We start from the raw sequence: 43622 nt of genomic DNA, 5'->3' as shown, positions 1-43622 counted from the left end.
AGAATTGTGCAGATTATTGGGGTTTATTTTATTAGCAATGTTTTGATTGAAGTCGTTTACTTTATCCTGGATGAATTCTACTTAAAAACTACAGATTTAAATGATTCACAGCAACAGAAACGGCTGACGCTAATTCCCTTAATACGGAGTTTTGCCAAATATTTTGTTTACTTTACTGGCGGAGTAACTATACTCAAGCTGATTGGCATTGATCCTGCGCCTATCTTAGCAGGTGCAGGAATTGTGGGTATAGCAGTTGGTCTTGGGGCGCAAAACCTGATTAATGATGTCGTTTGTGGATTTTTGATTTTGTTTGAAAACTATTACTTGGTTGGTGATTATGTCGAAGCCGGCAAAGTTGAAGAGAGAAATATTGAGGGAATTGTAGAGGCGATTGAACTACGAACTACTCACGTTCGCCATCCCGATGGTCAATTGCAAATTGTTCGTAATGGGGATATCGGCTCAATTATTAACTTCTCTAAGCAGTATATATATGCAAGGGTAGAAGTTAGCGTTTCTTATGACTCCAATTTAGATCATGTGTATAGAGTAGTTGAGAAGGTAGGACAGCAGTTAAAAGCAGATGAACAGGATGTTCTAGAACCTACCCGCGTAGCTGGACTAGAACACTTTGGTGAGAATAATCTATTGCTGCTGACGCTGACAAAAGTCAAGCCTGGAAAACATCTTCATATTCAGCGTGTTCTCCGCAAGATATTGAAGGATACTTTTAGTCAAGAAGAAATTGAAATTTGCGGTTTTTCTAAGAATTGATACTAGCTTTTTTCTGGTATTTTCATACAACGCAGTTGTTATCCTTCTTTCAAGAAAAAAGCGGAAGTTAAGAGGATTTGACTACTTCCATAGAATAAACTGAATTATTACACAAAGCTATGCTGTAATATTTACAATATTTACTTTCAATAATTTATCAAGAAAGGCAGAGGGCAGGAGGCAGAAGGGAATTCTGATTCTTGCACTCTGCCCATGACCGTAGGGAGCAAGGGTTTAAGACCCCCACCAAATTGAAAATTTGGTGGCCCCAGTTAAGTACGGTGTTGAATCCCCTTCTAAACTGAACCTTCTGCCCTCTGCTCTGTGCCTTCTGCCTTCTTCAACTACAAATTACTAATTATTATGTTAATGTTTCTATTTGATAATCACACTTAGATATGAGATATCAAGTAGGGGGGAGTCTTCGTAGTGACGACCCCACATACGTTACCCGTCAGGCAGATGAACAACTCTATGCCAGCTTGAAAGCTGGCAATTTCTGTTATGTCTTCAACTCTCGTCAGATGGGCAAGTCATCGTTACTACAACGCACAAGTTATCGCCTTAAGGAAGAAGGGCATAGCTGTGTTTACTTAGATATGACTCGCCTGGGTATTGAAGATACTACACCAGATCAATGGTACAAGGGCATTATTATCAGCTTATTCCATAGCTTAAAATTAGGGTCAAAAATTGACTTTCAGCGCTGGTGGGAAATGCAAGTAGGTATTTCTTCGGTGCAAAAACTACAGCTATTTGTTGAAGATATCTTATTACCAAATCTCAAAAGTGATTCTTTCCAAGACGGCAAAGCCAAACGCATTTTTATATTTATTGATGAGATTGATAGCTTGCTGAGTTTAAATTTCCCAATTAACGATTTTTTTGCTTGGATTCGTCAGTGCTATAACCTACGACCACATAACCCAAGCTTTGAACGCTTGGGATTTGCATTATTTGGTGTAGCTAGTCCCTCCGACTTGATTGCTGATAAACGCCGCACGCCCTTTAACCTTGGTAAAGCAATTGAGTTACAGGGCTTTAGACTGGATGAATCCACGCCTTTGCTTTTAGGATTAGAAGAAGTAATCAGTCAACCACAAGCAATATTACAAGAGGTTATTTATTGGACAGGCGGACAACCATTTCTGACACAAAAACTCTGTGACTTAATTACTGAAGTTGCCTTTGAAACTACTAGAGGAAAGATTACCCTACCTCCAGGTACAGAAGCATTGTGGGTAGAGCAATTAGTGCTTAAGCAGATTATTCAAAATTGGCAGTCACAAGACGAACCCGAACATTTGCGTACTATTCGCGATCGCCTCTTATTCGACGAACAACAGGCAGGACGGTTGTTGGGTATTTATCAACAGGTATTGCAAGCAGAAGAGGCTTTTGCTTTTGAGCTTTTGAGCAGAGGGGTAGGGGAGCAGAGTAGAAAACTCTCCTCCTCCCCTGCGCGTCTTCATTCTGTTCCAAGTGATGATAGTCGAGAACAGACACAGCTGTTGTTGTCCGGTTTAGTAGAGAGACACAACGGCTATCTCAAAATTAAAAATCCTATCTACCGAAATGTTTTTAATGCCCAATGGGTGTTAAGACAACTAGATAATCTCCGCCCCTACTCGCAAACATTCAACGCTTGGGTGGCATCGGGTTACAAAGATGAATCGCGTCTGTTGCGAGGACAAGCTTTAAAAGATAGTCAAAATTGGTCACAAGGCAAGAGCCTGAGCGATTTAGATTATCAATTTTTAGCCGCAAGTGTTGAATGCGATTGCAAAGAAGTACAAATGGCATTAGAAGCAGCACGGCTTCAAGAAGTAGAAGCAAGACTCATACAAGAGAAGAAAACGGCTTTCGAGATAGAAGCAAGACTAGCACAAGAGAAAAAAACAGCTTTATTGCAGAGATATCTACTAATTGCAGTAACTATTGGGTTGCTCGTTTCTAGTAATTTGGGAATAGGAACTTTCGTTTTGTATCATCAGACTCGCAAAAGTGAAACTCAAGCCAAAAACAGTGAAACTCGAGCGCTTGTATCTTCTTCTGTGGGATTGTTTGCCTCAAATCGCAGATTGGATGCACTTGTAGAAGCAATCAAAGCAAAAAAAAGACTGCAAAAATTAGGTAAATCAAATACAAATCTTGCACCTCAAGTGGAAAATGCACTGCAACAAGCAATTTATGGAGCAGATGAGTACAATCGTTTTTGGGGTCATACAGCAGCTGTTATGGCAGTAGATGTCAGCCCTGACAGTTCTTTAATTGCCTCAGCCAGTATAGATAAAACAATTAAGCTTTGGCGACGTGATGGTACAGCAATTGCAACTCTCAAAGGTCATCAGGGGGCAGTTAGAGCAGTTAAATTTAGTCCTGACGGTCGGATACTTGCCTCGGCGAGTGAGGATAGTACTATTAAACTTTGGCAGCGCGATCGCAAAGACGCATCGTGGCGCATTTCAAGAACATTTAAAGGTCACACAGCGTCAGTCTGGGGAGTAGCGTTTAGTCCCGATGGTCAAACTATTGCCTCTACTAGTTGGGACACAACTATGAGAGTCTGGAAGCGAGACGGCACTTTGGTAAGAACGTTTCAAGGTTATAAAGCTGGGTTTTTGGGAGTAGCGTTTAGTCCTGACGGCCAGACCATTGCAGCTGCCAATATAGACAGGACAGTAAAACTTTGGAGACAAAACAGTTCAGGTTGGCAGAATGCCAATACCCTACAACCTCTCCAAGGTCATACAGCTTGGGTTATGGGAATAGCTTTTAGTCCTGACAGCAAGACCATTGCTTCGGTGAGCGAAGATACAACTGTCAAACTTTGGCAGCGAGACAGCACAGATGGTAGTTATCGCCTTCATAAAACTCTCAAAGGTCATAGTGCGGGAGTTTCGGGAGTCGCGTTTAGTCCCGATGGTCAGACTATTGCCTCTGCTAGTCTCGACAAAACTATAAAACTTTGGGACATTGATGGCATAGAACGCAGAACGCTCAGAGGACATAGTGCATCTGTTTGGGGAGTTACTTTCAGTCCTGACGGTAGCTTTATAGCTTCGGCAGGTGCAGAAAACTTTGTGAGACTTTGGCAGAGTGAAAATCCATTCCAAAAGAATGCCATAGCTCATAAAGGCGGGATTTGGTCAATAGCGATCGCCTCCGACAGTTCCACCATCGCCACAGCCAGCCACGAAAATACTGTGAAATTTTGGAGTCCTCAAGGCAAATTACAGAAAACTTTGACTCAAAAAGGCTCAGTCTCCCAGGTTTCTTTCAGTGAGGATAACAAGTTAATTGCTCTTCCTAGTGAAGATGATACAGTACAACTCAAGCGGCGAGATGGTACGTTAATCGCTAGTTACAAAAACCCTCATGGCAAAATCACCGGAGCGTTATTAAGCCCTGATGGTCGAGCGATCGCCATATCTAATACTGACAATAATGTTCGGATATGGCGTGTAGGTCAACCTACTAGTTCGCCAAGTGAACTTGGCGGGGTAAAGGGTAAGGGGGAAGGGGGAAAGGTTTTAAATCCCTTACCCTTTACCCTTTACCCTTTCCCCAGACCTCACCTAGCATTTTTGGGTTGGCAGACTACTACGCTACAAATTCTCAAAGGGCATCAAGCCGAAATATGGGAAGTTGCATTTAGCCCTGACGGTCAACTGATTGCTTCTGCTAGTGCGGATGGTACTGTTAAACTATGGACACTAAAAGGTAAGTTACTCAGCACATTTGTCGGACATTCGGCGGTAGTATGGACAGTCACCTTTAGTCCTGACGGTAAGATGGTTGCTTCTGGAAGTGGCGATAATACCATTAAGCTGTGGACACTTGAAGGCAAGTTGCTGCAAACATTCATTGGTCACACAGCTGCAATTTGGGGGATAGCTTTTAGTCCCGACGGTAAAATACTAGCTTCTGGCAGTGGAGATGGAACCGTCAAGCTTTGGAAACTTGACGGTACAGAACTAACTACCCTGAAAGGCCATACCGCAGCGATTAGGCAAATTGCAATCAGCCGCGATGGAAGTGTTCTAGCTTCAGGGGGTGATGACAACACGCTCATTCTTTGGAACTTGCCGCAAATTCTCAAGCTAGATGCACTGACTTATGGTTGCAAGTTGGTGCAGGATTATCTGAAAACTAACACAGCAGTTGAGAAAGGCGAAACTCCTGCGGAGTCGCTGCGCGATCGCTCACTCTGCGATCGCTCTCAGAACTATTAGAAATAGAGATCGCTTCCTCATCTCCATGAATCGAATAGTAAAACACCATCAAAGCCACCATCTGATGGATATCTTAAAAAATGCAAGTTCCTTCTCCTCTCGGAGACGCTACGCGTAGCGTCTCGTAGAGAGGTGTGGGTTTTGTTTGTGTAGACGCCGTTTCTAACCGCCGATTTCGCGTTAACTCAGCGGCCAGGGAGAAAGGTGCAGAGGAGAGGAATTTTCCCCCCGCCCCGCACTCCCTCCCGATCCGTTTTCAGTTAAAAATCAAAGGTTGTACGAAGCACACCCACATACTGCGTATCATTTCTACTATCGTTTTCCGGGTTGAGAATCACCCAAAAACCAGGAGTAACTGAGATATTATCATTCAGGCGGTAGCGATAGAATGCTTCAATATGATAGGCGGTGTCTGCTTCTCGACGAACATCACTGTTAGAAACACGCGGTGGTATACCAAAGAGAATTCCCGGCAAGTTACCCCTACCCCCCACATCAGGAAACGACATCCCAATCGCCCCAAACCAGAGATTGGCATTGTCACCATTGTTTACAAATAGAGAATCTGTTCCACCCCTGCCATTGGAAATATCACTCAAACCAGAGTTCTCGGCATTTGCCCAAATATATCCACCCCAAGCGTGGATTTGGAAATTCGGGGAGAAGCGATAAAATCCCTGTGCGCCGACAATATCGTTGGAAGTAGCAATATTGTTGCCAAAAGGAGCGTTTGACAGAACGCTACCTGTCCCAGCTGCGAGGTCAACTACTCCACCGGGGCTATAGCCATGAGAATAGGCAACACCAATAGCTCCTTGATCACCATAATAGGCTAAGTGCGCCAGGGCATTGTAGCCGCCATCAAACAAGCCATTGCTCGCCGATGGCACATTGGGACTGCTTGCTAAATAACCCAAGGTGAGAACCAAGTCTTTGCTAATATTCCAGTTAGCGGCTGCACCGCCGCCACCTCGCCGGAATAAGGGACTATATGACCCAAAAAGTGAGGGAACCCCATTGCCGTCGTCAGCGATTGTGGGGGGAGTGACGGTGGTTGAAATATCGGTGTAACCAATGCCTGTGGGCCCAACAACGAAGTTAAGAGACTCACTGACTGGGAAGTAATAACGGACGTGGGGAATTATCAGTGTATTGTTGCTGTCATAATCGAAGTTCAGGCGTGTCATGCCTGTGCCTGTGGCTGCGGCAATTTGGCTTGTACCATTAGAATTCGCAAAGTTGCCAAACTCCAGCCGGACTCGTAACAAATCTTTCCCGGTGAAGCTGCTCTCAAAGTTGAGACGACCCCGATTTGCAAAGTAGATACGGGAATCATCATCTTCACCACCCACCCTATTACCAAAAGTATCACTAATGGCGGTGATAATTTGAGCATTCAGCCTAGTAGTAGTGGAAAACTGCTGCGCCTCCAGTGTTGCTGTACGTGCCTCCAGGGTATCGACTCGCCCGCGCAGAGTTGCTAGTTCTGCCGCAAAGTCTGACTGCAACTTTTGCATTACTGCCAAGTCTTGCTTATTAACTAAATCGCTAGTAGCTGTGGCAATTAACTCATTAATCCGATCCAAACAAGCATTTAAACCTGCGGCAAACTCATAGCGGGTTAAAGCACGGTTCCCGCGAAAGGTGGAATTAGGATAACCTGCAATACAGCCGTAGCGTTCGACTAACGATTGCAATGCACCAAATGCCCAATCGGTTGGTTGTACATCAGAAAACTGGGAAACTGAGGTGACTTGTCCTTGCAAACTTACATTAGCATCTGCTGCATTAGAATCATCTTCTGGAGGTACTGCCCAGACTGCTGGAATTGCTAAAAACAGGAAAAAAAAGCTATGAAAAATAATTTTAATCATTGTCTTATTACTTCTAAATGGTTTAATTGTGACTTTGTAACTAAAGAGATTAGACTCGAACCAAAGCTTCCAGGTTATGAGTTAATCAGCATTCAAGTTACATATTTTGAGTTTAGATTTGCTCATTGCTGCTTTTAATAGCAATAGGCAAATAGGCAAATAGGCAATAGGCAACAAATATTAAGCCATATTCACTTTCCGGCTCTATATACCAATTTGCTTTTAATTTTACGCGCGGCTTGTCGTAGTATAATATCAACTCAAAACAATCATTTACCTGCGATCGCTGCCTGGGCGGATGTCTGCAAAAATAGCATCAGGCATCCCAAATAAATGTAAAGTCTGGTCTATTTAAGTGCGGGCTATAGGACTAGTATTTGATTTCTAAAAAACTCGGTACAACTAGGAAGCCTTCTTTCCCCTTGCCTATTGCCTATTGCCTATGAATTACGCACAGCAGTACTAGATAAATGCCAATTACATGTCTTCTAACTCCATTCCTTTGGTTTCTTTAATAAAGAAGAGAATGAAAAACAATGAGGTAGCTGCTGCAATTGTATAGAGACCATAGGCAGAACCTAGACCGAAATATTGCAGTATGGGAGGAAATGTTGTGGAAATCAGGAAATTCGCAATCCATTGCATTGCAGCAGCAATTGAAAGTGCAGCGGCTCGAATTTTATTGTTAAACATTTCTCCCAACAGTACCCAAACCACTGGACCCCAGGAGAAACCGAAGCAAAATACATAGAGGTTGGCTACGATGAGAGCCAGAGTCCCGGCGCTTCCGGTGAGATTGGGGTTCCCAGCCGCATCTAGGGGAGCATTGCCGAAAATAGAAGCCATCGTCCCTAAAGTTAAGGTCATGCCAATCGACCCTAGTATGAGTAAGGGCTTGCGACCAAATTTATCTACGAAGGCGATCGCAATCAGTGTTGTAATAATGTTTACGGCTCCTGTAATCACCGTGATTGTTAGGGAACCTTGCTCTGAAAACCCGACTGCACGCCATAAAACGCTGCTGTAGTAGAAGATTACATTAATACCAACAAATTGCTGGAGTACAGATAAGCCTATTCCTATCCAAACAATGGGAAGGAGTCCACCATTTCTGCTTAAGAGGTCAGAAAATCTAGGCTGGCGTTCTCGAAGCACTGTCTGGCGAATTTCTTCGATTTTTGGCAGCACGTCACCCCCTAAAATCTTGGTCAGGACGTTAGCAGCTTCTGGTTCTCGTCCTTGAGCAACCAAGTATCGGGGAGATTCGGGAATCATTAAAGCTGACATTCCATAAAGTACAGCTGGAGGAATTTCTGTCCAAAACATCCAGCGCCAAGCGGCTATGCCAAACAAAAACGGCGACTCGGCTGAACCTGCTGATACAGCAATAAAGTAGTCGCATAGCAGTGCAATGAAAATCCCAACTACGATCGCTAATTGTTGCAGAGATCCTAATCTTCCTCGCAAATGGCTGGGAGAACACTCCGCAATGTAAGCTGGCGCGATTACACTAGCAGCACCAACTGCAATCCCACCCAATAGCCGCCAAAAGATAAAATCCCAGATTCCGAAGGCAATCCCGGAGCCAATGGCACTGATGGTAAACAAAATCGAAGCTGCTATCATTGCCTTGACTCGACCATAACGATCTGCGATTTTCCCTGCATAGAAGGCTCCTATGGCAGACCCCAACAATGCCAGTGACACGGCAAGTCCAGTTAGCACACTGTTGGCGTTAAAGGCTTTGGAAAGAGCGCCAACTGCGCCGTTGATTACGGCAGTGTCAAAACCGAACAGAAAACCGCCGAGGGCAGCAGCACCAGCAATCAAAATCACATAAAATGTGTTGGATTTACGACGAGTAGTAGTAGAGGTCATAGTTTATATATTGTTTATATATTGGGCATGGGGCATTGGGCATTGGGCATTGGGCATGGGGCATGGGGCATGGGGCATTGGCCATTGGTTATAGATTCTTCTTCCTCTGCTCCCTCTGCTTCCCCTGCCTCCCCTGCTCCCCCTGCTCCCCCTGCTCCCCTGCTCCCTGCTCCCCTGCCTCTTCACCGTCTGGAACGTCTGCGGAGTCGATCAATCATTACTGCCAAAATAATTACTAGTCCTTTGACGACTAGTTGCCAGAAGTAAGATAGGTTCAACAGAGTTAAACCATTGTTGAGAATAGCAATGATTAATGCACCTAGAAGGGTGCCGCCAATGGTACCAATACCGCCTGTGAAGCTTGTTCCACCAAGAATAACAGCAGCGATCGCATCTAGTTCGTAACCCTGACCTAATAAGCCACTAGCACTATAAAGACGGCTAGAACTCATGATTCCTGCTAAACCTGCCATTAATCCACTAATACCATAGACAAATAGCAACACCCGATTAACTTTAATTCCAGTTAATCGCGCAGCCCGCTCGTTACCACCAACGGCATATATCTGCACTCCTAAAACAGTTTGTCGCAGCACAAACCAGCTTACAATTACAGTCAGTAGCGCAATGATCACTATCCAGGGCAAAGGGCCGACATAACTATTACCTACCCAAGCAAAGTTGATATCCTGGTTAATCAGGGTTGTACCTTTAGCAAGTAAATAAGCTACACCCCGCAAGGCTGTCAGTGAACCCAGCGTCACAATAAAAGGTGGCACATCCAAAAAGGTGATAAGAGCGCCGTTGAGTAAGCCCAAAAACAATCCTGCCAGCAAAGCAGCAGGTACGGCCGCCCAACTTAAAGCCGGCAGTAATGATACCAGTAGTGCAAATACGGCAGAAACAGCCAATATTGAACCAACTGAAAGGTCAATACCTCCGGTGAGAATTACAAAGGTCATTCCCGTCGCCAGCACAATATTGATGGATGCCTGACGCAAGATATTAACGATGTTACTGCCTGTAAGGAAGTTGGGAGAAAGGAAGGCAAATAAGATGCAGATAATTACTAAAATTGGCAGAATACCCGCAACTTCCAGTAGAGTGCTAATTGATCTCTGGCTGCTGGATACGGGATGGGTGGCTGATTTCTTGGCAGGCGGTCTGACTGTTTGACTCATGATGCTGATACCTCCGATGCTCCAGTTGCATAGTGCATAATTTTTTCTTGGGTAATTTCTTTACCAAGACTGCCGTCCAGTTCGCCTACCAATTGACCTTCTCGCATCACTAAGACGCGATCGCTCATGCCGACAATTTCCGGTAGTTCGCTGGAAACCATTAAAACAGCTACACCTTGTGCTGCCAATTCGCTGATAATTCGGTAAATTTCGCTTTTGGCACCGATATCTACGCCGCGTGTTGGCTCATCTAGCATTAGGACTCTCGGCTTAATTGCCAACCAACGCGCTAGCAGGAGCTTCTGTTGATTCCCACCAGAAAGATCCAGCGCTCTAATTTCCAAATTAGCCAGGCGGATATTAAAGTTTTCCACCGCGTCTGCTGACAGCCGATTAACTGAACTCCAGTTAACAATTCCAGCTTTGGCTTCCTGCTTGAGTGTGTTGATGGCAATATTCTTACGGGAACTCATTTCCAGAAATAGGCCTTGATCTTTGCGGTCTTCCGGGACGTAGCCAATGCCCGCAGCAATAGCATCACTGGGGCTATTAATATGAAGTTTCATCCCATTCAGGAATACTTCACCACTTGCCTTCCGGTCAGCACCAAAAATCAATCGGGATACCTCTGTGCGTCCTGCACCAACCAGCCCTGCTAGACCAAGAATCTCTCCAGCGCGAATTTGAAAACTAGCTGGTGTAATTTTGCGCCCATCACTGATATTTTTGACTTCCAGCACCACCGCGCCATGATTGGTTTGCCGTTGATGTTCGTAGAAGTCTTGCATCGAACGGCCAACCATCATCTGCACCAATCGCTGTGCAGAAATTTCATCCCGTGTGAGACTGCCAATGTATTGACCATCCCGTAGTACGCTAATCCGGTCAGCTAAGGCATATATTTCTTCCATGCGGTGGCTGATGTAGATAATACCAATACCGTCGTTTCGTAGTCTGCGAATTACCTCAAATAAATGCTGAGTCTCGCGGTCAGACAGTGCTGCTGTTGGCTCATCCATCACCAAAACGCGGCTTTTATCTTTCAGCGCACGGGCAATTTCTACTTGCTGCTGTTCTGCGATCGATAAGGTACCAACTATAGTCTGCGCTGTAAAATTGGCTCCAAGACTTTCCAGCACTTGCTCTGCTTCAATTTGCATAGCTTTGCGGTCTAAAAACTGACCTCGCCGCAACTCGCTACCCATAAACATATTTTCGGTAACGGTTAAATTAGGTGCAACATTCAGTTCTTGATAAATGAGATTAATACCTGCCTTACGCGCTGTTGCCGGATCGGTAATTTTCAGGGGTTGACCATTGATGCGAATTTCTCCTTCATCAGCAATGTAAGCCCCAGCCAGGATCTTCATCAATGTGCTTTTGCCTGCTCCATTTTCACCCATGAGGGCGTGAACTTCTCCTGGATAAATCGTGAGATTAACATTTTGGAGTGCAGATACACCATGAAATCGTTTTGTAATCCCTCGCATTTCTAATACAGGGATAGTGGTTGGTGCATCAGGAAATGAAGTTTCAATACTTGCTGTCATGAACATCTCCTGTAAAAACAATTTAAAAATCACAATTGTGAGTCAGAAATCAATAAACTCACATCTGATGTTAAATTAAAATTTTCACAAAATCATCTTTTAAAAATTGACCACTATTTTGGAAAGTCCTGAACGTCCTTTTCTGACATTTAGAACTTTCCGCAGATGCATATATATACATCATGAGTATGTGCAAAAAGTCTGTCAATGTATCGGAAGACTCAACTCCGATTAGACATAATTTTTAATCGGAAATTCACAATTTTTATTATTTACCAGCCTTTTTCTGTGCTGACATTCTCTTTTGTGATCAACTTAACTGGAATCAAAATGGTAGATGATTTAAGTTTTTTACCATTTAAGATGTCGTTCCCAACCTGAACTGCTTTTTGAGCCATCCCTCGTGGATTTTGAGTAGCAGTCGCAGCATATAAACTATCTTTAGCTGCGATCGCAGTGATTGCATCTGGCGCACCATCAACCCCAACAATAAAGAAATCTTTACGTTGTGCTTGCTTTGCTGCTAGTTCTGCGCCAAGTCCACTCGGATCGTTGATGGCAAAAACAGCATCAATCTTCGGAAAGGTTGTGAGCAAATCACTCATCACTCTGAGTCCTCCATCCCTACTACCCTCTGCATTCTGATTTTTAGAGAGGATTTTGATATCGGGATATTTGGATAATACATTTTCGCAGCCACTAACTCGCTGAATCACCGAGTCCACTGGCGGCCCGTTAACTATTACTACATTGCCTTTACCTTTAAGGCGGTCAGCAATGTATTGACAACTAACTTCTCCAGCTTGGACATTATTGGTAGTGATGGTGGCATCCACGCCTCCCTCAGCACCTGTGTCTACGGCAACAATAATTGTACCTGCTTGTTTCGCTTTTTGAACTATTGGTCTAATTCCCGTTTTATCAGCAGCATTCAAAATAATAACGTCAGTATTCGCAGCAGTGAAATTTTCAATTTGATTGGCTTGTTGGTTCAGATCATAAGCACTAGAAGCTATAGTAACCTTGGTATCTTTTCCGCCAATTCTCTTCGCTTCTGCCTCAACTGCTTTTCCCATAACCACGAAGAAGGGGTTACTTAAATCGCCAACGGTGAAGGCAACCGATCGCAATTTTGCATCCCCAGTGGCAGTTTTACTCTCTGCACTAGTATTAGTAACAGGTTTTGTATCTATGTTAGCAGTGTTGTCATTTGGAGACCCATTTGTACAACCAACAATAGCTAATCCTAATATGCCAACTATGAGCGTAATTCTCTTCATATTCGTCTATTTTTAACAACGGATTTAACTTGAAAAAGACCAGTAGAGTATAAATTTACCAATGCATCACAATATTAGCTAGGTCTGTAAACTTCAGATAGACGCCTAGAAATACTGCTAGTTTTGGCAATTTAAACTCCTATCAAAGGTTTTATAATGTTGCCTGATTTGAGTTAGCGCTATTAATTGCCCTAAATTATATGGTTTGTTTTATAAAGCAAAACTATGAACGCTACACCCTTTCCAAAAATCACGTTTTTTTGTGAAATTACATTTGGAAGTTTATAAAATGAAAACAGCTTTTAACTAAAATTAGTAAAGCCTGATGTTACGTGATTTGGAAATTTGTATTTCCTTTTATTATTATTTTAGTTTAACCTGAATGTCTGCAAATATGATCCCCGTTTATCGAACTTTACAAAATCAAGAGAACTATTCTACCTCTATGTAATTTAAACTTTTCCACTAAAGCATTTGCGAAAATTAAGTCATTTTCAGCTTAGGTATAGTTTAAAAAACTTAATAAATTGAACTTAATTTTAATTGAGAAAAGTTAATCCCTTTGGAAAAAACATTTGTTTTTATATCTATCTCTTAGGGGTAGAAAGATATAGTCCATCACCATATATGAAAATCCTTTTGTTTTCTTTTCAGAGTTTACTCAAATATGCGTGTCAAGTATGCTTATTTGCTATATTAAGTTGCCAGAGATGTTTTTGTTATATCTCGATCAGAATAATTCTGTAGATATAGAGAGAAGAAACACCAAAAAAGTCATTCTCACTCCATTACCGCCGTTGTCAAGATGTGAAAGCAATACTTTTCGGTTAAGGGGGAAAGGGGAAAGGGAAAAGGTTTGAATTTACCTTTACCCCTTACCCTTTAACCTTTCCCCCAGACCAAAAAAGAGATTGTTGGGTTTATCCGAAAAGTATTGGGTGTCGCCTGTCCTACATCACTCTTTTGAATGCAAATTGGGATAATTTAAGTCTTGTCTGCAATGGACGAACTAATACAACCGCGCATTTGCTCGGCTAATTCTGGCTACTGCATTGCTGAATTATGCAAATAACTAACTAATTTTTTAGTTAGTATTAATTTAATAAATTTCATCTTCTATGTCAACTACTAACCAATTTTTTAGTTAATATATTTTCGTTATGATCATGGAGCAATGTGGGTCGTTCAACGCAGTCAAAATTCTCATCTAAAAAGCCGCGTCAGGTGCGCGATGCAGAAGCGACGAAAAAGCAGATTCTCGATGCAGCAGAAGCAGAGTTTGCCAGAAATGGACTTCAAGGGGCGCGAACAGAAGCGATCGCTAGAGGTGCAGGTGTTACCACAGCGATGATTTACTACTATTTCCAGAGCAAGGAAGGACTATATGAAGCTGTTCTGCAACGTCCGGCGGTGGAGATGCACGAAGGGTTTGAGCAGCTAAATTTGGATCAGTTCCCACCAGAGGAGGCGTTGAAGGTGCTTGTCAAAGGAGCGATCGCTTATGAAGCTGCTCACCCGCACAGAGGGATGCTTTGGTTTCAAGAAGCCAACCAAAATCAGGGAAAGTATTTCAAACAGGCAAATTGGCAAGAAAATTTTAGCTATCTCATCAAGATTTTAGAACGAGGGATGGCTGAGGGTTGTTTCCGTCAGATCGATCCATTTCTCACCACTCTGCATATTATTGGGGTTTGTAATTTATACTTCAACGCTTACGAAAATATCAAGCATACTAGACCCGATTTGCAATTACTGAGTCCAGAAATGATTGAGCAGCATACTCAAGCAGCAGTTAATTTTATTTTGGCTGGTGTGCGACGGACTGGGGATTAGAGATTGAATATCGGGAAACTGCGTAGGCGTAGCCCAACCTAGGCATCGCCTGCCAAAGCGTCATAATAAAAAACTAGAGGAAGTAACTGACTTTCTCTTTCTCTCCATTAAAAATAGGAGTAACAAGATGAACGCTCATAAAGTAGAAGCTGTTTTAAGTGAAGATGGAACTTTAATACTGCGGGGCTTACCTTTTCATGCAGGGGATGCTGTGGAGGTAATTATTCTCGAAGTTAAAACTCCCCAGCCTCAAGAAGCACCACCTAGCCAGTTACAAACCAATCTTTATCCAATGCGCGGGAAACTACTCCGTTATGATGATCCAACAGAACCCGTCGCTTTGTCAGATTGGGAATTTTTGCAATGATTATACTTGATACACATATCTGGGTTTGGTGGGTTGACGATAACGAGCAACTTAGGATAAGCAATCCGTTTGTGATGAAATTGCTGCCAAACATCTACAAATATCTGGGCAATTTTTGACATTTCTTCTCGTGTTAATCCTGAATCTACGAGTTGATTGTCTTGCCATTTGGAACGCAGAATATTATTCAGCATTGTTAAAGCTTGTTCAGTCGAAACATCTTTGAGCGATCGCATCGGAAACTGTAGTTTTGCCGCAAGACTTGTTATTTAGAATGGGATAGACATCATCTGATTGACCCATTCCTCAGCAGTAGAAGCTTCCCAAACGAGGATGAGTGCTTCAATTGCATCACTGACTGACAAATTCTGGGAAAGAATCAAAACTCCAGAACTAGTTTTTGACATTATGAATTCACCAAACTCAGCAGGCATAGTTCTACGATCATGGGTCACGAGGACTCTACCATCCTGTGCTGCGATCGCCAATACCTCTGAATCTTTCTTACCTTCGAGCAATGCTGTATAAGCTGATTGGAAATCAAGATTTGGTTGTCTACGTATTGTGCCAGTTACAATCGCTTGGCGTAGGTCGGCATCTGCTTGAAATCTAACTGTTATCATCCCTTGCTGTGCTTCTGCATTTGAGCAGCTTTTAACTTCTGATACAGAAGCGGATTTTTCTCTCTAAGGGACTGTTGCAATTTCTCAAACTCTTTTTCACCATCTTTTAAATACGCATCAATTAGCTCTCGGTTGGCAAGATAAAAGGTAATAGCACCATAAACCTCCTCCAGCGACAGTAATGGAAAGTTTTGGGTAATGCTTTCAGGAGACTCACCATTCAAAAAGGCATACACAACTGAATCGAGAGAGATACGAGTCCCTTCAATCCAATATCCTCCATCTCGTTGTTCGATATATGGCTTTGCTCTCTTCAGTGCTGCTGTCATAAAACCACACCTCAAAAAAACTTCTTAGGGACTTCCAAGAAATAAATTATCCAATCTTGTGGGGTGGGCATCTTGCCCGCCTTTGACTATGGGCTATCGTGTCGCCCACCCCACAATAAATAGTTGTATATTTTTTTATTTGGAAGTCCCTTAACAAGATTATCAATAAATATGCGACGCCGAATAGCTCGTCGTAGACATCGCATTACGAATTCCGCGCAGTGCTATTAGTCTTTAACTTAGGATAAGCAATCCGTTTGTGATGAAATTGCTGCCAAACATCCACAAATATCTGGGCAATTTTTGACATTTCTTCTCGTGTTAGTCCTGAATCTACGAGTTGATTGTCTTGCCATTTGGCACGCAGAATATTATTTAGCATTGCTAAAGCTTGTTCGGTGGAAACATCTTTAACCGATCGCTTTCCTTCTCCAGAGGGAGACGATCCGCGAAGGGAACGCTTACCCGAAGTTGAGGCTTCAAGCGATCGCAACGCCGCTTCGCAAGAGTCTGCTAACATGACAATTCCGGTTTCCCGTGATTGGGGAATTGGCCCATCGTAGCGAAAATCTGCATCATCTACTATTAAACTCGGATCTTCCTGAGCCATTTGCTGGGCTTGGTGATGGAAATAGGCAATCAACATCGTTCCTTGATGCTCTGGAATAAAAGCTTGAATCGCTGTCGGTAAAAGGTGTTTCCGCGCCATCACCAACCCTTCAGTTACGTGCTTTTTGATAATTGCTGCACTCTTCCAAGGGTCTTTAATTTCTGTATCATGTTTATTCGGCCCCCCCATTTGATTTTCAATAAAGCCAAGGGGGTCGTGCATTTTGCCAATATCGTGATATAATGTTCCAGCCCTGACTAGCTCAACATTGCATCCTAGTTCTTTGGCAGCAGCTTCCGCAAGGGTAGCCACAAGCAGCGTGTGCTGAAAAGTTCCAGGAGTTTCAGTAGCGAGTCGTTTTAATAAAGGGCGGTTAGGGTTCGCCAGTTCTGCTAGGCGAATTGGGGTGACTAAATCAAAAACTTTTTCTAGATAAGGACTCAAGCCCAAGGCTACAACACTCCAGGCTAAACCGGATAAAGCAAATAATCCGGCTTCTCGGAGGACGATATACCAGGTTGAACCAAATGCTTGACCAATTAAGATTTTAACAACCAGATAAATACTGCCCTGAGTTAAAGCGATCGCAACACCTAATAGTGCCAACTCTTCACGCGATCGCAATCGTTGCGCTATGTAACTACCTAATATTCCTCCCCCGGCACCAGCTAAAAGCGCAGCCTTGCTCATATCCAAGGTGATAGCTAATATCGGCAACAGCAGTCCGACAACTGTCAAGCCCAAAGTGGGGCCGTAGAAGCTTCCCAATAATAAACCAAGGGCGCTCCAGGTGGTATAAGACAATCCTAGCGTGATCACTCCTGGTACACTCAGAGTCAGCAGTAATACCAACAAGCGATCGCGTTCTCGCAATTCGCAATTGACATGTCGTTCTACCCAGACAAAAATGCCAATGGCGATCGCAATAACGCCTGCTAACTTCACTAACTCGTGCCATTTTACCTCCCGGCGAACCAGGTGATAATGCTCCAGCACCTCAAAGTTCCATGTATTAATCTGCTCTCCTTTTTTGACAATCACCTCACCACGCCGTACCTTCACCATCACGGGTGGTATCCCAGCAGCGGCCTTTTGAGCATTTTGTCTGGTTTGTTCTTCATCATTTTGCAGATTCGGCTTGAGTACAGCTAACAATAGCTTCTTCGCCAAAGGTTCAGCGGATTCTGGTACAAAGGTCTGCAATTGTAAACTCACCGCATCTTGTAAAATATTTTTTGGCAGTCCATGTGGGATGCCTTGGGTGAGAATCCTCTCTGCACTCTGATGGATTCCCATTTGTGTTGTTTCCCAGTCCGCATCTGACAAATCTAAAAGGAGAGATGTCTCATATACTGCTTCTGGGCTAACAGTCTCTAACTGTAAAAGTTTGGCAGTGGCTTGGGTGTATCTCTGACGTGTTTGGGAAATTTGGGTAATCAGTAAAGACAAGTTCTGATCAGAAGTTGTGACGCGGTAAGATTCTAGTTCTCCTAATGCTTGGGTGAAGTCAGTGTTTTGGGAAAAATCAACTGGCTCTGTCTTCTGTGGTTTTACCTGTGAACTCTGGGAATCAGATTTGGATGGTTGCCCTTCTTGATTGGGTGCAGGGATGGATGATGGACGAGATGAAGTGGCGGTTTGTCCTGTTTTTTTCTTCTGCTGATTTTTATTATTTTCTACAGTCAATAGCAGTGCTTGCCATTCCGATTCAGGGCAAGCGCGGAGGTAACGCTGGGTAGAGATGGACAAAATTACAGGATCAAAAAAAGGAAAAGCTCCAGCGACGGCACGAATTTCGTTGCCATCATCCAAAAGTTGTTGCAATTTTTGATTGATTTGTTCGTTCATTCCTGCATCAATCATCAGCACTTGTAAGGAGCCTTTACTGACGGCTTTGCGCTCGGCTTCTGTTTTTTTCTGATCTTCGATGCTATCTGTGTAAGGTGCTGTAATTGTCTGGGGCGCGGGATTTCCTACTTTAATTTGAGTCTGGTTATATAATTTATAACCAATAACGCCTGTAAGAGACACTAGAGCGATCGCTAAAATAACCAAGGAACGCTGTTCATGTAACCAATCTAAACAGACTGCATAAATACTACTCTTAGTTTTGAGCGATTTTGCCTTTGACTTGAGCGCTCTTTCTTGTTTTCGGCGATGCCTTTTATCGTTGGTTTTTAAGAAAAATAAGATTACATTATTAAAGATAGTCTTTAGAAGTTCCCTTCTATGAATTTTGCTTTTGGGACTTCTCATTACCTTTCCTTTACGGCGTAGTCCTTTGTACTGTCGCCGCCAGTGAGTCAATTGCTGGGTTAATAACTGCAAAAATTGCTCTATTTTCATTATTTCTGCCTGCAATTGCTGACTTTGATAGCTCAAAACAAGGCAATCATCAGGGAAGTTTGATCTGCGACTGCTGCAACTCAGGGTGGTGGACGCTAATTAAAGCTGATTTGCCACAATAGTTACCTACAGACTCAGGTTGAGATTTTCTGAAGAATTCTAGTATATAAGTTTTTTAGTTTTTGGCTAGATTTAGTAGTTTTGAGCGTTTAGGTGATTTCCGACAAAGAAAATACCTGTGTTGGCGAGTTTCGACTACTTCGACTTCGCTCAGTACAAGTTCGCTCAACTCTCGATCTATCAGTTGGTTGAGCGTACCCCTGCGGGGAAGCAAGCTACGCGTAGCGTCTCGAAGAGAAGTCGAAACCAACGGCATCGGTACATTTATTCTTGTAAATCACCTTAGTATCCGCACCGTTGTTCGGTGAAAATAGCATTAACGTGACCGAATAACGCGAGGAGCCGCGTAAACTGAAAGCAAAGCCACCTCATATCCCTCCTCTGTTAACTCCGTTGGATTTAAGGCAAGATTATACACTCCTGACCACACCGCCACAAATGCATCGATTAATTCTAACATTTGGGAAAAGCTAGTTAGTCCCCATGTTGGAGAATTCCTCTGCCAGAGCGAGACTTGCCAATTCACGGGAATTCCACTTATACCGTTATATGCTCCTGATAAAGCACCAGTAATTGCCCCTGTAGCCTGTGAGCTTAGAAGCGTAGCATGTTGCATTTTAAAATTGCCATTGTGAGTAGCCTGCAAAACTGCCAAGCGAAAGTCTTCTAAGGTACTTAAAAAGCAGTAAAATGCCATAGCAATAGTGTTACTGAGTTTTTCTTCCTTAGCAAACTCAGCTTGTGCCCTTGACAATCCAGCCCCTTGCTCTAATAAATTCTGAACTATTAATAATTTTTTTGGTATTGATGTCGGTGTTTGTCCGATAAAAGAAATTGTTTGCGGAATTAAGGTTAGAGGGTTGAGTTTTTCAGTTAAGGCAAGAGCGATCGCATATCCTACTGCTAGGGTTCCATCCCTTACTACTGGGTCATCCTCCCAGATTTTTAGGACATGCAGCAAGTTTTGGCGCAGCTTAATAGGATTTTCGTGAAAAAAAAGTGCTATCGGTAGTGTCGCAAGAATTATTTTTATCGGTATGTCATCAGTTGCTGCTAAATCAAGAGATTCTTTTTGCTGACGCGCTATCCAATCATCTAAATCTAATCTACCCAACGCAATCAAACTCTCAGTTCCTATAACCGCCATTCTGCCCAAATCCAGGTAATTCTGAGACTTTAGATCACCAGTGGCTAAACTCCCCCCCAGGAATGCTCCGAGCAAAGTACCTCTAAACCGACTTATAGGAGAATAACGCATACAATTTTGGATTTTGGCCGCAGCTTTGATGAGCTTCCAACGCAAATTAGATTTTGGATTAAAGAATTAATCCAAAATCCCAACTCGGAAAATCGATTTATTTTTCATCTTTTCTTAAAAAATGCACCAAAGCTTGCAAGCCCAACAAGTAACTTTGTCCGCCAAAACCACTTATTTGCCCAATCGCTACTGGGGCGATATATGAATGATGGCGAAAATCTTCCCTGCGATAGATATTGCTCAGATGTACTTCTACTGTGGGCAAATTAACAGCAGCGATCGCATCTCGCAAGGCCACACTTGTGTGGGTATATGCCCCTGCATTAATCAAAATTCCCTGATATTGTCCTAATGCGCCATGAATAGTATCTACCAAAATTCCTTCATGATTTGACTGCACAGAAAAAACTTTCGCCTGTATCTTGAATCCCTCTTCTTCTAACAGGCGGTTGATTTCAGCCAGTGTCAACGAACCATAAATTCCTGGTTCTCGCTGTCCTAGTAAATTTAAGTTTGGCCCATGCAGTGCCAGAATGTTTAAGGGTTGTAAAGTCGAGTTCAGCACTTTCGGACTAGTGGCGACGACGCGAGCGATCGTTCACAGGAATCGGAATCAGTTCCGGTTCCGGTTCAGCCTCTGGCCCTAACAGGCTCTCAATTAGCCTCCGTGCTAATTCCTTAACCTTTTCCAGCACCTTTTCTATATAGTCCATGAACTGACTGCTCCTGAGATACTACCTCAATTTTTGATTAACAGGTACGCAGAAAATGGCATATTTTCGCACCTCTGGCTTCCAACCGGGCTGATACACAATCCCGTATTTGGGACATAAGCCACTTCTAAAATTTAGCGTTGTGTTTTCCCTTACTTTTTAGAGTATCACACTTGCACCTACTGAACTGCATCCTATCAAGGATGGATATCAAGGGTCAAGAGTTAAGGATCGGACTTTGGACTCTTGACTTGCAATTAACCTTCTGTGCCCTTCTTTTTCGCAGTGGTTGTTGACTTAGCAGTTGACTTAGATTTAGAACTCGTTGATTTACTACTGCTTTTGCGAGTCGATTTCGCTGTCGATGCCTTAGCTGACAACAAGTTCAGCGCCTCAGCCAGGGTTATATTTTCTACCGTTTGACCTTCTGGGATACTCACATTAGTTTTGCCATGTTTGATGTAAGGGCCGTATGGGCCATCGTAGATATTAATTGTTTCTCCATCATCTGGGTGTGTACCCAATTCGCGTAAAGCTGCTTTAGACTTGCTGTTGGTGGAACTGCGTCCCTTTTTTGGCTCAGACAATAATTCCAATGCACGTTCTAAGCTAATTGTCAATACATTATCAGCAGCTTTTAGGGAACGGTAGTCTTTCCCCTCCTTACCCTGGTCATGAACCACATAAGGGCCAAAGCGCCCTAAACTTGCTTGGATTTTGCCGTTAGTAACTGGATGAACTCCCAATGTCCGGGGTAGTGCCAACAGACCAACAGCCATTTCCAGGGTAACGGTTTCTGGGGTAACACCTTTGAGTAGGGAGGCTTGTTTCGGTTTGGGGTTTTCGTCGGTTTTGTCACCCAATTGGACATAAGGCCCGTAAGCACCAATTTTTACATAAATCGGTTCGCCAGTTTCGGGATGCCGACCTACCTGGTCAGGACCAGTAGTTTTTTGTCGCAGCAATACTTCTACCTGTTTGGGGTCGAGGTCAGCTGGTGTCAGGTCTTTGGGAATTGAGGCGGTGATAACTCCTTCACCATTTTCGACCTCAATGTACGGGCCATATTTCCCAATGCGGACTTTGGCATCTAGATTCTCCAGTTCTACAGTCCTAGCTTTGGTGGCATCAATTTGACTTTCCTGTTCTTTTACCAGGGTTTCCAGCCCTTTATCTCCCAGATAGAATTGCTTCAAGTAGGGTAGCCATTTTGCTTCACCTGTGGCAATGTCATCTAGGGTTTGCTCCATCTTCGAGGTGAAACTGGGATCAACAATGTCTGGGAAATGTTTTTCCAGTAAATCGGTGACGGCGAAAGCGGTGAAAGTAGGAATGAGAGCGTTACTCACCAAATGGGCATAACCTTTGTCAATGATTGTGCCAATGATGCTGGCGTAGGTACTGGGACGACCGATACCTTCGCTTTCTAAGGTTTTTACCAAAGTTGCTTCGGTATATCTAGCTGGCGGTTGGGTTTCGTGCCCAACTGCTTCCAGTTCTGTACAATTTGGATGATCTCCTACTTTCAGATTCGGCAAAATCACTTCCTGGTCTTCCAGTGCTGCTTCTGGGTCGTCTGAACCTTCGACGTAGGCGCGTAAGTATCCTGGAAATTCAATCCGTTTGCCAGAAGAACGAAATCCAGCGTCCTCAACTTGCAATTGCACGGTAATTTGAGTTTGCCGGGAATCAGCCATTTGACAGGCAACAGTCCGCTTCCAAATCAAATCATAAACAGCAAGTTCTCGACCGCCCAAAGCAGTTTCTTGGGGGGTGCGGAAAGTGCTACCTGCTGGACGAATTGCTTCGTGCGCCTCTTGTGCGCCTTTGGATTTGGTGGTGTATTGCCGGGGTTGGGGACTGAGATATTGTTGACCGTAAAGCTTTTCTACAGAACTCCGAGCAGCTGCGATCGCTTGATCCGACAAATGCACCGAATCTGTCCGCATATAGGTAATATACCCTTGTTCGTACAAATTCTGAGCAACCCGCATCGTGTCACGGGCTGAGAGGCGCAGTTTCCGGTTAGATTCTTGTTGCAACGTCGAGGTAGTGAACGGTGGCGACGGTTTGCGCGTTACAGGGCGTTCTTCGATGTCGTTAACATTCCAGGTTTTCCCAGTTAGGCGTTCTTTGAGCGCTACCGCTTGCTCTTCGTTGAGCAATAAGACATTGCGTCCTGCGGTAATTTGTCCAGTCGTTGCATCAAAATCGCTGCCGTTAGCGATTTTGGTTCCTCCCAGTGTTACCAACTGGGCACCAAAGGGAGTTTTGTCCAAGGACAAACTAGCTTTCAAATCCCAGTACGTACCCTCATGGAAAGCGCGGCGTTGGCGTTCTCTAGTGACTAAAAGTCGCACAGCTACAGATTGCACTCGCCCAGCAGATAATCCCCAGGCGATTTTTTTCCATAGCAGTGGAGACAGGGTATAGCCCACGAGTCGATCTAAAATCCGCCGCGTTTCTTGGGCGCGAACCAACTGCTCATCAATTTGACGGCAGTCTTTCAGAGCTTTTTTAATCGCCTCTTGGGTAATTTCGTGAAACACCATCCGCTTAGTCGGAACTTTCGGCTTCAGCAATTGGTATAAATGCCAACTAATGCTTTCACCTTCCCGGTCTTCGTCCGTTGCCAGAATCAGTTCATCTACATCTTTAAGGGCTTCTTTAAGCTGGGTGACAATTTTCTTTTTGTCTTTCGGGACAACATATACCGGTTCAAAGTCGGCGTCCACATTTACCCCTAGCTGCGCCCATGTTTCCCCCTTGACGGCAGCAGGAATTTCACTAGCCGACTGGGGTAGGTCACGCACATGACCCATAGACGCTTCCACCCGATAGCCTGCTGGCAGGTAGTTGCGAATGGTGCGAGCTTTGGTTGGAGATTCGACGATGACGAGAGTTGACATGGAAATTTCAATAAAAAGAATAGCTACTAAGCTAAACAGTCAAATTGAGGTAATTTTTGCAAATTGTCAAGATAAAAGGTCGCGCTTAGGGCGGTGATTTAATCCTCACATAAACTGTCTGCTTGGGAGAAAATCCCCTGAACTTATGGCCCAGTCTATCCCAGAGGTTAGGGGAGGGAAACGCTGGGTGTGAATTTCCAGCTATTTCAATCTTTAACTTATCTAACGCATAATTGGCGACTACAGTTTTAAATTTGGGGAATGGGGAATGGGGAGTGGGGGATGAGGGAGCAGGGGAAGATATAACTATTGAATTGACCTATGCCCAATGCCCAATGCCCCAATCTAATAGAGCTTGTGCCAAAATTAAACCAAATTTGAGAGCAAAAGCGAAGTGGGGTTTGTACCTATGTCAGGAAAGCAAAACTATGCAACCAATTCGTCAAGGTGATGTAATTTTACTGCCTGTGCAGCAAATTGAAAGACAAAAGATACCTCACTTAACTTTGGCAGAAGGCGAAGTTACAGGGCATAAGCATCGCATTACTGAGGGAAACGCCGAATTATATGAGAAAGATAGCACACTTTATTTACGTGTGTTTTCAGAGTCGGCATTGCTTGCCCATGAGGAGCATAAAGCTATTTCTATTCCCCAAGGTGACTGGATGGTAAAAATTCAACGGGAATACGAGCCTGAAGGTTGGCGATATGTCGCTGATTGAAAATTTAACGCCTGAGCAAGAGGCTTTGATTCCAGTTTATCGGGAAAAGTGGAGAGCGATCGCGCTTTCCACAGAGCGAATTGATAGAGAGAAAGCAGGGGAAGCTGTAAAAATAGCTTACGAAGTTCTAGGCTTACCTAAGCCGAAAATTTTATTTTTTGATAGCCCTCTTGCAGCTTTTAAAAGTGTTAATACTAATTTAAAAAATAGCTACAGCAATCTTGAAAAATATTGGTATCGATGGAATTTACCAGATAATCTGCTAAAAACATACCATGACTTGTTTAATAAAATACTTAATTTTTTAGGAGAGTTATTGTCTGAAGATTTATTTTCCTCTATATCCAATGAACTCTACTTTGACTTAGATATATGTTTTTTATTCTGGCAACAGACCATACAGCATTTAATCACTCAAGAAGATATTCCTAATGAAGTCTTGAGCTTCTTAGAGAGCGATATGCGAGTGGAGCCTGAAGAATGGATACAAAGATGCTGTTTGATTGAAATTGGTTTTGTTTTATTCAATGCACCTTACAATTCCAAAGGATGGCAGTTATTGCGAGGACTGGTTGAGAATTGTGGTTGGGTTTATCCTTTTAAGGAAATTTGTATTATCTGCGATCGCCCCCTTCACCTGCGCTTCGACAATGAAAACCGCCTCCACGCTGAAGGCAAACCCGCAATTGAATTTACTGATGGATATAGCCTTTACTCATATCACGGCGTAACCTTGCCTGAAAAATACGGTAAAATCCACCCGCAGCAATGGCAATCTCAATGGCTTTTAACAGAAGAAAACGCCGAACTCCGCCGAGTGTTAATTCAGGGTATCGGTTACGCTAGAATTTGTGAGGAATTGCAAGCTATTGAATTAGATACTTGGCAAGAATACACGTTATTAAAAATTGATGCTGATGTTGATGAAGAAGCAATTTATTTATTAAAAATGACTTGCCCTAGCACAAGCTTTATTCACGCCTTGCGAGTTCCACCGAATATGAACTCAGCGCGTGAAGCAATTCGCTGGGTAAATTGGGGAATTGATCCAGAAGAATTTGGTGTGCAAACCTGAGTTTATCAAACTCAGCTTTTTTATTGGGTTTTATTTTTGAGATTATACACAAAATATAGTGCTGCTTCTCGAATGGAAGCAATACATTTTGACCTCTCTCCAAACCTCTCTCCTTTTAGGAGAGAGGCTTTGAGGCTTACTCCCCTTCCCTCGCAGGGAAGGGGCTGGGGGTTAGGTCTGTATTTCACGCAATTGAGAACCGCTATAAAAGACGCAAATTTATTTTTTGCGTCTTCTTTTCTTTGGAGTTTTGAAAATTAGAAACTGAATGTGGTTCTCAGTGCGCCAATAACAACATCATCGTTATTATCGTTATGATCTGGCGATGTTAACCAGATGACTCCTGGGGTAATGGTGATATTGTCAGTCAACTTATACTGATAGAATGCTTCAAGATGATAGGATGTATCCTGATCTCTATCCAATCCTGCAACGTTAGAGCTTGTCACTCTTGGCTCTACACCAGCGATGATACCTGCTAAGTTACCTTCTTTACCGAGGTCAGGAAAGCCGAGGGTGACAGCATAGTTCCAAATGTTAATATCTCCACGGTTTCCAGTTAAGGTGCGGCTGGTGGTGTATCCAGCCCAACCACCCAAGACGATGTTATCAGTGATGCCAATGGATGCTTGGACACCGTAAGAATTACTGGAAAAACGGGAATCTATTGTACCATCGGCATCTAAATCCAAGGGTGCGAGATTTGCTGCATTGCTACCAGTTAGTAGTGATTGGTTGTAGGAATTGATGTAAGTTAAACCAATAGAAATGCGATCGCTTGGTTTAACTGTCAACTGTGCCAGCGCACCGTAAGAACCATTAAACAAACCATTGTTGGGCGTAGGGTCATTAGCTGTACCACTCAAATACCCTAGACTTAGTGCCAATTTATCACTGAACTCATGCGTTACTCCCAACCCCGCGCCGCCTATCTGATAATAAATTGGGTTGCGTGTACCAAAGGTGGATAAAGCACCAAAAGCACCATCACCGTCAAAGATATTAACTGTACTTGTAAGGTCATCTGCTGCACCTCCATTGGCGATCGCAACAACCTCTGTTTTTTCGCCCAAGGGAAATCTGTAGAACAGTGCATCTATAAAAGCATCAGTCGTACCATCACCGGCAAAGAATAAGTTACCCTCTGGTGTACCAATGTTAGGGCTGAGAATATTATTAGCTTGGATTCTGGTAAACAGTGTATCTCGCCCTGTAAAGCTGGTTACAAGTTCTACCCGCGCCCGTACCCCTAAAGTTGTATTTTCATCTGTAATTTCTGCACCATTGACTGTATTTCCTGACAAAACATCGCTAACGACTGCGACAACTTGTCCTTGTAGTTTGGTTGTGGTTGAGAACTGATTTGCCTCCAATTCAGCAGTTTTAGCTTCTACTGCATCTACACGACCTCGGAGTGTCGCCAGTTCTGCTGAAAAATCTTCTTGCAGCTTTTGTAATGTGGCTAAATCTTGTTTGTTAACTAAATCGCCAGTAGCTGTAGCAATCAGTTCGTTAACCCGATCAAGACAAGCATTTAAACCAGCAGCGAACTCATATCGCGTTAATGCCCGATTACCGCGATAAGTGCTATTTGGGTATCCTGCAATACAGCCATAGCGTTCAACCAAGGACTGCAATGCTTGAAATGCCCAGTCGGTGGGTTGTACATCGGAAAATTGAGATACGGAGGTAACTTGCGCCATTGGCTGATCTGGCGCTATATTTTCAGCTTTTGTGTCTGGATTAGCTAAAACTTGCGGTTGATTTATTTCAGACGTGTTGGATGTTTCACCTGCAAATGTAGCAGTATTAACAAATAGCATGACACCGTAGACTGCTGGACTAACTAGCAGATATTTCCAGAATTTTTGCATTTTTCTCCTCACACTGATCTCTAATTCACACCCAAATCACGTTTTTTAAACGTGTATTTTATGAAAATATTTGTCAGTAATATTATCAGAAGTAGGCAAACTTTTTAACAAAAAAGTCAATAAATCCTAATTATTCAGGGAAAACTAAATTGCACAAGGCTGTACTAGTTGAAAAATTTGTTGTTACTCATTACACAAGAAACCCAGAATGATATTATGTATTTTTAATGAGAATGAGAATTATTATAATCTAAAATATAGAATACGTCTCATTGTCAATAGCAATTGTGATACAGACAGGACAAGCATCGGTTTTGAGGAGAAAATATTGTGATTGGGAATTGCAGAGGATTTAGAAGAGGCAGACAAATAAGTGGCATCTTGCCCATAATTGCTCTGCTAATGTTGTCAATGGTTACTGGCTGTAGCCAATCGAATCCGAATCAAGGAATAACTTCCGATCAGTCGCCGCAAGCACAGGAAGCTGGCTCTACCCCACCGGCGCAGTCAGAAAAAACTAAAGTAGTGACAACATTTTTGCCGATATATTTGTTTACTAAGGCAGTAGCTGGGAATGTGGCAGATGTAGAAATTTTGGTGCCACCGGGTACGGAGGTGCATGAATACCAAGCGACACCACAAAATGTCAAAGCGATCGCTACTGCAAATGTGTTAGTAAAAAATGGTTTAGGTTTGGAGGAGTTTCTGGAAAATACTGTTAAAAATGCCCAAAATAACAAATTAACTGAAATTGATGCTAGTCAAGGTATTAAACCTTTAAATGAAATTTCGCCTGTTGTGAAAACAGCCCAAGACGAAAAAGACCACGACCATGCCCACGCCCAAGGTAATCCTCACGTTTGGTTAGATCCAGTTTTGGCAAAACAGCAGGTAACTAATATTCGGGATGGATTAATCGCTGCTGACCCAGCGAATAAAGCTACTTATGAGGCGAATACTGCGGCTTATATTAAAGAATTAGAAAATTTAAACAGCGAATTTCAGCAGACTTTGCAGAAAACTCCTAATTGTACTTTTATTACCTTTCATGATGCGTTTCCATATTTAGCTCAACGCTATAACCTCAAGCAAGTTGCTGTGGTACAAATTCCCGAAGATCAACTTTCACCAACTGATGTGCAAAATGCAGTTAATACTGTGAAAAAGTACAACGTTAAAGCTTTATTTAGTGAACCTGGAGTAGATAACAAACTCCTAACCAGCTTATCCAAAGATTTAAAATTAAATTTGCGTACTTTAGATTCTCTGGAAACTGGCGAAATAAATCCACAGCATTATTTCAAGGCTATGAAAGCTAACTTACAAACTCTGGAAACGGCGTGTAAATAGGTTTTTCATTTGTCAGTTATCCTTTGTCCTTTGCAAATGACCAATGACCAATGACCAATGACCAATGACCAATGACTAATGACATTGCTATTTTAAAAGTAGAAGGATTAACTGTCTATCAAGGCAGCTATCTAGCTGTTAGAGATGTTTCCTTTGAATTATTGCCAGGAACAGATACAGCCATCGTCGGCCCCAATGGTGCTGGTAAAAGTACCTTGGTAAAAGCGGTTTTAGATTTGATCCCTCGAAGTGCTGGTACGATTGAAATTTTAGGTCGTCCAATTGCAAGGCTGGGGCGTTTACGTCACCTATTGGGCTATATGCCGCAAAACTTCATTTTTGACCGCAGCTTTCCTATTTCTGTTAGCGAATTGGTGGGACTGGGATGGGCAAAGGAAGCGAGAAAAGGCGATTTCTTTTTCTCCAAGCTGTGGGAACAAGACAGAGAAAAATCGGCAGCAATAGTAGAAGCTTTACGGCGAACTGATGCTTATCATTTACAGCATCAAGCTATTGGTACTCTTAGCGGTGGCCAACTCAAGCGGGTTTTATTGGCTTATTGTTTGGTAATGCCTCGAAAACTGTTGGTACTCGATGAAGCCTTTGCTGGTGTTGATGTACAAGGTGCAGCAGATTTTTACGCTTTGCTAAATGAATTAAAGCGTGAGGAGGGTTGGACGGTATTACAAGTTTCCCATGATATTGATATGGTAAATCGCCATTGCGATCGCGTGCTTTGCCTGAACCAAAGCATTGTTTGTACTGGTAAGCCAGAGATTGCCCTTTCACCGCAAAACCTGTTAGCAACCTACGGCCCAGGTTTTAGCCGTTACCAGCACCAACATTAGAATAATTCATAATTCGTAATTCGTAATTCGTAATTAAAAAATGAAAGATGCCAGTAATTATAGATTTCTGCAATGATTGTCAGATAGCAGGGCTTGCGATCGCTAGTAGTAATGACTTGGTAGAATTGTTAACATTCCCTTTTATGCAGCGTGCGATCGTAGGTGCTGTGTTAATGGGAATACTTGGCGGGATGTTGGGTAGTTTTGTCACCTTGCGCCAGTTGTCCTTTTTCAGCCACGCGGTTGGTCATGCAGCATTAGTAGGTGTGGCGTTAGGTGTGCTGCTACAAATAAACCCTACTTGGATGCTGTTACCTTTCACATTGGTTTTTGGGGTTATTGTCCTCTACTTCATCGACAAAACCGACTTAGCTAGCGATAGCGTTCTTAGCATAGTGCTATCTGGGGCATTAGCGATCGGTGTGATTCTCACGAGCCTAATTAAAGGATATCGTGGCAACTTGATGGCTGTGCTGTTCGGCGATATTCTAGCGATCGATACCACAGATTTGATTTTGACACTGCTGGTACTTGTGGGAGGTAGCATATTTTTACTATCAACCTTGCGGCAGCAAATTTTATTAACCCTCAACCCCGATGTAGCGCAAGTTCAAGGTATTCCCGTCCAGTTGTACCGCTACGTTTTTGTGGTCTTGCTTTCACTTGCCGTTGCTGTAGCGATTAAAGCTGTCGGCGTTTTACTAGTGAACGCCTTTTTGGTCATTCCCGCCTCTACCGCCAAACTGATGAGTCACCACTTTAGCCGCTTTTTAGTCATGTCGGTGATAGTTGGTTCCATCAGCAGTATTGCTGGCATCATTGTGTCAGGTATTTTCAACCTTGCTTCTGGTCCGAGTATTGTTCTTGTCCAGTTTCTGCTATTTGTAGCCGTTTTTATCTGGTTTAAGTTGAGGTTGAAAGCTGCATAAATCATAAATATTTATTTTTCTCCAACCCCTTGCTATATTCTTTTATCTTTGCTACATTGATTAATCGTGGCTCACAAAAGCAAAAGCCGGGATAGCTCAGTTGGTAGAGCAGAGGACTGAAAATCCTCGTGTCACGAGTTCAAGTCTCGTTCCTGGCATAATCTTAAAACCCCTGAAAGCTTTGGCGTTCAGGGGTTACTTTTTACGTCTTTATTAACTATAAATGTTCAAAATGTTTGTAGTGAGTTATGGGAGAAGCATTCTAAATACAAAAAGACCAGCCTCCCACAGCTGGTCTAGAAAATGTTTTTTTGCGTTGTCTTCTCAAGAGAGTTAAAACCCAATTGCGCGTTCCCAAAATGCAACGGGCAACTTTTCTTAACAATATTGTAACAGTCAGCACAGATTTTTCGTGAAATTTCATCAAAAAAGATAAGAACAAAGCTTAAAAGCTTCTATCCATCAGGATAATTCAGTAAATCGCAAGGTAGAAAAGGAGGGGGGCAGGGGAAGCAGGGGGAGCAGGGGAAGATGAGAGGGACAAGGGGACAAAGAGAATAACCAATGCCCAATGCCCAATGCCCAATGACCAATGACTAATGACTAATGACTAATGACCATTTGTGGTTTTCCCCAGAGGATGCTTTCTTGCTTGTAAATTGCAATTCCCGGTTTTGCTCCTTTGGGTTTGTAAACGTGTTTTAGCTGAGTATAAACTACTGGCACTTGCTCACTCTGACGGGCGCGACTGTAGTAGGCGGCAAGATTAGCTACAAATTGCAAATCAGCTTCTTCTGCAACAGCACCGGGTTCTAGACGTAGCAGCACATGGCTCCCTGGAATTTCTTGAGCGTGGAACCATAAGTCATAATCCCCAGCTACACGAAAGGTCAATTGGTCATTCTGGCGATTGTTGCGACCGATTAATACCTCAAAGCCGTTGGGGGTAAGGTAACGATAGAAGTTGGTGCTGGGGGGTTCATTGGCGCTGCGACTACGATATTCTGGATCTTCTAAATACTTTTGTCCAATCAACTCTTCGCGGATTTCTTCTAAAGCTCGCAAATCTTCTGCTGTTTGGTAGGTGTCTATTTGGCCGATCGCAGCTTCTACTTGTTCTAAATACTCAATTTCTGTCTGCACTTCCAATAGTAGCGGTTCGACGGCAGCACGAGCGCGTTTGAGCTTTTGGTGCTGTTTGTAAAGACTTTGGGCATTTTGGACGGCATTTTTATCTGGCTGGAGAGCGATCGCTACTGGCAAATTTGTATCAAAATCAGCAAGGATAATTTCTTTCATCCCCGGTTCCCAGTTTTGCAGATGAGCCATCAATAAATCAGCTTTCTGTCGATACTCATCGGCTTGATCTGATTGCTGCAAGCGCGTCTTAAAGGTTTGAGCCTTGTTGCGTAATTTCGCCAAAATATTATTTAATTTCTGACTCAACTGATGGCGCAATTGAGAAAATAATTGTTGGTCAATTTGGTTACTGTAGTAGCGGTTGAGTAACTCTTGGATATTTTTGACCTTTTCAACTGCACCCCAACCCATTACGGTGTAGCCATCTTTTGTCCAAGCGGGTTGAAATTTACTGGAATTCAAAGCTTGCAGCCATTCTTGCCAACGCTCAAACAGCCGTTGCCAATCTTCGGGGTTGAGAGTATCGGTGGATGTTTCTGGCGCGATATTTGCTTCTAGCAGCATTAACTCCAGTAGTGCTGCACTCAAGCCACTATAACTTTTCAGCAATTGCCGCTTGATTGCTCCTGGCACTAAACTTACCCGTTCTTGCCAACGTTCTTGTGATTCGTTCAAACTGGGGACAGTCCCAGTCAGTTTTGGCGGTGTTTCATAAGGTTGTCCGGTTTGGATGGGACGGACACTAGATTGTTGCTGACTGACTTGATGGGCTGCGGTAATAATTATATTGTTGGCATCGGTGAGAATGACGTTGCTATACTTGCCCATGATTTCTGCATAGACATGATATAGGGCGGTTTCTCCAGGACGACGGGCAAATTGCAAATCAATAACCCGCTCCCAAGGGGCGATCGCTTCAATAGCTACCAGTGCTAAACCACTCAATTGGTGTATCAGTTGTTGGCTAAAGGTAAAGGTATCTGGCGATCGCGGTGGTGGATCGCCGATGCAAATATGTGCAGCTTGCGGATGCCAAGAAATTTGTAGCCAATCTCGCTGTTTCAGGGTGCGTAATGCCATAGCAATCGTGTAGCGATCGCGCTGGTAAACCTGTTCTAAGCGTGATGGTAGCCAGTTAGCGCGGATTTCGCTACAAGCAGCTGTGAGAGTGGTAAAGTCAACTGGTTGCAAAGCGATTAGTTGTTAACATTCAAATGGTAGCGATCGCTATGCTTTTATCTTCGTTTAGTCAAAGCATAACAGACCTCAACTATCATAGCGGTTACTTGGTTTGGTGATAGCTAACGCAGAAATCTATTATTCAGACAGACTCCCAGCACTTAGATAATAGCTTACTCTTTTTATACATTTTTTAGGATCGAGTTTTGTCAGCTAAACCCGTATTTCTCACAAGCTTCAGGCGTTTGATGGAGCAGAGGGGCAGAGGGGAAAGAACAAGGCACATTGAACTCTCCCACTAGCGAACCTGCACAAGCGCAGGCTTTGAGGGGTGTGGTGAGAAATCCGGGTAAAGCTATATCTTGCACCTGCCGACTTTCTCGCCAGAGAATAAATTCTCTGGCTAATAGCGCAAGTCCACTTAAGTGGACTCTAATCTTTGTTGAGTCTTCAATAGATAGACTTTAGCTATTAGCCTCAGAATGAATTCTGAGGCGGTTGTTGGGAATGGCACAAGTTCTGAGCTAATTAAACTAATAATGGAAATCACTCAGCCTAGAGAAATATTTAGAATAAATGGCGTTGCTGATTTCATATATGAAAATGATTCTGCATGATATTAAAAGTAGAGACGTTGCAATGCAACGTCTCTACATCTGGATTCATACGCAATTCAGCAACGTCGAATACATGATTGGGTAATGGTGAGTGACGACTAGGAAAATAAAATTATTGCTTACTTCCGAGTTACCCATTCACCATTATTGGTTACCCAAGAGAATTATTTAGCAGCCAAAGCTGGCTTTTTTGTTGTTGACTGCACTAATTCGACTGTTGATTCCACTAGTTCTTTTGCTGTTGACTGCACTAACTCGGCTGTTGACTCCACTAGTTCTTTTGCTGTTGATGCTACTGATTGTGGCTGTAACAGTTCGGTGTAAAGTTCACTCAGTTGATGTGCTACACCATCCCAGCTAAACTTATTTTCGACGCGCTTTCTACCAGCTTTACCCAATTCATCTCGCCATTCTGGATTTAAAAGAATTCGGTCAATGGCAGATGCAAAGGCATCTACATCTTGTGGTGGTGCCAATAAACCAGTTTCTTCATTAACTACAGTAAACTGAAGTCCGCCAACATCACTTGCTACTACTGGTGTACCGCTTGCCATCGCTTCGATCGCTACGAGTCCAAAAGGTTCATAGTGACTGGGAACAACGCAAACATCAGCAGCGGCGTAATAAGTTGGCAAAATATCTTGACTGAGACGACCGGCAAGGGTGGTAAAGTCGCTCATTCCTAATTCGTTGATAATGCCCTCAATGCGATCGCGCTCAATCCCGTCGCTGTTACCTGGAGTACTACCACCACCAATAATTAGCTGGAGATTTTTGGAGTCACGTAGCCCAGACTGGTTTACTGCCCGCACCAAGGTTTCTATCCCTTTGCGTGGGTCAAAACGCCCTACATATAATACAACTTTGGCTTCTTTGTCAATTCCCAATTCAGCCCTGGCTGCTTCTCGTGCAATCGAACCAAATCGCTGAATATCCGTACCGCAGGGAATGATATCGATACTGCCTTGAGTGGAAACTAGCGATCGCATGTGTTGCTTTTCTTGCGGACTTGTCGCTACAATTCGCTCTGCTTTTTCCAACACCTCTTTTTCTACTGCTAATCGCTGACTAGCAATCAGAGGAATATCTTCTATGGTGTTGTACTTGACTGCCCCTAATGAGTGGTAGGTGTGAACCTGTTTACTCTCTTGGATTTTGTTTAACTCCATCCCTACCCAACTAGAGAGCCAATAATTAGTGTGAACTAACTCGTATGTAATTTCGTTTTTTACCTGAAATTTGAGGAAATTATCCAGAAATTCTGGCAGATATTCAAAAATATCATCTCGCGGCACAAACTCAAGGGGGCCAGCTTTTAAACGAATAGTGCGGCAATTCTCGCTATGTTCAACAATCGAGTCTTGCTCCAGACTCACCTTGCGGGTAAACATATCAACTTGCCATCCCAGCTTCGCTAGCGCTTCACCCACATTACGCACATAAACGTTTTGTCCCCCAGCTTCTTCTTTCCCTATTTCAATCGCCGGGTCTCCGTGGACGGAAATTAAGGCGATACGTTTTTCGGTGGTAGAGTTCATAGTTTGTGTGTTGCTGATTTTAACAAAGTTTTAAGCTGTTCCAAGTTCGTGTATAGCACACTTGCCTGTATTCTTTAGGAACCTTGATTAATATTGATTTTAATTTACTATGCCTAATATTCTTTTACATCTTCTGCCAGAAGTATACTATTAGATTAAATAGAAATATTTAATTTATTTAGATATAGAAAATATTCAGCCTAATATTCCATACTTTTGATAGATGTAAATCATGCATTCTCGTGCATGTATTTTAAATTCTTTTTAAGAAGCAAAATTCCTGAAAAGCATAGACATAAGTACTTTTAGCTCCCCTACTTTCTCTCATTTCAATTCAGATTGCTAATTAATTTAGAATATCTAATACCTTTGATAGATAAATCTTATAGTTTTCGTCTTGTTTGTGCAGATATAATCCCATAGATATAAATACAATTCGCAATTCGCAATTCGCAATTCGCAATTAAACTCAGCCACCCACGAGGGGTGGGGTTTTTACCTGCCTTGAGATACAAGGATTTTTTCGCCCACAGGGGGCAAGGTTTTGAACCTTTACTTTTTTTGATAAATTAATGTGAGTTCGATGAAGTGAAAAAGCAGCCGCACGCAGAGCATCTGCTGAGGTTCCAACCATCTACCACAGTTAATTCTAGGATTATAAATTAAGCTTTTTGGCGATTTTGGCGTAAGTCATGAATTCATCTCATTGAACTCATATTGTATTAAGTAATAAGAATAAGTGTTAAATATTGATGCAAAATCAGCTAACTTATTGAATTTGCTTCGGAAAGTTTCAGATTATGTTTTCAATCATTAATAAATTTCAGGAGCAAATCAGGTGTTTACTTCAACCTTACTCGCTGCTGCAACCACACCTCTGCAATGGAGTCCAACGGTCGCTCTGATTATCATTGTTGCTAATATCTTTGCCATTGCCTTTGGTAAATCTACCATCAAATATCCCAACGCAGAACCAAAACTACCTTCAGCCAATTTATTTGGTGGTTTTGGTTTACCAGCCCTTTTAGCAACTACCGCCTTTGGTCATATCTTAGGAGTGGGCATTGTCTTAGGGCTGCATAACCTGGGAAGAATTTAGGTTATTACCCAAGTTAGCCTTTATTTGATGGTTATTTTGTCTCCAGCTTTGAGCCAGAAAGTTAATTCTCTGGCTCTTTTTTGCCTAGTAGGAACCTAGTACTGCAAGGCGGAAGTCAAAAGTCAAAAGTCAAAAGTTAAAAAGCTTTCATTTTGGGCTTTTTGGCTGTAATGAAATGGTAGGTTTATTTCCGCCGACCTGTACTAGTTTAGTTGACTTCACCTGAAATCCCTTGCTGACACCGTAGCTGACAGTCCTAAATTCCAGATGATTTGTACACGATGTATAAATAAAATCCATCCAAATGATAATCATTTTTATTAAACTTACAAATATGAGTGAGCAAATTTCTACAGTGAACTTTTCTTATACCAAAAACCCCCAGATGGGGGCTTGAATTACTGACTATGGCGGCGACAACTATCTAACTCTTAACGAATGTCCACTCTAGTACCTTGATGGGAGCTTCTTGTAGTGCTTGAGCTAGTTCGGTACTGCTCTCAAATTTCACTTGGGAGAGGTCGCAGGCTTCGACGTTGACTGTAAATTTGTCGTCTTGAAAGGGCCAAGGTTGGACGACAACCAAGTTGTCACTGCGCTGCATGATGTCATAGCGTTGACCTTCAGGGCCCTTGCTAATTTCTAAAAACCGTTCATCGGCAGGTAGTTCTTGCTGACATAAGATGAGAGAAAGGCGATCGCACCATTGCATAAATGCATAGGCTGCATCAACTTCTTCCTTTTCAATACCCAGTTCTTTGCGCCAACGTTGCTGATTTTCAAGTTGCTCATCCAACAGTTTGTCTAGTTCTGGAAACTGACCCCGGCTTGGCTCATTTAAACGGGTGATGTGCATGGAAGTTAATAGAGCCACCCATCGTCCCCGGTAGCGGGCATTCTTTGCAAGATCAGCCAGTTTCTTAATACCACTCTTCACATCCGTTTTCGTGCTGAGAGTGAAGTCCTTTGGCGCACCTGCTTCAGTCAGAATATCCTCTTCCCACTCTTTTTCTAGGTCATCGTGATGGGAAATTGCAGCAACGGTTTCATATAACCTTGCTGGCGCATCTTTACGTCGCCACTGTCCTGCAAGTTGAGATGCTAATAAAGCATGGGCGCGGTGATAAATGATTTCCCAACCATTTGGTGTAGCGTTGACAATCACAAATCAATCTCCTGACTTCTTAGTTTTGATTTTGAATTGAATTAATTTCTGAATTCAGAAACGTCGGGGTAGATATTGAAGAGGCGATCGCTCTGACTTCTTCAGTGTAGCTCAATTAATAATAGCTATTCTTTGTGGCGCAGAGATATGTGTCCAAAGCGCGTGTAGCATCCAAATCAATATTAGCAAATACTGCTTGGCTTAGATTCCCGACTTCTCAAACGAAGTCGGGAATCTTAATTGTTTACAACTGATTGAAGATTCTGACTTTTCACGTTATGTGGAAAAGTCCACCAAAAACATAACCCCCTAACCCCCTTCCCGTCACGGGAAGGAGGAAAATTCAAAGTCTCTCGCCTTTTAGGAGAGAGATTTAGAGAGAGGTTTTCGAGATGCCGCTGAATTGTCAGATTGAAGATTTCCATAGGGTGGATAAAGCTAAATTATCCCTAAAAAATACCTAATGTAGGCAAACAGTTTAACCACCACTAAATAAGGTGGGCTGTTTGCCCACCAAATGATTGGGAGTTCTGAAAAAGCTTTAACTCCAACCTATGGAATTAAGAATGACTTTCTAGCGGATTAGCAATGTATTTGAATGTTGGCTCAGAATTCCAAGGGCCACGCTCATCTTGACCATTACCGTTTGTAGATAGGTTGTAGTAGAGAGCAACAGTTTCATCTGGCTTAATATTACCAAAGAACGGATCTGTCAATTTACCCAGCGAATCTAGAGCTTTCATAAACATCTGGGTATGAGAAATTTCTCGTGTTAACAGATGGACTAAAGTCTCTTGGGTTCCTTTGTCAGTTGCCAACTTAATTAACTCTTCGTAAGTCTGACGAGCGCCGGCTTCTGCTGCAACATTTGCTCTCAAATCACGCACTACATCTCCGCCTTCATTTAAGTAACTTGCAGTCCAAGCATTACCTTGACTATCTAGAAAATGAGGCCCAATCCCTCGGACTGCAAAGAGAGTACTCTTATAAGCCTCTGTTTGATCCGTATTCTTAGTATGAGCTTCAATGAGTTTACCAACCATTTCTAAATGGCTGAATTCCTCAATTGCAATGTCTTGGAGCATATCTTTGATGCCAGCATTCTCGACATGGAATGACTGAACCCAGTATTGAAGTGCTGCACTAAGTTCTCCAGTAGCTCCGCCAAACTGCTCTAAAAGCAACTGAGCAAAACGAGGGTTTGGTTCAGTAACGTTAACTGCATGAATAGGCTCTTTTTTGTGAAAAAACATAGATTTACACTTCCAAAAATTATGATTTTACAGAATTGACAAACTAATTTATTGTCTCCTAGCAGCTTTGAATATCTAGCTAATTTGAGATTTGTTTGCTTCTCAAACTGGTAAACTAGAAGACCAACAAAATACGGTAGTTATGTAAGTGTTGATAACTACCAATCAGCGATTAAGTATTGCTGATTAATCCCCATAGATAAATAGCAACAATTGTGCCGAACACAGCCACTAAAACACTAGTAGGAAGAGTGTGAACCAGACCCAGCTACACTAATTGGCAAAGTTGCTGTTTGTAGTAAATAAACAGACTTCTACCAATAAAAGACCCAGTAGTACCCAAAATCATTGTGGAGAAAATTCAATTTCACCACCTTGATAACCAGGATAAATAGCTTTAGGGTAGAGCGTAGCCCGCCGTAGGCATCGCACCTACTATAAGTCCTAAAACTACCCAAGCAATAATACTCACCACTGCCTCAACAATCTCACTTGTATCTAAGTTATCAACTCTGATTCACAATTCTTTCTACCAGATGGGATAAATGCTAGATCCAAAAGTTAGACAAAAGAGTTTACATTAAGATTTGGATGAAAATCGGCATTTTTTATAGCATAAAAATGTTAAACAAAAGTCTTGTCAGATAAATCAGGAATTATTGAATACACCAGTCTAGGCGTTATTTGTTCTATACACTAATACATTAATCAATGTTGCTTTTTATATCTATCTTAAGGTATAAAAATTTAATCTAACTTTTTGGAGATGCGTTAAAAATTTGAAATCGGAATTAATTTAATCCTCTCAATCGTTATTCTTGAGGTAGATTGAGAGGATAATACTTAGCCAAGTTTTGCAAAAGTGATATTAAATAGCACGGGAGAATTTTGTCTCTCGCATTTTTGTGTGAGTATCAAAGATGACGGCAATATTTCTTACTAATAATCTCCCGATGTCTGTAATCTGGATCTGACTTTTTGATAAACTGACTAACCCATCAGCTTCTAGTGGTTTTAACGCCTCAAGTTCCTCAGAAAAATATTCATCAAAATTGATATGATATTTGTTTTCAATATCTCGCTTATGCAATTGAAAGTGAGACATAATCCCCATAATCGCATCCCGTCTGATGATATCATTCTGAGTCAGCTTGATACCTTTACTTATAGGTAAACTGCTTGCTGCAATTGTCTGATAATAATCCTTTAATTCCTTGTGGTTTTGGGCATAAGCATCTTCTAGCATACTGATGGATGTAGAACCAAAACCAAATAGTTCTGTTTCAGCGTGGGTAGTGTAGCCCTGAAAGTTGCGTTTGAGAGTGCCATTACGTTGAGCGATCGCTAGTTCGTCATTAGTTTTAGCAAAATGATCCATTCCAATAAATAGATATTGGTTGTTCGTCAATTCTTCAATAGTCATTTTCAGGATTTCTAACTTTTCCTCTGCTGGGGGTAGCGCCTCTTGAGGAATATTTTTTTGCGTAGGTTTGAGCCACGGTACATAGGCAAAGTTAAAGACAACAATTCGGTCAGGATCTAACTCAACAGTCTTTTTCAATGTTTCCCGAAATGTCTCGCGGGTTTGATAGGGTAAACCATAAATAAGGTCTACATTCACGCTTTCAAACTTAGCTTCTTTAACCCAACTCATAACATCAAATAGCATTTCTTCTGGCTGGATACGATTTACAGCTACTTGAACTTGGCTATTAAAATCTTGAATGCCAAAACTAATACGGTTAAACCCAATCTCTCTCAGAAAGAAAATGTAGTTTTTATCGATATAGCGAGGATTAATCTCAATTGAGATTTCTGCTTGGGGATCGATGTTGAAATGGCGATTGATGTTTTTCCATAAAAATTCTATCTGGTGACGATCCAAGTAATTAGGAGTACCGCCTCCCCAGTGGATTTGCAGCACTTTTCTATCTGGATCGATTAAAGCTGCGGTGTTTTTGATGTCTTGAGCCAAAGACTCCACGTAAGGTTTAGCAATATTCTTGTTGTTGGAAATTACCGTATTACACCCGCAGAAGTAGCAAGCACTTTGACAGAACGGGATGTGGAAATATAAACTCATAGGAGTTTTGCGTTGATTCGAGGCTGCGATCGCGGCCTTAAAATCAGTTTCAGTAAATGTTTCGCTTAACTCTGTAGCGGGCGGGTAACTGGTGTATCTAGGTGCGCGAGTGTCGTACTTTTGAATCAGATCCAGATCAAACTTGACACCAGGTAATAGAAAAACCATTGAGTTGCTTTCCAGTGAATGAAGGGAGTGGGGAGTGGGGAGTAGGGGAGGCAGAGGGAGCAGGGGAGGCAGGGGAAGCAGGGGGAGAATGACTCTAATGACTAATGACTAATGACTAATGACCAATGACTAATTAGTTAAGCTATTAAACATAACTTGACCGAGTGCTTTAATTAAATTTCCTTCTAACTCTTGAGCCATCTGTAAATTGAATCCAAAGGCATTATTGGCTTCTGCAACAATCCGTTCTGCTGTTATATCATCAATGGGTAATGCATTTAATGCCTGACGATACTTATCCTTAAATGCCTTTTTGTCAGGAATTTGCTCAAAATTATAAAAGGATGTGCCTTCATAGTCAGAAAGCTTCAGCGTTGACTGAGCAACTTTTTGTAGCATTTGACCCCCAGAAAGATCGCCCATGTAGCGAGTGTAGGTATGACCTAGCAATAAGGCTGGTTCACTAACAGAAATTTCCCGAATGCGGTCAATATAGCTCTGGGTAACGGGTGAGGCTGTAACTTGCTGCCTCCAATTATCCCCATAATAGAACACCATGTCTTTTTCGAGCGAAGATTGGCGATTAAGTTCGGGAAAGTAAACCGCACTAATCACAGGATGCTCTACATGGCGCTTTAATGCTGCTTCTAGTTCGCTGTAGACGTAATACAAGTTGCTTAAGAACTTGGCGAAGCAGTCTCTATCCACAACTCCTTTCAGAAAACATTTCATAAATCCCACATTTTCTGCTGAGGTGTGGGCTTGTTGAGTTCCAGAGCGCAGTTTGATGGCTAGATTACTACTCATTGTTGCTTCCTTCATGTTCAAGGGCAAGGTTTCTGGGCAGTCACCGACTCAGGATGCCTGCCAGTGCCAGCTAGAAGATTGTTATTCTAGGTTTAGAGAGGATCTGCATTACTACTATCTGGCAAGTACCACTGCCGATGTAGATCCCAGCTATTTTTATTTTTCCTAAGATTATTTAACTATTAATTTATATATAACTATAAAGATATTAGTATTTATTTAGGTTTTTCTGATTTTTACGCTCAGGCATATCCTACCCAAGCAGTAACAAAACTGATTGGAGAATAGGCATTTAAACTCTCCTGAAACAATGGGTGATAAGTTTATTTCTCACAATTTACTCTCAATAATTTAACTGATGTCTACAAACAACTATTTATGCTTATATAACTTTTAAAGGATGAAATAATCAAAGGATTCTTATGGTTAAGTCTCTGGAAACCTCCCAACCTGAGTTGCTAAAACCAGGTGTAAAAGCGCCTGTTCAAGAAACATTATTAACACCCCGGTTTTATACCACTGACTTTGAAGCTGCGGCACAGTTGAATATTTCGTCCCAGGAGGCTGAGTTACTGGCAATTGTAGAGGAGTTACGAGCAGACTATAACCGTCATCACTTTGTCCGTGATGAAGAATTTCAGCAGTGTTGGGATCACATTGATGGAGAAACGCGCGTCGCCTTTATTGACTTTTTGGAACGTTCCTGCACCTCAGAGTTTTCTGGGTTTCTGCTGTTCAAAGAATTATCACGCCGTCTGAAAAACCGCAATCCTATTTTGGCGGATGCTTTTAATTTTATGGCGCGGGATGAAGCACGCCATGCAGGATTTTTGAATAAGTCGATGGCAGATTTTAATCTTTCCCTCGACTTAAGTTATTTAACCAAAAATCGCACTTATACCTTCTTTCCGCCAGAGTGGATTATTTACACAGTCTACCTATCTGAGAAAATTGGCTACTGGCGTTATATCTTGGTGTATCGTCACATGGAGAAACATCCAGAACACCAAATTTATCCTTTGTTTCGCAAGTTTGAGAGTTGGTGTCAGGATGAAAATCGACATGGAGACTTTTTTAAAGCACTGCTGCGATCGCAACCTCCATTATGGAACAATTGGAGAGCTAGATTGTGGGTGCGTTTCTTTTTGCTGAGTGTTTTTGCTACTCACACCTTGACAGTATTTGAACGCGCAACCTTTTATCAATCCATTGGGATAGATCCGCGCGAATATAATACCAGAGTCATTCAGGAGACGAATAACACCGCCGCACGCGCATTTCCGTTGATTTTGAATACAAATCATCCAGAGTTCTTCCGGCGGTTGGAGAAGTGTTCTGACCTTAATCTGAAACTAGCAGAGATTAACAATAGCGATGCCTACGGCGGCAAGCTACGCTCACCAGTAGTAAAATTCTGCCAAAAATTACCCTTGATAGCCTCCATTGTTGGGCATCTATTGCAGACTTACCTAATCAAACCTATTGATGCTGAATCATTGAGAGGGACAGTTCATTAACTTGTAACTGCATACATCATCTGAATCTACAAGTCTTATTTGGGAATCTCTTCACTCGAATTCTATCAGTTATATTTTGCACCTGCCCTCTTTCCCGCCAGAGAATAAATTCTCTGGCTAATAGCGCAAGTCCACTCAAGTGGACTCAATCCTTATTCAGTCTTTTTTAGAAGATAGCCTCAGAATCCATGATACTGCTGGCGAATTGTTAGAGAGTCTAACCCATCAGCCCCAATCCATCTTAATTTCTTTAATTTCAGTGCGTTTAAACGCACTTTAGCTATGAGCAATCAATTTATTGCAGGGCGGGAAAGCAGCGCGTGCGATTCGTTGTTTAGTGAATCACGGTAACCAGTCCGTACATAACTAAGCCAG

General features: G+C 42.5%; 30 protein-coding genes, 1 tRNA gene and 2 pseudogenes. 13 read left to right on the top strand and 20 right to left on the bottom strand.

Going from position 1 to position 43622, the window contains the following annotated elements; all coding sequences use genetic code 11:
* Together VB740_RS04770 and VB740_RS04765 are read left to right on the top strand one after the other, a co-directional pair.
* Window positions 1–777 (top strand): mechanosensitive ion channel family protein (locus VB740_RS04770; protein ID WP_323198916.1); only part of this gene is annotated, 777 nt, incomplete at its 5' end.
* A gap of 398 nt (window positions 778–1175) precedes the next feature.
* Entirely contained in the window at window positions 1176–5012 is a 3837-nt protein-coding gene (locus tag VB740_RS04765; protein WP_323198915.1) for an AAA-like domain-containing protein, read from the top strand.
* Between the two features lie 260 nt (window positions 5013–5272).
* Here the strand turns inward: VB740_RS04765 and VB740_RS04760 are convergent, their stop codons facing one another.
* The 5 genes from VB740_RS04760 to VB740_RS04740 all read right to left on the bottom strand — a co-directional run bounded on the left by VB740_RS04760 (window position 5273) and on the right by VB740_RS04740 (window position 12775).
* Window positions 5273–6886, bottom strand: coding sequence for an iron uptake porin (locus tag VB740_RS04760; RefSeq protein WP_323198914.1), 1614 nt, complete (start codon window positions 6884–6886; stop codon window positions 5273–5275).
* A gap of 477 nt (window positions 6887–7363) precedes the next feature.
* Window positions 7364–8764 carry a sugar porter family MFS transporter gene (locus tag VB740_RS04755; RefSeq protein WP_323198913.1) on the bottom strand — a complete coding sequence of 467 codons (1401 nt, stop codon included), beginning with the start codon at window positions 8762–8764 and terminating at the stop codon, window positions 7364–7366.
* 182 nt (window positions 8765–8946) lie between these two features.
* Window positions 8947–9945, bottom strand: coding sequence for an ABC transporter permease subunit (locus VB740_RS04750; protein ID WP_323198912.1), 999 nt, complete (start codon window positions 9943–9945; stop codon window positions 8947–8949).
* Window positions 9942–11495, bottom strand: coding sequence for a sugar ABC transporter ATP-binding protein (locus VB740_RS04745; RefSeq protein WP_323198911.1), 1554 nt, complete (start codon window positions 11493–11495; stop codon window positions 9942–9944). Before VB740_RS04745 ends, VB740_RS04750 begins: the two co-directional genes overlap by 4 nt.
* 272 nt (window positions 11496–11767) lie before the next feature.
* Complete coding sequence (locus VB740_RS04740) at window positions 11768–12775, bottom strand: ABC transporter substrate-binding protein (protein ID WP_323198910.1); 1008 nt, start codon at window positions 12773–12775, stop codon at window positions 11768–11770.
* A 1176-nt stretch (window positions 12776–13951) separates the two neighbouring features.
* Between VB740_RS04740 and VB740_RS04735 the strand changes: the two genes are divergently transcribed.
* Together VB740_RS04735 and VB740_RS04730 are read left to right on the top strand one after the other, a co-directional pair.
* A complete protein-coding gene (locus VB740_RS04735) occupies window positions 13952–14608 on the top strand; it encodes a TetR/AcrR family transcriptional regulator (RefSeq protein ID WP_323198909.1) in 657 nt (218 codons plus the stop codon).
* A gap of 127 nt (window positions 14609–14735) precedes the next feature.
* Complete coding sequence (locus VB740_RS04730; RefSeq protein WP_323198908.1) at window positions 14736–14975, top strand: hypothetical protein; 240 nt, start codon at window positions 14736–14738, stop codon at window positions 14973–14975.
* Window positions 14976–15022: 47 nt separating this feature from the next.
* Here the strand turns inward: VB740_RS04730 and VB740_RS36735 are convergent.
* The 4 genes and pseudogenes from VB740_RS36735 to VB740_RS04710 form a co-directional block, all read right to left on the bottom strand.
* Window positions 15023–15211: pseudogene (locus tag VB740_RS36735) on the bottom strand (hypothetical protein); the annotation flags it as partial.
* Window positions 15212–15244: 33 nt separating this feature from the next.
* A complete protein-coding gene (locus tag VB740_RS04720; protein WP_323198906.1) occupies window positions 15245–15598 on the bottom strand; it encodes a DUF5615 family PIN-like protein in 354 nt (117 codons plus the stop codon).
* The gene (locus tag VB740_RS04715; protein ID WP_323198905.1) at window positions 15595–15927 is read right to left on the bottom strand and encodes a DUF433 domain-containing protein; all 333 of its coding nucleotides are present in this window, start codon (window positions 15925–15927) and stop codon (window positions 15595–15597) included. The genes VB740_RS04720 and VB740_RS04715 overlap by 4 nt, the downstream gene beginning before the upstream one ends.
* A gap of 205 nt (window positions 15928–16132) precedes the next feature.
* Window positions 16133–18883: an HDIG domain-containing metalloprotein gene (locus VB740_RS04710; RefSeq protein ID WP_323198904.1), complete on the bottom strand. Its 2751-nt coding sequence runs from the start codon at window positions 18881–18883 to the stop codon at window positions 16133–16135.
* A gap of 182 nt (window positions 18884–19065) precedes the next feature.
* On the opposite strand from VB740_RS04710, the gene VB740_RS04705 reads away from it, so the two are divergent.
* On the top strand, window positions 19066–19311 hold the full coding sequence (locus VB740_RS04705; RefSeq protein WP_323198903.1) for a hypothetical protein: 246 nt from the start codon (window positions 19066–19068) through the stop codon (window positions 19309–19311).
* An 8-nt stretch (window positions 19312–19319) separates the two neighbouring features.
* Here VB740_RS04705 and VB740_RS04700 read toward each other — a convergent pair whose 3' ends face one another.
* The 4 genes from VB740_RS04700 to topA form a co-directional block, all read right to left on the bottom strand.
* Window positions 19320–20261, bottom strand: a complete 942-nt coding sequence (locus VB740_RS04700) for an ADP-ribosylglycohydrolase family protein (protein ID WP_323198902.1) — start codon at window positions 20259–20261, stop codon at window positions 19320–19322.
* 97 nt (window positions 20262–20358) lie between these two features.
* Complete coding sequence (aroQ, locus tag VB740_RS04695) at window positions 20359–20826, bottom strand: type II 3-dehydroquinate dehydratase (protein ID WP_323198901.1); 468 nt, start codon at window positions 20824–20826, stop codon at window positions 20359–20361.
* A 7-nt stretch (window positions 20827–20833) separates the two neighbouring features.
* A complete protein-coding gene (locus VB740_RS04690) occupies window positions 20834–20974 on the bottom strand; it encodes a hypothetical protein (protein WP_167407621.1) in 141 nt (46 codons plus the stop codon).
* A 257-nt stretch (window positions 20975–21231) separates the two neighbouring features.
* A complete protein-coding gene (gene topA, locus VB740_RS04685) occupies window positions 21232–23883 on the bottom strand; it encodes a type I DNA topoisomerase (protein ID WP_323198900.1) in 2652 nt (883 codons plus the stop codon).
* A 233-nt stretch (window positions 23884–24116) separates the two neighbouring features.
* Here topA and VB740_RS04680 point away from each other — a divergent pair, with 233 nt between their 5' ends.
* Window positions 24117–24605 carry a hypothetical protein gene (locus VB740_RS04680; RefSeq protein ID WP_323198899.1) on the top strand — a complete coding sequence of 163 codons (489 nt, stop codon included), beginning with the start codon at window positions 24117–24119 and terminating at the stop codon, window positions 24603–24605.
* Window positions 24592–25680: a DUF6745 domain-containing protein gene (locus VB740_RS04675; RefSeq protein WP_323198898.1), complete on the top strand. Its 1089-nt coding sequence runs from the start codon at window positions 24592–24594 to the stop codon at window positions 25678–25680. Before VB740_RS04680 ends, VB740_RS04675 begins: the two co-directional genes overlap by 14 nt.
* A 257-nt stretch (window positions 25681–25937) precedes the next feature.
* On the opposite strand, the gene VB740_RS04670 is transcribed toward VB740_RS04675, so the two are convergent.
* Window positions 25938–27554 carry an iron uptake porin gene (locus VB740_RS04670; RefSeq protein WP_323198897.1) on the bottom strand — a complete coding sequence of 539 codons (1617 nt, stop codon included), beginning with the start codon at window positions 27552–27554 and terminating at the stop codon, window positions 25938–25940.
* A gap of 402 nt (window positions 27555–27956) precedes the next feature.
* Between VB740_RS04670 and VB740_RS04665 the strand changes: the two genes are divergently transcribed.
* The 4 genes from VB740_RS04665 to VB740_RS04650 all read left to right on the top strand — a co-directional run bounded on the left by VB740_RS04665 (window position 27957) and on the right by VB740_RS04650 (window position 30839).
* Complete coding sequence (locus VB740_RS04665; protein WP_323198917.1) at window positions 27957–28904, top strand: metal ABC transporter substrate-binding protein; 948 nt, start codon at window positions 27957–27959, stop codon at window positions 28902–28904.
* A gap of 71 nt (window positions 28905–28975) precedes the next feature.
* Window positions 28976–29752: a metal ABC transporter ATP-binding protein gene (locus VB740_RS04660; protein WP_323198896.1), complete on the top strand. Its 777-nt coding sequence runs from the start codon at window positions 28976–28978 to the stop codon at window positions 29750–29752.
* A gap of 47 nt (window positions 29753–29799) precedes the next feature.
* Window positions 29800–30681 (top strand): metal ABC transporter permease, encoded by an 882-nt coding sequence (locus VB740_RS04655; protein WP_323198895.1) that lies wholly within the window; start codon window positions 29800–29802, stop codon window positions 30679–30681.
* A gap of 85 nt (window positions 30682–30766) precedes the next feature.
* Window positions 30767–30839 (top strand) — tRNA-Phe (locus VB740_RS04650).
* Window positions 30840–31284: 445 nt separating this feature from the next.
* Here the strand turns inward: VB740_RS04650 and VB740_RS04645 are convergent.
* Together VB740_RS04645 and VB740_RS04640 are read right to left on the bottom strand one after the other, a co-directional pair.
* A complete protein-coding gene (locus VB740_RS04645) occupies window positions 31285–33012 on the bottom strand; it encodes an NFACT family protein (protein WP_323198894.1) in 1728 nt (575 codons plus the stop codon).
* A 907-nt stretch (window positions 33013–33919) separates the two neighbouring features.
* A pseudogene (locus VB740_RS04640) lies at window positions 33920–35155 on the bottom strand (glycosyltransferase family 4 protein); the annotation flags it as partial.
* An 838-nt stretch (window positions 35156–35993) separates the two neighbouring features.
* Here VB740_RS04640 and psaK point away from each other — a divergent pair.
* Window positions 35994–36254 (top strand): photosystem I reaction center subunit PsaK, encoded by a 261-nt coding sequence (gene psaK / locus VB740_RS04635; protein ID WP_323198892.1) that lies wholly within the window; start codon window positions 35994–35996, stop codon window positions 36252–36254.
* Window positions 36255–36678: 424 nt separating this feature from the next.
* Here psaK and VB740_RS04630 read toward each other — a convergent pair whose 3' ends face one another.
* The 4 genes from VB740_RS04630 to VB740_RS04615 all read right to left on the bottom strand — a co-directional run bounded on the left by VB740_RS04630 (window position 36679) and on the right by VB740_RS04615 (window position 41730).
* Window positions 36679–37419, bottom strand: a complete 741-nt coding sequence (locus VB740_RS04630; RefSeq protein ID WP_323198891.1) for a DUF3891 family protein — start codon at window positions 37417–37419, stop codon at window positions 36679–36681.
* 560 nt (window positions 37420–37979) lie between these two features.
* Window positions 37980–38672, bottom strand: coding sequence for a manganese catalase family protein (locus tag VB740_RS04625; protein ID WP_323198890.1), 693 nt, complete (start codon window positions 38670–38672; stop codon window positions 37980–37982).
* Window positions 38673–39540: 868 nt separating this feature from the next.
* Window positions 39541–40923 carry an oxygen-independent coproporphyrinogen III oxidase gene (gene hemN / locus VB740_RS04620; protein WP_323198889.1) on the bottom strand — a complete coding sequence of 461 codons (1383 nt, stop codon included), beginning with the start codon at window positions 40921–40923 and terminating at the stop codon, window positions 39541–39543.
* A gap of 129 nt (window positions 40924–41052) precedes the next feature.
* Window positions 41053–41730: a heme oxygenase (biliverdin-producing) gene (locus VB740_RS04615; RefSeq protein ID WP_323198888.1), complete on the bottom strand. Its 678-nt coding sequence runs from the start codon at window positions 41728–41730 to the stop codon at window positions 41053–41055.
* A gap of 422 nt (window positions 41731–42152) precedes the next feature.
* Between VB740_RS04615 and acsF the strand changes: the two genes are divergently transcribed.
* Window positions 42153–43247, top strand: coding sequence for a magnesium-protoporphyrin IX monomethyl ester (oxidative) cyclase (acsF, locus tag VB740_RS04610; RefSeq protein WP_323198887.1), 1095 nt, complete (start codon window positions 42153–42155; stop codon window positions 43245–43247).
* The last annotated feature ends 375 nt before the right edge of the window (window positions 43248–43622 follow it).

The sequence above is a fragment of the Nostoc sp. UHCC 0251 genome (genome assembly GCF_034932245.1).
Lineage (GTDB): Bacteria > Cyanobacteriota > Cyanobacteriia > Cyanobacteriales > Nostocaceae > Nostoc.
The sequence above is the reverse complement of the archived record's forward strand: the minus strand, read 5'-3'. Positions and strand labels throughout refer to the sequence as shown.

Coding starts and splice junctions, on each gene's coding strand:
- hemN (WP_323198889.1), bottom strand. CDS start 40,923: ATGGTTTTTCTATTACCTGGTGTCAAGTTTGATCTGGATCTGATTCAA.
- VB740_RS04715 (WP_323198905.1), bottom strand. CDS start 15,927: ATGACAGCAGCACTGAAGAGAGCAAAGCCATATATCGAACAACGAGAT.
- VB740_RS04720 (WP_323198906.1), bottom strand. CDS start 15,598: ATGATAACAGTTAGATTTCAAGCAGATGCCGACCTACGCCAAGCGATT.
- VB740_RS04655 (WP_323198895.1), top strand. CDS start 29,800: ATGCCAGTAATTATAGATTTCTGCAATGATTGTCAGATAGCAGGGCTT.
- acsF (WP_323198887.1), top strand. CDS start 42,153: ATGGTTAAGTCTCTGGAAACCTCCCAACCTGAGTTGCTAAAACCAGGT.
- VB740_RS04665 (WP_323198917.1), top strand. CDS start 27,957: ATGTTGTCAATGGTTACTGGCTGTAGCCAATCGAATCCGAATCAAGGA.
- VB740_RS04670 (WP_323198897.1), bottom strand. CDS start 27,554: ATGCAAAAATTCTGGAAATATCTGCTAGTTAGTCCAGCAGTCTACGGT.
- VB740_RS04760 (WP_323198914.1), bottom strand. CDS start 6,886: ATGATTAAAATTATTTTTCATAGCTTTTTTTTCCTGTTTTTAGCAATT.
- VB740_RS04755 (WP_323198913.1), bottom strand. CDS start 8,764: ATGACCTCTACTACTACTCGTCGTAAATCCAACACATTTTATGTGATT.
- VB740_RS04660 (WP_323198896.1), top strand. CDS start 28,976: ATGACTAATGACATTGCTATTTTAAAAGTAGAAGGATTAACTGTCTAT.
- topA (WP_323198900.1), bottom strand. CDS start 23,883: ATGTCAACTCTCGTCATCGTCGAATCTCCAACCAAAGCTCGCACCATT.
- VB740_RS04765 (WP_323198915.1), top strand. CDS start 1,176: ATGAGATATCAAGTAGGGGGGAGTCTTCGTAGTGACGACCCCACATAC.
- VB740_RS04730 (WP_323198908.1), top strand. CDS start 14,736: ATGAACGCTCATAAAGTAGAAGCTGTTTTAAGTGAAGATGGAACTTTA.
- VB740_RS04740 (WP_323198910.1), bottom strand. CDS start 12,775: ATGAAGAGAATTACGCTCATAGTTGGCATATTAGGATTAGCTATTGTT.
- VB740_RS04700 (WP_323198902.1), bottom strand. CDS start 20,261: ATGCGTTATTCTCCTATAAGTCGGTTTAGAGGTACTTTGCTCGGAGCA.
- VB740_RS04690 (WP_167407621.1), bottom strand. CDS start 20,974: ATGGACTATATAGAAAAGGTGCTGGAAAAGGTTAAGGAATTAGCACGG.
- VB740_RS04750 (WP_323198912.1), bottom strand. CDS start 9,945: ATGAGTCAAACAGTCAGACCGCCTGCCAAGAAATCAGCCACCCATCCC.
- VB740_RS04675 (WP_323198898.1), top strand. CDS start 24,592: ATGTCGCTGATTGAAAATTTAACGCCTGAGCAAGAGGCTTTGATTCCA.
- VB740_RS04615 (WP_323198888.1), bottom strand. CDS start 41,730: ATGAGTAGTAATCTAGCCATCAAACTGCGCTCTGGAACTCAACAAGCC.
- VB740_RS04710 (WP_323198904.1), bottom strand. CDS start 18,883: ATGAAAATAGAGCAATTTTTGCAGTTATTAACCCAGCAATTGACTCAC.
- VB740_RS04745 (WP_323198911.1), bottom strand. CDS start 11,495: ATGACAGCAAGTATTGAAACTTCATTTCCTGATGCACCAACCACTATC.
- VB740_RS04625 (WP_323198890.1), bottom strand. CDS start 38,672: ATGTTTTTTCACAAAAAAGAGCCTATTCATGCAGTTAACGTTACTGAA.